The organism is Mycolicibacterium austroafricanum, assembly GCF_902705885.1.
In the GTDB taxonomy this organism is placed as follows: Bacteria; Actinomycetota; Actinomycetes; order Mycobacteriales; family Mycobacteriaceae; genus Mycobacterium; species Mycobacterium vanbaalenii_A.
Map to the genome: position 1 here is coordinate 1 of NZ_CACSIP010000076.1, position 57,671 is coordinate 57,671.

General features: G+C 65.9%; 47 protein-coding genes and 1 pseudogene (1 of these 48 running past the window's edge). 35 read left to right on the top strand and 13 right to left on the bottom strand.

Annotated elements, in window-relative coordinates; all coding sequences use genetic code 11:
- Nucleotides 1-139 precede the first annotated feature (139 nt).
- Complete coding sequence (stpK7, locus tag BEMPMBAN_RS31735; RefSeq protein ID WP_159235443.1) at nt 140-1,900, top strand: serine/threonine protein kinase StpK7; 1,761 nt, start codon at nt 140-142, stop codon at nt 1,898-1,900.
- A gap of 108 nt (nt 1,901-2,008) precedes the next feature.
- Nucleotides 2,009-2,248 (top strand): DUF6480 family protein, encoded by a 240-nt coding sequence (locus tag BEMPMBAN_RS31740; protein WP_159235444.1) that lies wholly within the window; start codon nt 2,009-2,011, stop codon nt 2,246-2,248.
- Here BEMPMBAN_RS31740 and BEMPMBAN_RS31745 read toward each other — a convergent pair.
- Complete coding sequence (locus tag BEMPMBAN_RS31745; protein ID WP_159235445.1) at nt 2,245-4,434, bottom strand: MMPL family transporter; 2,190 nt, start codon at nt 4,432-4,434, stop codon at nt 2,245-2,247. The genes BEMPMBAN_RS31740 and BEMPMBAN_RS31745 overlap by 4 nt on opposite strands.
- 192 nt (nt 4,435-4,626) lie before the next feature.
- On the opposite strand from BEMPMBAN_RS31745, the gene BEMPMBAN_RS31750 reads away from it, so the two are divergent.
- From BEMPMBAN_RS31750 to BEMPMBAN_RS31760, 3 genes are all read left to right on the top strand, one after another.
- Nucleotides 4,627-5,901: a cytochrome P450 gene (locus tag BEMPMBAN_RS31750; RefSeq protein WP_234897822.1), complete on the top strand. Its 1,275-nt coding sequence runs from the start codon at nt 4,627-4,629 to the stop codon at nt 5,899-5,901.
- A 335-nt stretch (nt 5,902-6,236) separates the two neighbouring features.
- Nucleotides 6,237-6,674: a DUF5994 family protein gene (locus BEMPMBAN_RS31755; RefSeq protein WP_425295028.1), complete on the top strand. Its 438-nt coding sequence runs from the start codon at nt 6,237-6,239 to the stop codon at nt 6,672-6,674.
- Between the two features lie 140 nt (nt 6,675-6,814).
- Nucleotides 6,815-7,018 carry a cold-shock protein gene (locus tag BEMPMBAN_RS31760; RefSeq protein ID WP_159235559.1) on the top strand — a complete coding sequence of 68 codons (204 nt, stop codon included), beginning with the start codon at nt 6,815-6,817 and terminating at the stop codon, nt 7,016-7,018.
- Nucleotides 7,019-7,200: 182 nt separating this feature from the next.
- Here the strand turns inward: BEMPMBAN_RS31760 and BEMPMBAN_RS31765 are convergent, their stop codons facing one another.
- Nucleotides 7,201-7,338: a hypothetical protein gene (locus tag BEMPMBAN_RS31765; RefSeq protein WP_200846197.1), complete on the bottom strand. Its 138-nt coding sequence runs from the start codon at nt 7,336-7,338 to the stop codon at nt 7,201-7,203.
- Between the two features lie 289 nt (nt 7,339-7,627).
- On the opposite strand from BEMPMBAN_RS31765, the gene BEMPMBAN_RS31770 reads away from it, so the two are divergent.
- Genes BEMPMBAN_RS31770 through BEMPMBAN_RS31780 form a run of 3 tightly spaced genes read left to right on the top strand, consistent with a single transcriptional unit; the run spans nt 7,628 to nt 11,058 of the window.
- Complete coding sequence (locus BEMPMBAN_RS31770; RefSeq protein WP_234897811.1) at nt 7,628-8,737, top strand: glycosyltransferase; 1,110 nt, start codon at nt 7,628-7,630, stop codon at nt 8,735-8,737.
- A gap of 28 nt (nt 8,738-8,765) precedes the next feature.
- Nucleotides 8,766-10,244: a glycoside hydrolase family 130 protein gene (locus BEMPMBAN_RS31775; protein WP_159235449.1), complete on the top strand. Its 1,479-nt coding sequence runs from the start codon at nt 8,766-8,768 to the stop codon at nt 10,242-10,244.
- A 19-nt stretch (nt 10,245-10,263) separates the two neighbouring features.
- On the top strand, nt 10,264-11,058 hold the full coding sequence (locus BEMPMBAN_RS31780; RefSeq protein WP_159235560.1) for a transglutaminase-like domain-containing protein: 795 nt from the start codon (nt 10,264-10,266) through the stop codon (nt 11,056-11,058).
- Here BEMPMBAN_RS31780 and BEMPMBAN_RS31785 read toward each other — a convergent pair.
- Nucleotides 11,051-12,217 carry a N(5)-(carboxyethyl)ornithine synthase gene (locus tag BEMPMBAN_RS31785; protein ID WP_159235450.1) on the bottom strand — a complete coding sequence of 389 codons (1,167 nt, stop codon included), beginning with the start codon at nt 12,215-12,217 and terminating at the stop codon, nt 11,051-11,053. The genes BEMPMBAN_RS31780 and BEMPMBAN_RS31785 overlap by 8 nt on opposite strands.
- A 206-nt stretch (nt 12,218-12,423) precedes the next feature.
- Here BEMPMBAN_RS31785 and BEMPMBAN_RS31790 point away from each other — a divergent pair, with 206 nt between their 5' ends.
- The 4 genes from BEMPMBAN_RS31790 (at nt 12,424) to BEMPMBAN_RS31805 (ending at nt 15,432) form a co-directional block, all read left to right on the top strand.
- On the top strand, nt 12,424-13,626 hold the full coding sequence (locus BEMPMBAN_RS31790; RefSeq protein ID WP_159235451.1) for a fatty acid desaturase family protein: 1,203 nt from the start codon (nt 12,424-12,426) through the stop codon (nt 13,624-13,626).
- A gap of 86 nt (nt 13,627-13,712) precedes the next feature.
- Entirely contained in the window at nt 13,713-13,871 is a 159-nt protein-coding gene (locus tag BEMPMBAN_RS31795) for a DUF6307 family protein (protein WP_200846198.1), read from the top strand.
- Between the two features lie 57 nt (nt 13,872-13,928).
- Nucleotides 13,929-14,636, top strand: a complete 708-nt coding sequence (locus BEMPMBAN_RS31800) for a GAF and ANTAR domain-containing protein (RefSeq protein WP_159235561.1) — start codon at nt 13,929-13,931, stop codon at nt 14,634-14,636.
- 37 nt (nt 14,637-14,673) lie between these two features.
- On the top strand, nt 14,674-15,432 hold the full coding sequence (locus tag BEMPMBAN_RS31805) for a GAF and ANTAR domain-containing protein (RefSeq protein ID WP_159235452.1): 759 nt from the start codon (nt 14,674-14,676) through the stop codon (nt 15,430-15,432).
- Here BEMPMBAN_RS31805 and BEMPMBAN_RS31810 read toward each other — a convergent pair.
- The gene (locus BEMPMBAN_RS31810; protein WP_159235453.1) at nt 15,429-16,229 is read right to left on the bottom strand and encodes a GAF and ANTAR domain-containing protein; all 801 of its coding nucleotides are present in this window, start codon (nt 16,227-16,229) and stop codon (nt 15,429-15,431) included. The two genes, BEMPMBAN_RS31805 and BEMPMBAN_RS31810, sit on opposite strands and share 4 nt — an antisense overlap.
- 46 nt (nt 16,230-16,275) lie before the next feature.
- Nucleotides 16,276-17,910 (bottom strand): fatty acyl-AMP ligase, encoded by a 1,635-nt coding sequence (locus tag BEMPMBAN_RS31815; protein ID WP_159235454.1) that lies wholly within the window; start codon nt 17,908-17,910, stop codon nt 16,276-16,278.
- An 11-nt stretch (nt 17,911-17,921) separates the two neighbouring features.
- On the opposite strand from BEMPMBAN_RS31815, the gene BEMPMBAN_RS33015 reads away from it, so the two are divergent.
- Both BEMPMBAN_RS33015 and BEMPMBAN_RS31820 read left to right on the top strand, forming a co-directional pair.
- The gene (locus BEMPMBAN_RS33015) at nt 17,922-18,050 is read left to right on the top strand and encodes a hypothetical protein (protein WP_272952268.1); all 129 of its coding nucleotides are present in this window, start codon (nt 17,922-17,924) and stop codon (nt 18,048-18,050) included.
- A 513-nt stretch (nt 18,051-18,563) separates the two neighbouring features.
- Complete coding sequence (locus BEMPMBAN_RS31820) at nt 18,564-20,987, top strand: S15 peptidase family protein (protein WP_159235455.1); 2,424 nt, start codon at nt 18,564-18,566, stop codon at nt 20,985-20,987.
- Nucleotides 20,988-21,079: 92 nt separating this feature from the next.
- Here BEMPMBAN_RS31820 and BEMPMBAN_RS31825 read toward each other — a convergent pair whose 3' ends face one another.
- Entirely contained in the window at nt 21,080-22,102 is a 1,023-nt protein-coding gene (locus tag BEMPMBAN_RS31825) for a DUF2293 domain-containing protein (protein WP_159235456.1), read from the bottom strand.
- 378 nt (nt 22,103-22,480) lie between these two features.
- On the opposite strand from BEMPMBAN_RS31825, the gene BEMPMBAN_RS31830 reads away from it, so the two are divergent.
- The 4 genes from BEMPMBAN_RS31830 to BEMPMBAN_RS31845 all read left to right on the top strand — a co-directional run bounded on the left by BEMPMBAN_RS31830 (nt 22,481) and on the right by BEMPMBAN_RS31845 (nt 26,345).
- Entirely contained in the window at nt 22,481-23,614 is a 1,134-nt protein-coding gene (locus tag BEMPMBAN_RS31830; protein ID WP_159235562.1) for a glycosyltransferase, read from the top strand.
- Nucleotides 23,611-24,633: an AGE family epimerase/isomerase gene (locus tag BEMPMBAN_RS31835; RefSeq protein WP_159235457.1), complete on the top strand. Its 1,023-nt coding sequence runs from the start codon at nt 23,611-23,613 to the stop codon at nt 24,631-24,633. The genes BEMPMBAN_RS31830 and BEMPMBAN_RS31835 overlap by 4 nt, the downstream gene beginning before the upstream one ends.
- Before the next feature lie 19 nt (nt 24,634-24,652).
- Nucleotides 24,653-25,045, top strand: coding sequence for a hypothetical protein (locus tag BEMPMBAN_RS31840; protein WP_234897813.1), 393 nt, complete (start codon nt 24,653-24,655; stop codon nt 25,043-25,045).
- A gap of 151 nt (nt 25,046-25,196) precedes the next feature.
- A complete protein-coding gene (locus BEMPMBAN_RS31845) occupies nt 25,197-26,345 on the top strand; it encodes a fatty acid desaturase family protein (protein WP_159235564.1) in 1,149 nt (382 codons plus the stop codon).
- Between the two features lie 86 nt (nt 26,346-26,431).
- On the opposite strand, the gene BEMPMBAN_RS31850 is transcribed toward BEMPMBAN_RS31845, so the two are convergent.
- Nucleotides 26,432-28,651: a 6-phosphofructokinase gene (locus BEMPMBAN_RS31850; protein WP_159235458.1), complete on the bottom strand. Its 2,220-nt coding sequence runs from the start codon at nt 28,649-28,651 to the stop codon at nt 26,432-26,434.
- Nucleotides 28,652-28,788: 137 nt separating this feature from the next.
- Entirely contained in the window at nt 28,789-29,400 is a 612-nt protein-coding gene (locus BEMPMBAN_RS31855; protein ID WP_159235459.1) for a TetR/AcrR family transcriptional regulator, read from the bottom strand.
- Nucleotides 29,401-29,545: 145 nt separating this feature from the next.
- On the opposite strand from BEMPMBAN_RS31855, the gene BEMPMBAN_RS31860 reads away from it, so the two are divergent.
- Together BEMPMBAN_RS31860 and BEMPMBAN_RS31865 are read left to right on the top strand one after the other, a co-directional pair.
- Entirely contained in the window at nt 29,546-30,649 is a 1,104-nt protein-coding gene (locus BEMPMBAN_RS31860) for a DmpA family aminopeptidase (RefSeq protein ID WP_159235460.1), read from the top strand.
- The gene (locus BEMPMBAN_RS31865; protein ID WP_159235461.1) at nt 30,646-32,061 is read left to right on the top strand and encodes an APC family permease; all 1,416 of its coding nucleotides are present in this window, start codon (nt 30,646-30,648) and stop codon (nt 32,059-32,061) included. Before BEMPMBAN_RS31860 ends, BEMPMBAN_RS31865 begins: the two co-directional genes overlap by 4 nt.
- A 41-nt stretch (nt 32,062-32,102) precedes the next feature.
- Here BEMPMBAN_RS31865 and BEMPMBAN_RS31870 read toward each other — a convergent pair whose 3' ends face one another.
- Both BEMPMBAN_RS31870 and BEMPMBAN_RS31875 read right to left on the bottom strand, forming a co-directional pair.
- Nucleotides 32,103-34,973 (bottom strand): MMPL/RND family transporter, encoded by a 2,871-nt coding sequence (locus tag BEMPMBAN_RS31870; protein WP_159235462.1) that lies wholly within the window; start codon nt 34,971-34,973, stop codon nt 32,103-32,105.
- Nucleotides 34,970-35,395 carry an MmpS family transport accessory protein gene (locus tag BEMPMBAN_RS31875; protein WP_159235463.1) on the bottom strand — a complete coding sequence of 142 codons (426 nt, stop codon included), beginning with the start codon at nt 35,393-35,395 and terminating at the stop codon, nt 34,970-34,972. The genes BEMPMBAN_RS31870 and BEMPMBAN_RS31875 overlap by 4 nt, the downstream gene beginning before the upstream one ends.
- A gap of 90 nt (nt 35,396-35,485) precedes the next feature.
- Between BEMPMBAN_RS31875 and BEMPMBAN_RS31880 the strand changes: the two genes are divergently transcribed.
- The 6 genes from BEMPMBAN_RS31880 to BEMPMBAN_RS31905 all read left to right on the top strand — a co-directional run bounded on the left by BEMPMBAN_RS31880 (nt 35,486) and on the right by BEMPMBAN_RS31905 (nt 40,367).
- A complete protein-coding gene (locus tag BEMPMBAN_RS31880; RefSeq protein WP_159235464.1) occupies nt 35,486-36,151 on the top strand; it encodes a TetR/AcrR family transcriptional regulator in 666 nt (221 codons plus the stop codon).
- A gap of 121 nt (nt 36,152-36,272) precedes the next feature.
- The gene (locus BEMPMBAN_RS31885; protein ID WP_159235465.1) at nt 36,273-37,115 is read left to right on the top strand and encodes a type IV toxin-antitoxin system AbiEi family antitoxin; all 843 of its coding nucleotides are present in this window, start codon (nt 36,273-36,275) and stop codon (nt 37,113-37,115) included.
- A 142-nt stretch (nt 37,116-37,257) separates the two neighbouring features.
- A complete protein-coding gene (locus BEMPMBAN_RS31890; protein WP_159235466.1) occupies nt 37,258-38,109 on the top strand; it encodes an EspA/EspE family type VII secretion system effector in 852 nt (283 codons plus the stop codon).
- Between the two features lie 31 nt (nt 38,110-38,140).
- On the top strand, nt 38,141-38,461 hold the full coding sequence (locus BEMPMBAN_RS31895; protein WP_159235467.1) for an ESX-1 secretion-associated protein: 321 nt from the start codon (nt 38,141-38,143) through the stop codon (nt 38,459-38,461).
- 12 nt (nt 38,462-38,473) lie between these two features.
- Nucleotides 38,474-38,974, top strand: a complete 501-nt coding sequence (locus BEMPMBAN_RS31900) for a hypothetical protein (protein ID WP_159235468.1) — start codon at nt 38,474-38,476, stop codon at nt 38,972-38,974.
- Between the two features lie 67 nt (nt 38,975-39,041).
- A complete protein-coding gene (locus BEMPMBAN_RS31905; protein WP_159235469.1) occupies nt 39,042-40,367 on the top strand; it encodes a 9-bladed beta-propeller domain-containing protein in 1,326 nt (441 codons plus the stop codon).
- A 50-nt stretch (nt 40,368-40,417) separates the two neighbouring features.
- Here the strand turns inward: BEMPMBAN_RS31905 and BEMPMBAN_RS31910 are convergent.
- Nucleotides 40,418-40,660: pseudogene (locus tag BEMPMBAN_RS31910) on the bottom strand (helix-turn-helix domain-containing protein); the annotation flags it as partial.
- 158 nt (nt 40,661-40,818) lie between these two features.
- Between BEMPMBAN_RS31910 and BEMPMBAN_RS31915 the strand changes: the two are divergent.
- From BEMPMBAN_RS31915 to BEMPMBAN_RS31925, 3 genes are all read left to right on the top strand, one after another.
- The gene (locus tag BEMPMBAN_RS31915) at nt 40,819-42,204 is read left to right on the top strand and encodes a WS/DGAT/MGAT family O-acyltransferase (RefSeq protein WP_159235470.1); all 1,386 of its coding nucleotides are present in this window, start codon (nt 40,819-40,821) and stop codon (nt 42,202-42,204) included.
- Between the two features lie 154 nt (nt 42,205-42,358).
- Complete coding sequence (locus tag BEMPMBAN_RS31920; RefSeq protein ID WP_159235471.1) at nt 42,359-43,168, top strand: DUF1206 domain-containing protein; 810 nt, start codon at nt 42,359-42,361, stop codon at nt 43,166-43,168.
- Nucleotides 43,169-43,263: 95 nt separating this feature from the next.
- Nucleotides 43,264-44,406 (top strand): serine hydrolase domain-containing protein, encoded by a 1,143-nt coding sequence (locus BEMPMBAN_RS31925; protein WP_159235472.1) that lies wholly within the window; start codon nt 43,264-43,266, stop codon nt 44,404-44,406.
- A gap of 250 nt (nt 44,407-44,656) precedes the next feature.
- On the opposite strand, the gene BEMPMBAN_RS31930 is transcribed toward BEMPMBAN_RS31925, so the two are convergent.
- Nucleotides 44,657-44,968 (bottom strand): DUF732 domain-containing protein, encoded by a 312-nt coding sequence (locus BEMPMBAN_RS31930; RefSeq protein ID WP_159235473.1) that lies wholly within the window; start codon nt 44,966-44,968, stop codon nt 44,657-44,659.
- Nucleotides 44,969-45,353: 385 nt separating this feature from the next.
- On the opposite strand from BEMPMBAN_RS31930, the gene BEMPMBAN_RS31935 reads away from it, so the two are divergent.
- The 6 genes from BEMPMBAN_RS31935 (at nt 45,354) to BEMPMBAN_RS31960 (ending at nt 57,348) form a co-directional block, all read left to right on the top strand.
- Entirely contained in the window at nt 45,354-46,460 is a 1,107-nt protein-coding gene (locus tag BEMPMBAN_RS31935; RefSeq protein WP_159235474.1) for a hypothetical protein, read from the top strand.
- 7 nt (nt 46,461-46,467) lie between these two features.
- A complete protein-coding gene (locus BEMPMBAN_RS31940) occupies nt 46,468-47,409 on the top strand; it encodes a DUF732 domain-containing protein (protein WP_159235475.1) in 942 nt (313 codons plus the stop codon).
- Nucleotides 47,410-47,411: 2 nt separating this feature from the next.
- Entirely contained in the window at nt 47,412-47,786 is a 375-nt protein-coding gene (locus tag BEMPMBAN_RS31945; RefSeq protein WP_159235476.1) for a hypothetical protein, read from the top strand.
- A gap of 283 nt (nt 47,787-48,069) precedes the next feature.
- Nucleotides 48,070-51,423, top strand: coding sequence for a hypothetical protein (locus BEMPMBAN_RS31950; RefSeq protein ID WP_234897814.1), 3,354 nt, complete (start codon nt 48,070-48,072; stop codon nt 51,421-51,423).
- On the top strand, nt 51,420-56,054 hold the full coding sequence (locus tag BEMPMBAN_RS31955; RefSeq protein WP_159235478.1) for a DEAD/DEAH box helicase family protein: 4,635 nt from the start codon (nt 51,420-51,422) through the stop codon (nt 56,052-56,054). The genes BEMPMBAN_RS31950 and BEMPMBAN_RS31955 overlap by 4 nt, the downstream gene beginning before the upstream one ends.
- A 67-nt stretch (nt 56,055-56,121) precedes the next feature.
- A complete protein-coding gene (locus tag BEMPMBAN_RS31960) occupies nt 56,122-57,348 on the top strand; it encodes a hypothetical protein (RefSeq protein WP_234897815.1) in 1,227 nt (408 codons plus the stop codon).
- Between the two features lie 23 nt (nt 57,349-57,371).
- Here the strand turns inward: BEMPMBAN_RS31960 and BEMPMBAN_RS31965 are convergent, their stop codons facing one another.
- Nucleotides 57,372-57,671: the 3' portion of an 8-oxoguanine DNA glycosylase OGG fold protein gene (locus BEMPMBAN_RS31965; protein WP_159235479.1), read on the bottom strand. Its footprint extends 411 nt past the window's final position; only the last 300 of its 711 coding nucleotides appear in the window; the start codon falls outside the window, past its right edge; it ends in the stop codon at nt 57,372-57,374.

Here is a 57,671-nt window from a genome sequence, read left to right on the forward strand (position 1 = left end):
ACCCCCGCCCGCAACGCAGCGCATCGGAATCCAACGCCCGGCGAGCAGTGGTCAGCGATTTGCCGTGCACCCGGGCAGTCTCGGCAAACATGGGGTAGCTTTTAGCGACTACCGATTGGCCGCAGCCGAGGAGAAACCGGTGAATGCGACACCATTCGGGCACTATCGGCTCCAGAAGCTGATCGGCCAGGGCGGGATGGGCGAGGTCTACCGGGCCTACGACACCAAGACCGATCGTGTCGTCGCGCTGAAGGTCCTCCCGCACCACATGGCCGTCGACGAGACGTTTCAGGCGCGGTTCCGCCGCGAGTCGCAGGCCGCCGCGGGCATCAACGATCCGCACGTGGTGCCCATCCACGGCTTCGGCGAGATCGATGGCCGGCTCTATCTGGACATGCGACTCATCGAGGGCAGCAACCTTGGCACCATGCTGTCGGAGTCCGAGAAACCGCTCGGTGCGGCGTTCGCCGTCACGATCGTCGAGCAGGTGGCCCACGCGCTGGACGCCGCGCACCGGGGCGGTCTGATCCACCGCGACATCAAGCCGTCCAACATCCTGATCACCGGGCGCGACTTCGTATACCTCATCGACTTCGGGCTGGTCCGCACCGCCGGTGAGAAGGGTCTGACGACCGCGGGCAGCACGCTCGGCACCCTGGCCTACATGGCCCCGGAACGGTTCGAGGGTGGCGAGGTCGATGCGCGATCCGACATCTATGCGCTGACCTGCGTGCTCTACGAATGCCTCACCGGCTCAAGGCCTTACCCGGCCGACAGCCTCGAGCAGCAGATCGCCGGGCACATGGTCTCCCCGCTGCCGCGTCCCTCCGCCACCGATCCGCGACTGGCCGCGTTCGACGAGGTGATCGCCAAAGGTATGGCCAAGAAGCCGGCACAGCGATACCAGAGCGCCGGTGAGCTCGCCCAAGCCGCGCGCCGTGCCCTCGACGCGCCGGTGCGCAAACGGGGTAGCAGTTCTCGGCATGCCGCCCGGACCGAGCGCAAACCGCCCCGGAAGGCGGGTGCGGTTGCCGGCGCCGCGGTGCTGGTGCTCGCGGCGGCCGCGATCGGACTGTGGCAGTGGGCCCCCTGGAACAACGGCAGTGACCTGCCTCCGCTGCCGGACGGCGCGATCGAGTCGATCGCGGCGACGGTGCCCGCCGAGGTCCGGGAGGCGGGCCGGCTGGTGATCGGGGTGAACGTGCCGTACGCCCCGATGGAGTTCAAGAACGCCGATGGTCAACTCGTGGGTTTCGACGTGGAACTGATGGATGCGGTGACCGAGGTGCTGGGCCTGGTGCCCGACTACCGCGACACCCCGTTCGACAAGATCCTGCCGTCGGTGCAGGACGGGTCCCTGGACGTCGGCGCATCCTCGGTCACCGACACCCGGGAGCGCGAGGCGTCGGTCGACTTCGTCACCTACTTTCAGGCCGGCACCCAATGGGCGAAGCGATCCGGTACCAATCCGAACCCGCGGTCGCCCTGCGGCGTCAGAGTCGCTGTGGCACAAGGGACTCTGCAGGAGACCCAGGAACTTCCGCGCAAGAGCGACGAGTGTCTGGCCGCCGGTCAACCGCCCGTGGACATCGTGGTGTCGTTCAGCCAGGACCAGGTGACCGAGGCGCTGCTGCGCGGCGAGGTCGACGCGATGTCGGCGGACTCGCCGGTCACGGGCTTTGCGATCAAGCTCAGTCGTGGCGATCTCGTGCCTGCCGGTGACGTGTTCGACTCCGCGCCCTACGGCTGGCCCGTGGCCAAGGGGTCGGGGCTGGCGGAGTCACTGCGGCTGGCGCTGGAACACCTGATGCAGACCAGTGAGTACCGGACCATCGCCACGATGTGGGGCGTGGAGCGCGGGATGATCGACAAACCGGTGATCAACGGCTCCTCCAGGTAGCGGCTCGGCTGCGCCTCAACGGCCGGTGTAAACGTCCGCGTGCGGGGTACGCCTGCAAACCAGGCCCTCTCGGGGCGTGCCGGAACGACAGCGACAGGTGATCGACTCATGACAGCTCTGCCCCCGGATCCCGATCCCGTGAACGTCCCCGGTCAGGAGCCCGCCGGCGGCGTGCCCCCGGGTGAGACGCCTCCGGACTCAGCCCAGACCTCGGCGACGTCCAACGCGGACCCGACCGCCGGACGCAACCTGACACCGAGGGCGATCGCCGCGTTCATCGCGATCGGACTGTTCGCAGCGCTGTTCGCCGTCACCGCGGTGGTTCTGGTGCTGCAACTGCTGGACTAAGAAGTCCCCACCGGGCTGGGGTGCTTGGACTCCAGCGCGGTGCCCTCGATGTCGAGGTCCGGGACGTAGCGACCGAACCACTTGGAGTGCACCCACATCCGGCTGCCCAGCATGCTCATCACCGCGGGGATCAGCGTGAGGCGCACCACGAACGCATCCAGGAAGACTCCCACCGCCAGCGTCAGCCCGACCGACTTGATGATCGGATCGCTGCCCGCGAGGAAGGCGATGAAGACACCGAACATGATCAGCGCCGCGGCCGTCACCACGCGCATCGACAGGCCGACACCGTTACGGACGGCGGCCAACGCGTCGTCGGTCCTGCTGAGCTCCTCCTTGATCCGGGAGACCACAAACACCTCGTAGTCGCTGGACAGCCCGAAGATGATGGCCAGCACGATGATCGGCAGAAAGCTGATCGTCTCTCCGGGTGTGATGCCGAGAAGGCTGGCACCCCAGCCCCACTGGAAGACAGCCACCTGCACCCCGAGCGCGGCGAACACCGAGAGCAGAAAGCCGATGATCGAGGTGATCGGCACCAGCGCGGCGCGAAAGGCCAGCGTGAGCAACACGAATGCCAGCCCGACCACCACGATCACGAACACCGGCAGCGCGGCCGCGAGCTTGTCCGAGGTGTCGATGTTGGACGCAGTGGTGCCGCCGACCAGGATCGTCGCGCCGGTGTCGGCCTCGATCGTGTCGCGGTCGGCCCGGATGCGCTGGACCAGGTCGGCGGTCGCGGTGTCGTTGGGCCCGGTTGCCGGAATGACCTGGATGACCGCGGTGCTTTCGTCGCCGCCTGCGGGTGCGGCCGCGACGACGCCCGGTTCGCGGCCGACGTTGGCGGCGATGGTGGACGCGGCCCGCGGGTCGGCCCCGGCCAGGTCGGCGACGACGAGCAGCGGGCCGTTGAAGCCGGGTCCGAGGTGTTCTGCGGTCAGGTCGTAGGCCTGCCGGGCGGTGTTGGACTCCGGTTGTGATGACCCGCTCGGCAACCCGAGGTGCATGCCGAAGGTCGGCAGGCCGATCAGGATCAGCGCGGCGGACCCGCCTAGCAGCAGTGGCTTGCGGAACCGCACGACGAATCGTGCCCACGCCGCGCCGAACGTGCGCTGCGGCGTGTACGCGGCGACCTGGGCGACCTCTTTGGCCCGGCCGGGCTGCAGCGGTGTCCGGATGAACTTGGAGACCTTGGTGCCCGCGAAACCGAACAGCGCGGGCAGCAGGGTCAGCGCGATCAGCATCGCGATCAGGACCGCCGCGGCGGCGGCCAGGCCCATGTAGGTGAGGAACGGGATGCCCACCACCGCAAGGCCGCACAACGCGATGATCACGGTCAGCGCCGCGAACACCACGGCGCCCCCTGCGGTGCCCACGGCCAGCCCGGCGGCCTCCTCGCCCGGCATCAGTAGCAGCCGGTTGTTGCGGTACCGGTTGAGGATGAACAGCGCATAGTCGATGCCGCAGGCAAGACCCAGCATCAGCGCCAGCGACAACGAGGCGGTGGGCATGTTCACGAACGCCGCCACGACGAAGATCCCGAGTGCGCCGATGCCGACGCCGATGCTGGCCGTCAGGATCGGCAGTCCCGCGGCGACGACGGCGCCGAAGGTGATCAGCAGGATCAGGAACGCGACGCCGACCCCGATGATCTCGGGGAGGTGCGGGACGCTGACCTTGTAGCCGGGGTACACGCTGCCTGCGTATTCGACGCGCGCACCGGCGTCCTGCGCCGGCTCCATCGCGGACTCCAGCGAGGCCAGCGAGGCATCGGTGACCTCGCCGAGGGGAGCTTCCCACTGCACGGTGCCCAGCCCGACCTTGCCGTCGGGGGCGATCTGCCCGGTCTGCGTGGGTCCGGCGGCCGCTGCGACCCCGGGGATGGCGTTGACGGTCGCGACGGCCTCACCGATTCCCGCCGCGAGCGCCGGATCGGTGATCGCGCGCCCCTCGGGCGCGGCGAAGGTGAGCTGGGTCTGCGCACCGCCGAACACCGGCAACTCCTGGCGCAGTTGTTCGACGGCCCGCTGCGATTCGGTGCCGGGGATGGTGAAGTTGTCGCTGGGCTCACCGCGGAACCCGACGAACGCGACCGCCACGGCGGCGAGGGCGGCCAGCCAGGCAATCAGTACCAGCCAGCGGCGGCGATAGCTGAACTCACCGATTGCGAACAGGTAGCGCGACATCGTGTGGGTGTCTTCTTTCGGTCGTGACCACAGGGACTTGGCCCAGCAATGCCCGCTGCGGCGGTGGATTACGCACGCCCAGGCCCGCCGATATGTGTGACCCGAGTCACCGTCGGCTCCTATCCTGAAGCGGTGACGTCGACGTCCCTGCCTCCCGGTCCGCGGCTGCCCAGGGCGGTCCAGGCGGCGCTGATGCTGCGGTTCGGGCCCCGATTCGTCGCTTGGTGCCGACGGCGTTTCGGCTCAGCGTTCACACTGCGGGTCGCGTCGATGGGCACGCTCGTCTACCTCACCGACCCCGCGGACATCAAGACCGTGTTCGCCGGCGACCCGCGGATATACCATGCGGGAGAAGCTAATTCGATGCTCAAGGGCTTGCTCGGCGAGACCTCGGTGTTGGTGGTCGACGAGGATCTGCACCGGGACCGCAGGCGGTTGATGCTCGCGCCGTTCGCGCGGGACGCGGTCGCGAAGCAGGCATCGGTGATCGCCGAGATCGCCGCGGACAACATCGCGGACTGGCCCGTCGGCACGGCGTTTCCCGCCGCACCGCGGATGTCGCAGATCACCCTGGAGGTGATCCTGCGGACGGTCATCGGCGCGACGGATCCGGCACGGTTGGCAGCGCTGCGCGCGGTGATGCCCGAATTGCTGCGGGTCGGGCCGTGGCAGACGCTGGCGCTGCTCGATCCCGGGCTGATGCGTCGGCGACCGTGGCGCACGCTGCGCGAGGCCATCGCCGAGGCCGACCGGCTGCTCTACGCCGAGATCGCCGACCGCCGCGCCGACCCGGACCTCGCGCAGCGCACCGATGCGCTGGCGATGCTGGTGGCGGCCGCGGACGACGACGGCCGCGAGATGACCGATCTGGAGCTGCGCGATCAGTTGATGACGCTGTTGCTCGCCGGCCACGACACCACGGCGACCGGGCTGTCGTGGGCACTGGAACGGTTGACCAGGCATCCGGCGATCCTGTCCCGGGCGGTGCGCGCTGCACACGACGGCGATGACGACTATCTGGACGCGGTGGCCAAGGAGACGCTGCGGATCCGCCCGGTGGTGTTCGATGTCGGCCGGATCCTCACCGAGCCTGTCGAGCTGGCCGGACATCGGCTGCCTGCCGGGGTGATGGTGGTGCCCGGCATGGTGGTGGTGCACTCCAGCGACGCGGTGTATCCGGACGCAGACCGGTTCGACCCCGAACGCATGCTCGCCGCGACCCCCAGCCCGTCGACATATCTACCGTTCGGTGGAGGCAATCGGCGATGTCTGGGCGCGACGTTCGCGACGGTGGAATTCCGTGTTGTGCTGCGAGAGATCCTGCGCCGCGTCGAGCTTGAGCCCACCACCGCGGCGGGGGAGCGCCAACGCCTCAAGCACGTGATCTTCGTGCCGCACCGGGGCGCCCGTATCCGCGTCCGTTCGATCGTCTCACCGGCCGCAGCGACGTTTCCCGCTGCCGAATGAGCAGGTGGGTGTAGTCTCAGGGGTAGGCCGAGTTCGCGCCGATAGTCCGATGCGACAAATTCCGGCGTGACAATACTCAGCCCGCGACGCGATTCTCTTCGCTCGGACACAGTGCGGGGTATGCCCCCGTACCACTCAAGGACGTTGCTCATGGATTCGTCTGATCTGTTCTCACACCGTCAGGCGCCGCATGTCTCCAACACCGGCCCGAAGTCCCAAGAGCCGGTGCAGGCGCCAGTCTTCTCTGATCAACCGAAGAAGAACAGCTCTGCTGATTCGCCATCCCAGTGAACGGGTTGGCGCGGTCCCGCCGCGCTTCCCGTCCGATCAGGGTGATGCTCGCCGGCCAGCTCGGTGGCGAGATCGACGGTGCCTGGTGGCCGCACACGGCCTCGGTGGCCACCGAACTCCCTGAGTTGGTCGGTGCTCTGCATCGAGCGCTCGGTGAGATCGTGGACATCCGCATCAATTGGTCGGTCACCGAAGGTCAGCTCGACCTGGAGACGATCGCCACCGGCGCGCGGCTGATGCGTGCCGGCGAACACTACCGACGCCCCCGCCTGATGGTGGTGGTCGGTCGCACGGCGAGCGCGAAACTCCTTGTCGTACCGAGCATGACATCGCAGGCGCTCGGGCTGATGGTGCTTCGCACCGCCGCAGGCCTGCCCACCTCGGGTGGCACCGGGGATTCCCGGCTCTTCGAGACGGCCCGCGTGGTGATGCAGCTCGCCGAGGCCGAGAGCGCGAAGTGGTGCAATCCCATCAGTTCCTGAGGGGCGGCCCGCCGGTCGGCGATGAAACGCACTGCGTCAGTGGCGCATTCGGAGCGTTTCAGGTTGAGGGGCCAATCGTGCTAGCCTTGTCTGGGATGTCTGTCTGACATCCTTTCAGAATGACGGAAGTTGAAAATAGTATGGCACAGGGAACTGTGAAGTGGTTCAACGGCGATAAAGGCTTCGGTTTCATCGCCCCCGATGGCGGCGCAGAAGATGTGTTCGTTCACTACTCGGAAATCGGTGGGAGCGGATACCGCTCGCTCGAGGAAAACCAGCGTGTCCAGTTCGAGGTCGAACAGGGCGCCAAGGGTCCTCAGGCGGTCGGCGTGACTGTCGTCTAGTAGGCGGCTCAAACCCGTAGATGTGGGCTGGTGGGATTTTCCCGCCNGCCCACATCTCGTTTCGGTCGACTCCGAGCGTAGGCTGATGGAGATGGTCTACGAATCCCCGGAGTTCAAGTCGTTCAACGACTTCGGGAGCCGGCACCGCGGAGCAGTGAGCCGACGTCTGGATCAGTTGTGCGTCAGCGCTTCTTGTTGTGCACCGCGGTCTCGACGATCGACGACTTGTCGGCGGACTTGGCGTGCTTGGCCGCGCGTTTCTCCTTGAGAGACTTTCCGGACTTCTTCGACATGCCCTGCCGAGGAGACTTGTCAGACATCACTGGCCCCTGAATCGTTGTGGGGGCCTGGACGGTCCCTATGGGTCGACCATACCCCCTGATCCGGCCGTTTTGGGGGGCGTCGCGACAACAGGGTGCAGGGTGTAACGTGGAATAGGTTGGGAACCCAGCCAGTCCGGGATGCGTCAGCTGTGCTCCGCTGATCTCGCCGAGCAACCGCTCACGCCGGATACGCCGGTAGCAACCGTCCGTCGGGATTGCCTTGAACGTTGTGCCCACCTTCCAATCAATTCTTGCTCCCGCTGCGCGGCAACCACTTTCCAAGACTGTGCGCTTCGGTGTGCTGAGCACCTTCCCGCCCACGCCATGCGGAGTGGCGAGGTTCGGCGCCGGGCTGTCCAGTGCGTTGGGCGCGCACGGTTCAGCGGTCGGCGTCGTGCGGGTGGCCGACGATTCGCCGCCTTCCGGCGGCCAGGTGGTCGCGGAACTGGTCAACGGATCCGCGCGGTCGGTGGCTGCCTGCGCGGACACGCTCAATCTCCATGATGTCGCCGTCATCCAACACGAGTTCGGTATCTACGGCGGCGCCGACGGCGTCGAAGTGCTCGACATCCTCGAGGCGCTGCGCGTCCCGTCGATCGTCGTCGCCCACACCGTTCTCGAAAACCCCACGCCGCATCAGCGCCACGTGTTCGAGACGGTCACCGCCAAGGCCGATCGTGTGGTGGTGATGTCCGACGTCGCACGCAAGCGGTTGTCCGCGACCTACGCCGTGGATCGAAACAAGGTGGCCACGATCCCGCACGGAGCCACCCTCCCCACGGCCCCGCGTGTCAAGCGCGCCAGCCGCCCCACGATCTTGACCTGGGGGCTGCTGGGCCCGGGGAAGGGCATCGAGCGGGTCATCGACGCGATGGCCTCGTTGCAGGACGTCCCCGGCCGGCCGCGCTACGTGGTGGCGGGCCGGACGCACCCCAAGGTGCTCGCCGCGGAAGGGGAGGCCTACCGCGAATCCCTCGTCGAACGGGCGCGCCTGGCCGGGGTCGCGGACTCGGTGACGTTCGACGCCCAGTACTACGGCGGTGCCATGCTGGCCGCGCTGATCCAATCCTCGTCGGTCATCGTGGTGCCCTACGACTCCACTGAGCAGGCCACCTCCGGTGTGCTCGTCGACGCCATCGCCAGTGGCAGACCGGTCGTGGCCACGGCCTTCCCGCACGCGATCGAACTGCTCTGCGGGGGAGCGGGTCTGGTCGTCAGCCACGATGACCCGGACGCGATGCGCACTGCGCTGCGCCAGGTGCTCACCCAGCCGCGGCTGGCCGGCTCGATGGCTGCCGAAGCCCGGCAGCTGGCACCGGAGATGGAGTGGTCGGTGGTGGCCGACGCCTACGTCCAGCTGGCCCAGCGGGTCCTCGCCGAGCGCAGAACGCAGTGACGCAGACACCGATATCGTCTGTGCTCCAATGACTTCGCCGCTGGCTGGGCTCGTCACCCGTAGCCCGCAGCGGCTGCCTGCCGACCCGTCGAGGGTCATCGCGCAACTCTTCGTCCCCGGCCATCAAGAGTACGAACTCGCCGACTCCCGCGCCGGGGCCGTACTCGGACGCATCCTCGCGTTGACCGAGGAGGACGTGCGGGCGTCGCTGGATGACGTCGTCCTGCGTTTCGACAAGCGCCACCGTGACCTCGCAGGCACCTTCCGGCGGCACGCCCGGGAACTCGCCGACCGCCTGGACACCGCTGCTCACTTGTCCGAGGAGCGAATGCTGCTGCTGGGGGCGACGTTCACCAGCGAGTACGCCATCGAAGGTGCGGCGCTGTGCAACCCGAGCATGGTCGCTCACCCGGATCAGTCGGGACTCGTGGCGGGCAGCCTGCGCTTCGTGATGAGCGTACGGGGGATCGGCGAGGGGCACCGGTCGTCCATCGAGTTCCGTACCGGGGTCGTCGACGCGTCGGGCGTGGTGACGATCGACGCGCCGGTGCCGTATGCCACCGTCGGCACGGTGGTGCCGACGCTGCTCGACGCGGCGGTGTTCCGCAGCGAGCTGGCGCGGCTGCGGGTCGGCGGCGAGGCTGCCGACTACGTGCTCGACGCGCTCGGCGACCGGTTCACCAGGGCCGACCTCGACGAGCAGATCGACAAGCTGCAGGGCCACCTGAAGACGCGGGGCCACGCGTTGCGGACGATCTCGCAGATCCAGGCGATCGCCGAGCGGACCTACGCCGTCGAGTTCCCTGCCGGGATCCCGCTGTCCGAGCGGGTGCTGTCGCCGGCGATGGCCGCCGAGGCGGCCGGCATGGAGGATGCCCGTTTTGTGCGTTTCACCCGCGACGACGGATCGGTCACGTTCTACGCCACCTACACCGCCTACAGCGGTTCGGAGATCTCGCAGCAGCTGCTGGAGACCGAGGATTTCCAGTGCTTCACCTCGACTCCTCTTGTCGGACGTGCCGCAGCCAACAAGGGTCTGGCGCTGTTTCCACGGCTGATCGGCGGACGCTTCGCTGCAATGTCCAGAAGCGACCGCGAGTCGAATTCGATTGCCTTCACCGACAACCCGTTCCAGTGGACCGATTCGGTTCCCTGCCAGCGGCCGACCGAGTCCTGGGAGGCGCTGCAGCTCGGCAACTGCGGACCGCCCATCGAGACCGAGTCCGGCTGGCTGGTGCTCACCCACGGTGTCGGCCCGATGCGGACATACCGCATCGGGGCCATCCTGCTCGACCTGGAGGACCCCACCCGCATCCTCGGCCGGCTCCGGGAACCGCTGCTCAGCCCGTTGGCCGACGAGCAGGACGGCTACGTGCCCAACGTCGTCTACTCGTGTGGGGCGCTCGTGCACGCCGAAACCCTGGCGCTGCCGTACGGTGTCGATGACGCGGCCATCGGGGTCGCGACGGTGCCGCTGCCCGAATTGCTGGCCGCGCTGAGCGAATGAGGTGAACGTGAAGCGACGGGTGGGTGCAGAGCTCGAGGTCGGCATCACCGCGGAGACGACGCTGGAGTTCCAGATCGCCGTCGCACCGCACCCCAATACCGAGGTGTGGGAGTCGTTGTCGTTCGTTCTCGACGGCACACCGCTGCAGGCCAGGGAGATCAGCGGCACCCACGGAAACCGGATCCACAAACTCAGCAACGTGCCGCCGGGCAGGCTGGCGGTCGACTACTCGGCGACCGTCATCGGTCACACCGACCCGGCCCCGGTCACCGAATACGACCTGTCGATGTACCTTCGCCCCAGTCGCTATGCCGAAGCCGACAAGTTCTACGGTTTCGCCGCAACCGAATTCGGCAGCTACACCGATTCGGCGAACCTGCTGGCGAACGTGTCGTCGTGGGTCGGCGACCGGCTGAACTACGTCCCGGGCTCCAGCGACCCCATCGACGGGGCGGTGGACACGCTGCTCGCCGGCGCCGGGGTGTGCCGGGACTTCGTCCATCTCGTGGTGGCGCTGCTCCGGGCGGTCAACGTCCCTGCCCGCGCCGTCTCGGTGTATGCGCCGGGGCTGTACCCGATGGACTTCCACGCGGTCGCCGAGGCGTTCGTCGACGGGCAGTGGCGGGTGGTCGACGGGACCCTGCTGGCGCCCCGGCAGTCCGTGGTGCGCATCGCCACGGGACGCGACGCCGCCGACATCGCCTTCCTGGACAACCACGACGGGGCGATCACGCTGGACAGGCTCGTGGTCAGCGCCGTCGTCGACGGGGACCTTCCCAGGGATTCGATGGATCAGCTGGTGTCGATCACCTGAGCCGGACCGGATGGGGGTAGTCCCCAGCGCGGTGCTGGAACGACAGGATGGCGGGGTTGAGCACCTTGCCGTCGCGGATCTCGATGGCCCGGGCGAGTGTCGGGGTCTGCTCCCAGGCTGCGGGCCCGGCCAGCAGCGTTTCCAGGTGCGGCAACAGCGCCTCGCTGATCTCCCACGTCGCCGAGTTCCACAGGTACGACGGGCTGTGGTCGACGGCGTAGTACTGCACGCCGTTGGCCATCTCGATGACAGGATCGGTGAACGACGTCGGGCGGGCCCAGTCGAACCCCATGCCGACGTCGCAGGAGACGTCGATGATCAGGCTGCCGGAGGTGAAGGCGGCCAGGTCCGCCTCGGTGACGAAGACCAGCGGGGATTCGGGATCCTGGAGCACACAATTGACGACGACGTCGAACTCGGCCAGGAAGTCCGCGACCGGCATCCGACCATCCGGAGTGTCCGCCCAGATCCGGTCGGGGTTGTCTGGGTCGCGCCCCATCTGGACCATCTGGGTGGAATGGATCGGTGAGGCGACGGCGGCGACGTCCCGGTTGGTCAGCACGTGCACCTCGTCGACGCCATGGGCGTTGAGCGCGGTGACCGCACCGCGGGCCGTCGCCCCGAAGCCGATCACGGCAGCACGCAGTCGACGGCCGTAGCTGCCGGTGACTCCGGCCAGCGCCATGGCGTGCAGCACCGAGCAGTAGCCGGCGAGCTCGTTGTTCTTGTGGAAGACATGCAGGCCGAACCCGCCGTCGGACTGCCAGTGGTTCATCGCCTCGAAAGCGATCAGCGTCAACCGACGGTCAATGGCGACCTGGGTCAGTTCGGGATCCTGCACGCAGTGCGGCCAACCCCAGATGGTCTGCCCCACCTGCATTTCCGCGAGGTCGGCCGCCTGGATCTTGGGCAGCAGGATGACGTCGCAGTCGGCGATGAGCTGCTCGCGGGTGCGGATGCCACCGACCATGCCGGTCAGGGCGTCGTCGGTGGCGCCGAAGTGCGCGCCGTAGCCGTGTTCGAGGAAGATCTGCTGCCCGATCCCGCGGTCGATCTTGCCGAAGTGCGCCGGATGGATAGCCAGTCTACGTTCATTGGGTTTGCGCGAGTGCGCCAGCACGCCCAGTGAAAGCCGTTGTGGTTCAGCGTTTCGTGTCATGACGCTGCCCCCTCCGACGGTGGGCCCCGGTTGGTCCCGACCTCCTGACCCTACAGGTCGCGTTGACGCATGCAGTCGGCCTCATTAACCTGGAAGCAACGCCGACGAGCTGCCGTCTTCAACCGATATGGCTGGTGGTCCGCACACCCTGGGTTCCCGCCACGAGCCCGCACCTTACCGCCCGGACGGACCGACAGGACATTGCATTGGCCATCGCCGACATCGCCGCCTACTCGCATCTCACCGAGGTGGAGATCGAAGCCCTCGCGAACGATCTGGACGCCATCCGCAGTGAGGTCGAAGAGTCTCGCGGAGCCAAGGACGCGGCCTACATCCGGCGCACCATCAAGTTCCAGCGCATCCTCGACGTCGCAGCGCGCCTGCTGATCGGCTGCACCCGGTCCCGTACCGGTTGGGCCGTGGGAACCGCGGCGCTGGCTTACGCCAAGTCCGTCGAGAACATGGAGATCGGCCACAACGTCGGCCACGGTCAATGGGACTGGATGAACGACCCCGAGATCCACTCGACCACCTGGGAGTGGGACATGGTCGGGGTGTCGTCGCAGTGGCGGTACTCGCACAACTATCGCCACCACGTGTTCAGCAACGTCGTCGGCGTGGACGACGACCTGGGTTTCGGTGTCATCAGGATGACCCGCGACGAGGCGTGGAAACCGGAACACCTGTTTCAACCGCTGCGTAACCTGTTGTTGGCCAGCATCTTCGAGTGGGGGATCGGCCTGCACGGCATCCACTCCGAGCGTGACCGACTGGTGCCGGACCACGACAAGGTGGTCCAGGCCCGGAAAGCGTTCGCCACCAAGATCGCCCGGCAATCGGTCAAGGACTACGTGTTGTTCCCGGCGCTGAGTCGGTCGCGCTGGCGTCGCACCCTGGCTGCAAATGCGGCCGCGAACCTGTTGCGCAATTTCTGGGCGTACGCGGTGATCTTCTGCGGGCACTTCCCCGACGGCGCCGAGAAGTTCAGTGCCGATGTGCTCGAGAACGAGACCAAGGGCGAGTGGTATCTGCGCCAGATGCTCGGTGCCGCCAACTTCGACGCCGGCCCGGTGATGGCCTTCTCGAGCGGCAACCTGTGCTACCAGATCGAACACCACCTTTTCCCCGACCTGCCGAGCAACCGACTGGCCCAGATCGCGGTGCGGGTCCGCGAGGTGTGTGACAAGTACGATCTGCCCTACACCAGCAGTTCGTTTGTGCGGCAATATCTTCTGGTGCTGCGCACGATCCACAAGCTGGCGCTTCCGGACCGGTTCCTGGTGGCGACAAGTGACGACGCGCCGGAAACCGCTTCCGAACGCAAGTTTCTCGACAGTGCCACCGGCGGCGAATCGGCGGGGGGCCTTCGAACGGCGCTGCGTGAGCGGGCACGCAAACGCCGGTGCTGACCCGGATCGGCGCACGGGGGCGTACCGTTGGGGTATCGGGCAGCTCGGCTCCGAGCGAAGATGCCCGACTAAGAAGGAATTTCATCATGGCGACGCCTACCCAGATCCGATCTCCCTACGACCGACGGGTCGAGCTCGTCAAGGACACCATCAAGGATCACTCCAAGCTCGGCGACAAGGCCGCGGGCGATCTCGCCGTGCATGTGCTGCACGTACTGAACACGATTCCCGAGAAGGTGCGCTGAGCCGGCCGTGACGCTTCCCGGCGGCCGCACCGACGGCAGGAACCGGATCGGTTGAAAGTGGCGATCCGTGAACAACTCCTGGCTGCGGTCGACGGCCGGCGAGGGATGGATGCCGCCGACCGGCTCTGTGAGGCGTGTGTGTTGCTCCTCGACATCGACGCGGCGGCGATCTCACTGGTGTTCGACGGCGCCAACACCGGAACACTGGGCTCCAGTAGCCCGAACGCCCGGGAGTACGACGAGCTGCAGTTCACCCTCGGCGAGGGGCCGTGCCTGGAGTCGATCACCCGGCGAGCCCCGGTCCTGGTCACCGATCTCGCCGACCCGCACGACAAGCGCTGGCCGATCTACGGTCCCGCCATGCTCGAGTTGAAGATCCGTGGCGTGTACGCGATGCCGGTGGTGGTCGCCGGGGAGTATGTCGGTGCTCTCGACTTCTTCCGGGTGTTGCCGGGGAGGCTGGCCGGCGGCGAGCTCGCCGGTGCGATCGTCGCCGCGGAGCTCGCCGGTATCCCGCTTCTCGACCTGTTGGACTCCGACATGAAGGCCGCTGCCAGCGACCCGGGCAGTAGCGCCTGGACGGAGCTCAACGCGCTGTCGCGCGCGGAGGTCAGCCAGGCCACCGGCGTGCTGGTCGCTCAGCTGCAGATCGAACCCGCCGAGGCGCTGCTGCGGCTGCGGGCCCACGCTTATGCGACCGGCCGCGCGGCCACCGAGGTGGCCCGCGACATCCTTGCGCGCCGAATCAGGCTGGAAGCCGACTGATGGGTGGCGTGCCGAATCCTCAGGATGGAGGGGCGATATGACCGAGACTCCGCGTGAAACCCAGGTGCTGGACGCGGTGGTCACCCTCGTCGACAGCCTGCTCGTGGACTTCGACGTGATGGACCTGCTGACCGAACTCACCGAACGCTGTGCGCAGTTGCTCGATGTGGCTGCTGCCGGATTCCTGCTCGCCGACCCGTTCGACCAACTTCATCTGCTGGCCGCGACCACCGAGCAGGCCCGCGATCTGGAACTGTTCCAGCTGCAGACCGATGAGGGTCCGTGCGTGGATTGTTACGCGACGGGACAACCGGTCTCGGTGGCCGACCTGGAGGCCGAGGAGCAGCGCTGGCCCCGGTTCGTGCCGGCTGCCAGGGAAGCGGGGTTCACTTCGGTGCACGCCGTCCCGATGCGGGCGGCCGGGCTGGTGCTGGGTGCGCTCGGCCTGTTCGGCACCGAGGCCGGTGAACTCAACGATGCCGACGTCTTGGTCGCTCAGACCCTCGCGCACATCGCGTGTGTGGCGGTCTTGCAGGGGCAGGCACCGACACCGACAACGGTGCTACCGCAGCTGCGTTCGGCGCTGGCCGGCCAGGTGGTGGTGGAGCAGGCGAAAGGCTATCTGCGAGAGGTCCTCGACCTGCCGGTGGAGGAGGCTTTCACGGTGCTGCGCGGCTACTCGCGGGCCCACGGCGAACACCTGACCGAGGTCGCTCGACGGCTGATGACCGATCGGCACTCCCGCCCGGCACTGATCGACGCGATCACCGAATTCGCCTCGCCGACAACACGTTAGGGGCGGTGTCGGGCTCGCGCACGGCGCACCGCCTCGTCCACCAGCCGTTCAGCGACGACAACGAGTTTGACGTTCTCCGCCTGGCTCATCCGCTTGAGCCGGTCGACGGCATCTTCGGACCCGGCGCCGGTGCGGCTGCGGATGATGCCGATCGCCTGATCGATCACCGCGCGGTTGACCAGGGCGCGCTGCAGATGCTCGGTTCGCTCCCGCGTGCTGGCCAGCAATTGCGCGTTGTACACAGAGACCGCGGCCGTCCCGGCGAACTGGGATCCCAGCAGGACGGCGTGCTCACCGAACGCGTCGCGGGTCCGGGCGTAGGTGTTGATCGCGCCGATCACCTCCTCGCCGACGACCAGGGGCAGGCTCAGGGCCGAGTGGACGCCCATCCGGGCCACCCTGCCGCCGAAATGGGGCCATCGGTCGTCGCTGCCGAGTGAGCCGCTGACGACCGCACGCCCGGTCTGCATGCAGGTGATGCACGGACCTTCGCGGAGTTCCGAGTACTGTGCGTCGTCGATTTCTTCGACGAACTCCGCGGTGGCCGCGCACGTCTGCAGGCGGGGCACGACATGTTGGGGCTGCAGCAGCGTGACGCTGGCCCCGTCGACATTCGGGATGGCGCGCGCGGCGAATTCCGCCACGTCGGCGAGCAGTTCGGTCACGCCGCGGGCGTCGGCGACCAAGCCGGCGACGCCTCGCATCCCAGCATTAAGGTCGATCTCGTCGGCTTCGCGTTGCGCGGACGACGGATCGTCGTGGGGAACGCGCCCGGGCTGCGCGTCGTAGTCAGGCATGTGCCCTGAAGGTACCCGCCCAGGTCTACGTCGAAAAGCGCTCCGGTCAGTTCACCAGTGCGAGCGCGTGCGCTCGGCGCAGCTTGCCCGACGGGGTCTTGGGGATGGTGCCGGGCGCGAGCACCACGACGTTGCGGGGCCGCACGTCGACCTCGGCGAACACCTCGTGGGCGACCTGCCGCTCCACCCGGCGCACTTCGGCCTCGTCGGCGTAGTCCTTGCACTCCACCGCCACCGCGAACGTCTCCCGGGACCGGCCCGCGTCCAGCCGGACCGCGACCGCACACCCCGGTCGCACCCCGGTGACCCGGCCGGCGGCGCGTTCGATGTCGGTCGGGTAGATGTTGCGGCCCGCCATGATGATCACGTCCTTGAGGCGGCCGCAGACCACCACGTCGCCGGTTTCGGTGAGGTAGCCCAGGTCGCCGGTGTCATACCAGCCTCGCTCGTTCTGGGCCGCGATGAACCCACCGACAGTGGTGTATCCCCTGGTGACCGGCTCGCCGCGGACCTCGATGACGCCGACGCCGCGGGCGTCGAGTTCGCCGCCGTCTTCGTCGACGACCCGCAGCTCCAGGCCGTGCAACGGCTGGCCCAGCACGACGAGACGCCGGGTGTGTCCCTTGGTCGCCGGTACCGCCCGGTGCAGGACGGCGAGCAGGTCGGCGTCCACCTCGTCGACGACCATGCCGCCGCCGCACTCGGAGAACGAGACCGCCACTGTCGTTTCCGCCATCCCGTAGGCCGGGATGATCGCCTCGGGCTTCAGGCCGAACGGGGCGCCGGCCTCGCAGAGGTCCTCGACGTCGAGCGGATCGACCTGCTCGGCGCCCGAGAGCGCCCACCGCAGCGACGACAGATCGAACTCGCCGACGGTTGCCTGCCGTCGTAGGCGCTTGGCAAGGAGGTTGTAGGCGAAGTTCGGCGCGGCCGTCATGGTGCCCTTGTATTTGCTGATCAGCTTGGGCCACAACAAGATATCGCCGAGGAAGTCCATCGGCGTGACCTTGACCAGCTCGGCGCCGTAGTACATCGGCACCGTCAGATAGCCGGTCATGCCCATGTCGTGGAAGCACGGCAGCCAGGAGACGATCACGTCGGAGTTGATGTCGAAGTCGCAACCGACGGTCATCGCTTCGGCGTTGGCGACGATGTTGGCGTGGGAGATCTGCACGGCTTTGGGTGATCCGGTGGACCCGGAGGTCAACTGCATCAGCGCGATCGCGTCGTCGTCGGTGTCGACCGGCGCGATCGGGTCGCTGGCCAACAGGTCCGCGATGGTCAGCACCGTCATCCCCATGCCGGCCAGCACCGGTGCGGCGGCCATGAACGGGTCGGAGACGACGACCGCTCTGGCCGCGATCATGTTGATGACCGCGGTGGTCTCTTCGGCCCAGCGGACCAGGTCGGTGCGCGGTGTGGGCTGGTGCACCATGGTCGCGCTGGCGCCGCGCATCCAGATGCCCTGGGCTGTCGGCGCGATCTCGACCGGTGCTCCGGCCAGCACGGCGACCGCGTCGCCGGGTCCGATACCCGCGGCGGCCAGGCCGCCGGCCACCTGGCGGGCACGCTGATGCACCTCAGCCCAGGATTGGCGGACGGGCACGTGCGGCTCACCGGTGATCAGGCCCTTGGTGCTGCGCTGCGCGTTGGCGTACATGGTCTCGGTAAAACGGCTCATGGAAGCCCCTAATGCATTGGCGTGGAGACGCCGGTGATCTGTGCCTTCGGCCCGCGAAAAAGTTGCTGGTGCGTCAGGTGGTGCGCGAGCCGCTGGAGTTCGACCTTCGCCGCCCGGTGCCGGGCCGCGGTATTGCGTGACCTCCTCGGTTCCCCAGACGGTCCCCGATCCGGCCGGATCGGGGGTCGCGACGTGTCAGACGCGCTGACTGTACCGGGTGAACCGCCGAAGACCAGCCAAGCGTGTCCGATGTACCACCGATCGTTACGACCTCGGAAACGTCGTGACACCAAACCCCCAGTGGCGTGCACACACCGTGAATGGTCGGCTGACGTCGAAATATCGGCGGGGACAAGCCGTCGCCACCGTGACGTTTCCGTGGGGCTGAGAGCCAACCCTGCTAAACCATACCGTGGCGGTCCAGAGGCGGTCCCGATCGGCGGACCACGTTGCCGAATCGCGACGTCGGCGCGGTCCCGGGGGCATGGCATCTTCGCTGGATCCGGTTCGCAGCCTGCTTCCGCGGCATGGATTCGTCGACGAAGGGGCATGTCGGCGCGGATTCCGCAGCGCAGGTGCCCGGGAACTGACTCATCGGTAAGAAATCGGCAAAGCCGCCCGGGAGGCCGGTTAGACACGGTAAGCAGTTGGCCATGGGTCCGGGGTCATGTGTGGGTCGAGTGGGCGGTCTGGCGGTTGCACTGGGAATCGGTGCCGCAATCGTCGCGGGGGCGGGTTTGGCGGCGGCCGACGACGGCGCAGGCTCCTCGTCAGCGACAACGTCGTCGTCGGGCACCTCGCAGTCGTCGGGCACGTCCTCGAGTGACAAATCGTCGACGCGGTCGAAGTCCCGCGACACCAGGGACTCCGGCTCAGACGACTCAGCCGATGCCGCCGATGCTGATGCCGACGACCAGGACGCACCCGAGCCGGAGCGCGACGCTTCTGACATCGATACCGCCGACGACGATGCTGAAGACGCCGACGCCGACGACCACGCTGAAGACGCCGACGTCGAGGACGCCAAGGACAGGGACGACGAGTCGACTGCCGAGGAAATCGAGGAGCCGGCCGAGGTCACGCCGCCGGTAGTCGACGAAGAGCCGGCCGGCGTCACGCCGCCGGTAGTCGACGAAGAGCCGCTCGTTGCCGACACCGCAGACGTCGACGAGCAGGCACCAGCCGTCACCGAAACCGCACCGGTCGAGCCGGTCGAGGTGGTAACGGCCGAGCTGTCCGCCGTCATCCCCGAGCAAGTCGCGGACGATACCGAGTCCCCTGTCGTCCCGGCGGTGACGTCGCTGGTGATGTCGCTCGTCGCCGCCGGTCGGGAACTGACCGCCGAGTCCGAGGCGCAGCAGGTGGGCGCCAGCCTGGTGGTGGCCGCCGCCGAGCAGTACCCGATCCCGACCGACGTCGAGATCGTCGAATGGACACCGCCGCTGCAGTGGCTGCAGCGGATCCCGGTGCTGGGGCCCCTGGTGGTGACGCCCCTCGTCGGCCTCGCACACGTGATCCCGTTCCTTGGGGACGTCCTCCATCCGGTGATCGGCTTCCCGATCGACCACCGGGCACCGGCGGGCACTCCTGCGCCACGCAGCTTCCTGGTGAGGTCGTTCGACGGGGCCAAGATCTTCGTGAACTTCATGCCGGCCAAAGGCTTGGCCGCCGGAGAGCAGGCGCCGACGGTGTTGTCGGGCCCGGGTCTGGGGCTGCCCGGTTCGACCACGCTGGAACTGGAGGTCGACAGCTTCCTGCCCAACGACGTGATCGGCATCGGCGCACTGCGTCAGGCGGGCTACAACGTCGTCACCTGGGATCCGCGCGGCGAGTGGCGGTCCGACGGCCGGATGCAGTTGCAGTCACCGGATTTCGAGGGCCGCGACGTGTCGCACATCATCAGCTACCTGGCGACACTGCCCGAGGTCGAGCTCGACGGGGTGAACGATCCGAAGTTAGGCATGGTGGGCGCTTCCTACGGCGGTGGCATCCAATTGGCCACGGCGGCAATCGATCACCGGATCGACGCAATCGTGCCGACGATCGCCTGGAACAGCCTGACCAAGGTGCTGTTCCCCGACGAGTCGGTGCGCAGCGGGTGGGGGACGCTGCTGAGCGCGGTGCTGGCGGTCACGCTGTCGCGGCCGAACGAGCGGATCCTGCCCGCGGCGATCGTGGGCATCCTGACCGGGCAGGTGTCGCAATCGGACCTAGACCTGCTCAACGACCGGGGCTACGACGATCAGATCGGTGACATCACCGCGCCGACGCTGCTGATCCAGGGCACCGTGGACACGCTGTTCACGCTGGGGCAGGCCGATGCCAACGCGCTGGCGCTGATCGAGGCGGGCACCACCACCAAGGTGCTGTGGTACTGCGGCGGCCACGGCACCTGCCTCAGCGATTTCAACGACGGAGAGTTCGTGATCGGCCGGACGCTGGATTGGCTGAACCGGCACGTCAGAGGCCAGAATGTGGACACTGGCGCGCAGTTCGAGTGGGTCGACCAGAACGGCGACTGGTTCTCCTCGGATACTTATCCCGCGCCGGAGTCGATGACGTCGGTGACGGCGGTTCGGACCGACCGCAGGACCATCGCCTACATCCCGTTCCTCGGCGGTTCGGGTCCCAACCCGTTGGTCATCACCAGGGGGCTGGTCCCGGCGCTACTCGGGGTGCCGTCGGCGACATGGGCTTTCAACGCAGTCAACCTGCGGGTTCCCGACGCCACGGAGACAACGCACATCGTCGGGGCGCCGGAGCTGACGCTGACCTACTCGGGCAACGGCAACGCCGAGCATGTGTATGCCCAGATCGTTGATGACAGAACAGGTTTGGTGCTGGGCAACCACATCACCCCGATTCCCGTCGAGCTGGACGGGGAAACGCGCACGGTCACCATCCCGATGGAGCAGATCGCGCACACGCTGCAGCCGGGACAGTCGGTGACGGTGCAGGTGGTGACCTCGGCGTTCAACTTCCTGAACTTCTACTCCTGGGGCGCGATCAGCGTCGAAGAGATGTCGGTGCGGTTGCCGACGCTGGCGGCTGTGGAGTCGGTGGCGTCGGCGGCGTGAGCCGGGCTCGCGGCGGCCCGTTGAGACTGCGCTGAGGGCGGGGTGCACTCGCACTTCTTCGACGTGGACGCAGTGTCAACGGGGTGGCGGGGTCAGTCGAGCTGGATCACGCCGTCGCACCAGGTGCTGAGGATCTCGTCGACGCGGCCACGCACCCGGTGCCGGGCGTCGTCGCGGTCGAGGCCGGACATCAGCAGGTCGTCGTAGTCGGTGTCGACGTGCCGTACCGAGGCGGCAACGGCGAGGCGGATGGCATCGGGGTCCAGCGCCCGCCCGGCGGCACTGCGTCCCACGCGGCCGCTCCCGCGCAGCGCGGCGTGGTAGGCGATGGCCTCGGCGCGGGCGGGCGGACAGCCGGGGAACTGGTCGCGGATCGCGGCGGCGAACTCGTCGCGGAACTTCTCGTCGATGGCGGCCCGGCGCTGCTGGTCACGGGAGCGGCGTAGGGCGCGGGCGTCGGCGTCCTCGGCGCACTGCTGGGCGGCCAGCTCGATGGCATCGTTCTCAGCCAGGATTCCTTGGCGCTCATAGCGTTTCCGTCGCGTGCTCCAGCGGATGACCACGGCCGAGAGCCGGCTGGCCTTCTTGGCGCGTCGCGTCAGGGCGGCGTCACCGGAGGGCAGGAAGACCAGGTGGCCGAGGTCGGCGCAATCGAGGCAGAGCGGGCCGGCCTTCGACTGGAGGAGTAGATCGCCGTCCTCATCGCAGGAGGAACAGGTCCACGAGCTGAGAGCCGCGATCACAGCCAGCTCGCGAGAGCGCTTCTTCGGCGCCTCGGGAGCGGGGGCCTCCGCGGCGGCCCAGCGGGTGCGGAACGTGCGTTCGGCCTCGTGATCGCCACCGTCGGTGAACTGGAGGTCGCCGTAGTCGGTGTCCCATGGTTGCAGGCCATGGTCCCGGGCCCAGGATTGCAGTACGGCCAGCGCGGCGGCGGTCTTGTCGCGATCGACCTGGACGCACCGGTCGAGTGAGCTGACGCGACCCTGTTGCCAACGCTCGACGTTCGGCTGCGCCAGCCAGCCGAGGCCGATCAGGACGTCGAGGGGCGTGACGAATTGCTGCTCGGCCAGCGCCGATTCTGCGATGCGTGCAACGCGCGTCTGCATACCTGCCATGACACGTCTGAGGATAGTTCGGCGGTACGACGGGCGGGAGCGGACGTTGCGGACCGCGCTGCCGGGACGCCACACCGGTCTGCCCACGGCGAGCGAGAAACTCGGCGCAAAGGAAGGTCGGCGAATTGCACACCGAATTATTCGCTCGCCGTGGGCAGTTAATCGACCGTCGCCGCTACGCAACCCGCCTCGAAGCAGCTCCGGAGTGTAGACTGGAGAGAGCTGGTACTCCCAGCAGTCCGGTTTAGGTCAGTTTCTGCGCTGTCGCGCTGATCTTCCCGAGTCTTCACACACGCCGGTCACGCCGGTGGCAACAGCCCAGTCGGGATAATCTTGAATGCTCCATCGTTAGTCAACCATCTGGCCGCTCCCTTTGGGATGCAGGGCTTTTCCTACCTGCCGAGCTTCGGCGTCTTGAGTACCTACGCGCCGACCGCCTGCGGGCTGGCGACCTTCAGCGCAGCCCTGGCCGACGGCCTGTCGGCGAAGGGCGTCGACGTCAACGTGGTGCGCATCTCCGACGGAACCCCCTCTGAGAGCCCCAAGGTGATCGGTGAGCTCACCAACGGCTCCGCGCCGTCCGTCGCCGCCGCGTCACAGCTGCTCAATCGGAGCGACGTCGCCGTCATCCAGCACGAATACGGCATCTACGGCGGCCCCGACGGTGACGAAGTCGTCCAGATCATGAAGGGCCTCGACGTCCCGGCGATCGTGATCGCCCATACGGTACTCAAAGATCCTACGCCGCACCAACGTTCGGTTCTCGAAGAGGTCCTGGCGCTCGCGGACCACGTGGTGGTGATGTCGGAGTCGGCCCAGGAGCGCTTGTATGCCGGCTTCGCCGTCGATCGCCGCAAGGTGACGATCATCCCGCACGGTGCGGCACTCCCGACGGCCACCGCGCTGAAGCGTTCCGGCCAGCCGACCATCCTGACCTGGGGCCTTCTGGGCCCGGGCAAGGGTGTGGAGCGGGTCATCGACGCGATGGTGTCGCTGAAGAACCTTCCCCACCGGCCCCGGTACCTGATCGCCGGCCGCACCCACCCGAAGGTGCTCGCCGCCGAGGGGGAGGCGTATCGCGAGGCGCTCACCGCGCAGGCCCAGCGTCTCGGGGTGGCCGACGCGGTGTCCTTCGACGCCCGGTACCGCACACCCGCACAGCTGACCGCCCTGATGCAGGCCGCATCCGTCGTGGTGCTGCCCTACGACTCGAAGGACCAGGTCACCTCGGGTGTGCTGGTCGACTCCATCGCCAGCGGGCGGCCGATCGTCGCCACCGCCTTCCCGCACGCCATCGAACTGCTCGGCAGCGGCGCGGGCACCGTGGTCGGACACGACGACCCCGACGCACTGGTCGAGGCGCTGCGCCGGCTGCTGAACGATCCGCGCGTCGCGGGCACCATGGCCTCGCAGGCGCGCAACCTGGCTCCGGCGATGGCGTGGCCCGTCGTCTCTGACAGTTACCTGACGGTGGCGCAACGACTCGTCGCGATTCGGTTGGCGGCAGCATGACCGACATGGCGCCACCTCCGGTTTTCACCCACCTGCTCGCGATGACCGATCACCGCGCCACCTTCGAGCACGCCTGCCTGACCGACCGCCGCCGGGAGCACGGTTACTGCACCGACGACATGGCCAGGGTCCTCGTCGTCGCCACCCGCGAGCCTGATACACCGGGGGTGCTCAACGGCCTCGCCGGCAAGGCGTTGACCTTCCTGAACGAGGCGCAGTCCTTCGACGGCGCCTGCCGCAACCGGATGACCTGCGGGGGGCACTGGACCGATCAACCGTCCACCGATGACCACTGGGGACGCACGGTTTGGGGACTCGGCACCGCCGCGGCCCAGAGCGACGTCAGCATGGTGCGCCGGCTGGCCGTGATCCAGTTCGACCGGGCCGCCGAGGCCCGCTCGCCGCACCCGCGGGCAATGGCGTTCGCTGCGATCGGCGCCGCCGAACTGCTGACCTTCGACCCCGGTCACCCCACGGCGCTCAAACTTCTCACCGACTACGTCGCCGCGCTCCCCGAGCCGACGGACGACGCCGAATGGCCTTGGCCGGAGCCACGACTCACGTATGCCAACGCGGTGCTCGCCGAGGCGATGATCGCCGCGGGAGTCGCGCTGGACGACGAGGCGCTGCGCCGGCGCGGCCTGAATCTGCTGGAATGGCTGCTGAACTACGAAACCGCAGACGGGCACCTCTCGCCCACCCCCGCCGGCGGCAGGGGACCGGGCGACACCCGGCCGGGTTTCGACCAGCAGCCGATCGAGGTGGCCAGCCTGGCCGACGCGTGTGCCCGCGCCGCGACGGTCGACCCGCGACCGCTGTGGCCCGAGGGGATCCGGTCGGCCGCGGCCTGGTTCCAGGGCGACAACGACCTCGGACTGGCGATGTGGGATCCGGAGACCGGCGGAGGGTTCGACGGGTTGCACGCCGACGGGGTGAACCTGAACCAAGGTGCCGAATCGACCCTCGCCGTGATCGCGACGTTGCAGCAGGCGCGCCGTTTTTCGCCTGTCTCCCAGTGATTTTCGAACCGAGGTAACGATGAGCACCAAGCGCCGCAACGGCCTCACCGAGCTCGTCGTGCACATCGGCGCGGGGTTCGTCGCGAAGGAGCGCCCCCACGTGCGGGAGGCCTTGGCGTCGCTGCGGCCGCATCTGGGCAGGTCGGCCAACGACGTCAGCGTTGAGGTGTCGCTGCAGGACCGCGGCCGCAGGGAGCAGCGTGTGACGTTGCGCACCACGCTGCCCGGCCGGCCGCCGGTGGTGGCGGTGGCTGCGCACGCTGACCTCAGCCGCGCCTTGCAGGAGGCCAAGACGGAGCTGATCCGGCAGCTGGAGCACCTGAGACCGGTGCGCCCACCGATGCGCAGCCGGCGGCTCACCGGCAGGACGATCCGCCATCCGTTGACCGCGCCACCGGAACCCGGGGCCTAGTCTCCGGGCGTTTGCCGGTCGGTGTGGCGGGTACTCTAGGAACTACCCGCCGACTCGACTTCTTCTGGTTCCGACGTCGACCGGTCTGCAAACACTTCGGTTCAGGGTTGAGATCTACGCCCCTTGCGCTGGATCTACCTAGGACTTTGACATCGCCATCACCGATATCGCCAGATACACCCATCTCAGCACCACCGACATCGAATGCCTCGGACGTGAACTCGACACGATCCGCAGCGACATCGAGGACTCTCGCGGGGCCGCGGACGCGACCTACATCCGGCGCACCATCCTGTTCCAGCGGACGCTCGACGTGGCCGCGCGGCTGCTGATCGCCGGCACCCGGTCGAAGGCCGGCTGGGTGTTGGGAACCGCCGCTCTGGGCTTCGCGAAGAGCGTGGAGAACATGGAGATCGGCCACAACGTGTCCCACGGCCAATGGGACTGGATGAACGACCCGGAGATCCACTCGAGCACGTGGGAGTGGGACATGGTCGCCGTGTCGTCGCAGTGGAAGTCGTCGCACAACTACCGCCACCACGTGTTCAGCAACGTGCTGGGCGAGGACGACGACCTCGGTTTCGGCGTGATGCGGGTGACGACGGATCAGCCGTGGAGCCGCCGGCACCTGCTGCAACCGCTGCAGAACCTGTTCCTGGCATTGACGTTCGAATGGGGTATCGCGCTGCACGGCATCGACCTGGGGCGGACTCGCGCCGAGAAGATCACGCAGACAAAGGCGTTGGCGGGCAAGATCACCCGCCAGGGATTCAAGGACTACGCCCTGTGGCCGGCGCTGAGCCTGAAGCGGTGGCGCCGAACGTTGGGCGCGAACGCGGTCGCCAACCTGGCGCGCAACCTGTGGGCGTACGTGGTGATCTTCTGCGGGCACTTCCCCGACGGCACCCAGAAGTTCACGCCGGATGTGTTGCAGAACGAGACCAGGGCGGAGTGGTATCTGCGACAGATGCTGGGAGCTGCCAATTTCAAGGCCGGCCGTTTCCTGGGGTTCGCCAGTGGCAATCTGTGCTACCAGATCGAGCACCACCTGTTTCCCGATCTGCCAAGCAACCGGCTGGCCGAGATCGCCGAGCGGGTCCGGCCGCTGTGCGACAGGTACGGTCTGCCGTATCTCACCGGATCGCTGGCGCACCAGTACGGTTCGACGCTCGGCATCATCCACCGGTTGGCATTCCCAGACAGGTTCTTCGGCCGGGATGCCGACGTCGCAGCGATCCGGCCGCGCAAACGCCGCCAGCAGCGGGTGGAGCGTCGCCGCTCGGCGGTGCGCGCCGCCTGACCCGTGCGTTGACACTGCGTTGACGGCAGGCGCCACTCGCACTTCTCCGCCCTGACCGCAGTGTCGACGGGGTAAGAGCTGGCGCTCTACCGCCGCATGATCTCCGCGAGGCCCCGGCGGTCCATCCAGCGTTGCTCCAGAGGGCGCTGAGCGTGCGGGTCGATGAGCGTCGGATAGGAGGTCAGGTCGGTGAATTGCAGTCGCCCGGATTGGAATCCGAGCATGGCGCTGGCGCGACCGCCCGATTCGAGTTGCTCAGCGAGGAACTCGATGCAGCGGGCGGTCAGGCTCGTCGCGTGGATCCGGTCGAACGGCGACGGGTCACCACCTTCCTGGATGTGACCGAGGATCGCCTGGCGGGCGTCGAACAGGTCGCCGCCCTCCTTCTCGAACAGCGAGGTGAGGAACCCTGTCGTGTAGACGGCATCGGCGTGTTCGCTGCGGATGATCAGTCCGAGTCGCTTTCCGGTGCGGAATCCCTCTGCGAGGGTGTGGATGTCGGCGGTCAGAGAGTCCAGCGTGATGCCCTCCTCGGGCAGATAGATCCGCTCGGCCCCAGATGACAACCCACTGAGCAACGCCAGGTATCCGCAGTCGCGACCCATCACCTCGACCACGAAGACCCGGCGGGTGGCCACCGCGGACTGTCGGATCTTGTCGACGTCGGCCACGATGCTGTTGAGCGCGGTGTCGCTGCCGATGCTCAGCTCGGTACCGGGGACGTCGTTGTTGATCGTCATCGGCATGCAGACGATCGGGATGTCGAGGGAGCGGTACTGCCCCCGGTGCCGGTGCAGCTCGTGTGCGGCCTGATAGCCAGCCCAGCCGCCTGCCATCACCAGACCGTCGATCCGATGTGCGGCAATCTGTTCGGCGGTCTGTGCGATCGCCTCGCCGCTGGGCACAAACCGGTTGGTGCCGATTTCCGCGCCGCCGTCTGACACCCAGCCGCTGACATCCATCCAGCCCATCTCCTGGATGTCGCCGTCGCGAAGCCCACGAAATCCGTTCTGCACCGCCAGCACCGTGTAGCCGCGGTCCAGTCCGAGTCGGACGAACGCGCGCACCGCGTTGTTCATCCCCGGCGAGGGCCCACCGCCGTGCACGATCGCCAGCCGGAAACGGTGCCGTCCCGCCGGTGTCGGCCGCGCCGCGGCCTGTTGGATGGTTTGCAAGATCTTGTAGGACTGGCGGAAGCTGCCGCCGCGCAACAACATTGCGCCGTCGTAGTCTTTCGCCTTGATGCGCTCGGCAACAGCCTGGGTTTGCGCGACGCAGTCCATCAGCGGTGTGGTGACCACCCGGTTTCCGCGCAGCCCGATCAGCTGCGGAGTGGTGTCCACGCCATCGGTGAGCAGGCGCTCGACGGCGGCGTGGCCGAGAAGGGTGGCCAGGTAGCGGTCGAACGCACTCGGTGCGCCCCCGCGCTGCACGTGGCCGAGGATGGTGATCCTGGTGTCCTCGCCGAGTTCCTGCTCCAGCATGGTCTTGATGTGGTCGGCGGTGATCGGATTGCCGTGGGTGTCGTGGGCGCCCTCGGCGACGAGCACCACGCTCTGCCTTCGGCCGATGTCGCGGCCCGCCTTGATGTCCCTGCACATCTGCATCGCCCAGTCCTCGGCGGGCGGTTGCTCGGGGATCAGTAGCCAGTTGGCGGCGGTGGCCAGCGACGCCATCAGGGCCAGGTAGCCGCACTGCCGTCCCATTACCTCGACGACGAATGTCCGCTGATGGCTGGACGCAGTGCTGCGCAGTGCGTCCATCGCCTCGACGATCCGGTGCAGCGCGGTGTCGGCGCCGATCGTCATGTCGGTGCCCGACATGTCGTTGTCGATGGAGCCGACCAGTCCGACGAGGCGCAGAACGGGGTGGGCACCGGCGGCATCGGCTGAGATGTCGCCGGAGTCGACGAGTTCGGCGAGCAGGTCCGGCCATTCCTGGCGGAAGATGTCGGCACCGGTCAGACTGCCGTCTCCGCCGATGACCACCAGAGCATCGATGCCGCGGTCGACCATGTTGCGGGCGGCGCTGCGGCGCCCGTCACGGGTGCGGAATTCCTGCGATCGGGCCGTACCCAACGTGGTACCGCCGCGATGCAGGATGGTGTCGGTGTCCTCGGGTTCCATCCGCTGGATCAGCGGGCCACCGGTGAGCAGTCCGCGGTATCCCTCGTGGATCGCGTAGACGTCGATGCCGTGGTGCACGGCGGTGCAGATGACCGCGCGTACCGCCGCGTTCATCCCCGGGGCATCGCCTCCGCTGGTCAACACTCCGATACTGGCCGGCCGACGGTGGACCTCAGACATGGTGTTGCCCCCAACGCGTTCGGGATCCAGTAAGGCGTGGGATCAACCTATCTGTTTTGGTCGATTCCTGACGTTCAGACTGCGCTGACGGCGGGCTCCACTCGCACTTCTCTGCCCTGACCGCAGTCTCAACGGGGTCAGGGAGTGCTGGGCAGCTGCGTCCCCGTCGCCAACTCGGCGTACTGACGCATCAGCCGCAGTGCGGTGCGCCGATTCATCGCGGGGTCGCGCGCGACAATGCGATAGCCGAGGTAGTCCTCCATCGACATCAACGTCATCGCGATGTCGCGGGGCGGGGAGCCGAGCACAAACGCCTTCGTCTTGCGTCCGGTGGTCAGGATCTGGGTGTAGAGGTCCACCTGGCGGTGATAGATGCCCTGCACGTCGCGGCGCTGGTCGAGTTCGAACCCGGCGGCCAGCACGGCGCGCCAGATCGCGCGCCACTCGGCGTCCTCGGGTCCGGAGGGCAGTCCCGCGGCGATCGTCAGCGCCAGTTGGGTGGCCGCGTCGTCGGTCTCCTTCAGCGCCGCGAGCCGGTCGTCATAGAACCGGACATCGGAGCGCAACGCCAGCTCGGACAGCAGCTGGGTCATGTCCTTGAAGTAGTAGCGCACCGCATTGGTGGTCAGCCCGAGCTTCTCGGCCACGTCGGCCAACCGCAGCGTCGCCAGGTCGTGGCGCTCGATCAAAGCGATTGTGGCATCGAGGATCTCAGCACGCCGCTCAATTTGTCGGTTTGGCCGTCCCACGCGGTGACTACTCCGTTTCCGTCGGCTGGATCCGGTCCGAGGTTACTCGCTGATGAACCAATTCCGTCGTTGGGGTTGCGCGCGCCGCAGCCGAGGCGCATTATTTTCCAACTAGGAAAATAACTATGTGACCTGGAGGCCCCCAGTGCGGGCGAGAGATCTCGGCATCGTCATCGGCGAACACCCGCCGGGGCCGGACAATGCCATCACCGATGTGACAGGGGTAAGCGTCGGGCACGTCACCCTGCACGACGACGGCCCACCCGCCGTCCACACCGGCGTCACCGTCGTCGTCCCGCATCAGGACATCTGGACCGAACCAGTGTTCGCGGGCTGCCACCGACTCAACGGCAGCGGCGAGATGACCGGGCTCGAGTGGGTCCGGGAGTCGGGCGAACTCACCTCGGCCATCGGCATCACCAACACCCACAGCGTCGGGGTCGTGCGTGATGCGCTGGTCGCCGCGCAGGTGGCCGCCCGCGGCGACGGGATCTACTGGTCGCTGCCGGTGGTCGGGGAGACCTACGACGGGCTGCTCAACGACATCAACGGCCACCATGTGCGGGCCGAACACGTCGACGCCGCACTGGCCGGCGCGCGCGGCGGACCGGTCGCCGAGGGCACCGTCGGCGGCGGCACCGGGATGATCTGCCACGGCTTCAAGGGAGGTATCGGGACTTCGTCCCGGGTCACCGAGACCGCCGCCGGGGCCTACACCGTCGGAGTGCTGGTGCAGGCCAATCACGGCCGCCGCGAGCGTCTTCGGATCAACGGCGTGCCGGTGGGAGAGTTGATCGGTGCCGACGTCGTCCCACTGCCCGACACCCCACGGCAGTACGAGCCCGGTTCGGGGTCGATCATCGTGATCGTCGCGACCGACGCTCCGCTGCTGCCGCACCAGTGCACCCGGCTGGCCCAACGGGCGTCGTTGGCGGTCAGCCGCATCGGAGGCAGCGGTGAGCAATACAGCGGCGACCTGATGCTCGCCTTCGCCACCGGAAACCATGGCATCCCGCCGTATTCCTGGGACGAGGACGCCGGCACGGCGCGACCCGAGATAGCGCTGCGGATGGTCGCGCCGCAACTGATGACCCGGCTGTTCGATCTGACGATCGAGGCCACTGAAGAGGCGATCGTCAACGCCCTGGTCGCCGCCACCACCGTCACCGGCCGCCACGGCCTGACCGCGCACGCCATTGACCACAACCTGCTCCAGCACGCCCTCACCCCCACCCAGGAGTCCCGATGAGCGAACAGACAATCACCGCCCAGCAGGGTCGCCTGCACGGCCGCCTCGGTGTCGTCAGCATCGTGTTCATGGTGGTGGCCGCGGCCGCCCCGCTGACCGTGATCGGCGGCAACATGCCGCTGGCCATGGGGCTGGGCCCGGGGGCCGGGGCGCCGGTGGGCTTCGTGATCGCGGCGCTGGTGCTGCTGGTGTTCTCGGTGGGTTTTGTCACGATGACCCCGCATGTGCCCGAGGCCGGGGCGTTCTTCTCCTACGTCACCGTCGGTCTGGGCCAGCGGATGGGCAAGGGGATCGCGGTGGTCGCACTGATCGCCTACACCGCGATCCAGGTGGGGATCTACGGCTACATCGGCTGGGCGATCAGTGACACCGTGAAGTTCTACCAAGGCCCGGAAATCCCCTGGCCTGTCTATTCGTTCGCCGTGATGGCCATCGTCGCACTGCTGGGCTACCGGCACATCGACCTGTCGGCCAAGGTGCTCGGGGTGGCACTCGCGCTGGAGATCGGCATCGTGGTGGTGCTGGACCTGGTGATCGTCACCGACCCGGGCCCGGCAGGGCTGACGCTGACGTCGTTCACACCGGAGGTGTTCGCACAGCCCGCGCTGGGCATCGCTGTGCTGTTCGCGCTGACCGGCTTCATCGGGTTCGAGGCCACCGCGGTGTTCCGCGACGAAGCCCGGGACCCGGAGCGCACCATCCCGCGCGCGACCTACGCCGCGGTGCTCATCATCGGCGCGTTCTACGCGGTGACGGCGTGGGCGTTCGTGGTGGCGATCGGGCCCGACCAGGTGGCGACGGTCGCTCAGCAGACCCTCGACGGTGAGGGAAACATGCTGCTGGACACCACAAATGACGCGTTGGGCCGGATCGGCCGCGACGTCGTCAACGTGCTGCTGCTGACCAGTTTGTTCGCCTGCGTGCTGTCGTTCCACAACGTGATCGCGCGCTATCAGTTCGTGCTGGCCGGCAAGGGCCTGCTGCCGCAGCGGTTGGCCCGGGTGCACGACAACCACCAGTCGCCGGCGTTCTCCTCACTGGTGCAGACCGCGACCGCCGTGGTGATCGTCGGAATCTTCGCGATGCTCGGAATCGACCCACTGGTCGGGGTTTTCGGGTCGATGGCCGGGGTGGCGACCGTCGGCATGGTGTTGCTGCTGCTGACCACGTCGGTGGCCGCGCTGGTGTACTTCCTGCGCCATCCCGACGCCGCCGGCGGGCGGGTGTGGCAGACGCGCATCGCGCCGGCGTTGGCGATCCTCGGGCTGCTGGGAAGCCTGTGGCTGGTGCTGTCGAAGTTCACGTTGGTGACCGGCGGCAGCGTCGGTCTGAGCGCGGTGCTGGCGGCGATCCCGTTCGTCGGCCTGGCGGTCGGCGCGCTGGCGTGGCGGCCGTCGCAAACCCTGCGTTGACACTGCGCTCCCCTGCGTTGAGGCTGCGCTGACGGCGGGGCTTACTCGAACTTTCCCGCGGGGAGTGCAGTCTCAATGCGAGGGGACGTGGGCCACGGCTGCGGGCGAGGGCGCAGCCGCACCTGCTGTGGCCACCAGAACCACCGGCCGAGCAGCGCGGCGATCGACGGTGTCATGAAGGACCGCACCACAAAGGTGTCGAACAGCAGGCCCAGACCGATGGTGGTGCCGACCTGGCCGATGACGATCATGTCGCTGACCGTCATCGAGATCATCGTGAATGCGAACACCATGCCCGCGGCGGTGACCACCGAACCGGTGCCGGCCATGGAGCGGATGATGCCGGTGTGCAGACCGGCGTGCAGTTCCTCCTTCATCCGCGAGACCAGAAGCAGGTTGTAGTCGGCGCCGACGGCCAGCAGCACGATCACCGACATCGGCAACACCATCCAGTGCAGCGGGATCCCGATCAGGTGCTGCCACAACAGCACTGACAACCCGAAGGAGGTGCCTAGGCTGAGCACCACGGTCCCTACGATCACCGCCGACGCCACGATGGCCCGGGTCAACAGCACCATGATCAGGAAGATCAGGATGAGCGCGGCGGTTGCGACGATGAGCAGGTCATAGTCGGCGCCGTGCTGCATGTCCTTGTACAGCGCGGCACTGCCGCCGAGGTAGATCGTCGAGCCTGCCAGCGGGGTGCCCTTGACGGCGTCTTCGGCCGCGACCTTCAGCGCGTCGATGCGCGCGGTGCCGGCCTCGGTCAGTGGGTCGCCCTGGTGGATGATGGTGAACCGCACCGCATGCCCGTCCGGTGACAGGAACAGCTTGATTCCTCGCTGGAACTCTGCGGTCTCGAACGCTTCCGGCGGCAGGTAGAACGAGTCGTCGTTCTGGGCGGCGTCGAACGCCTCGCCCATCGCGGTGGCGTTGTCCTGCATCGCCATCGTCTGATCCTGCTGCGCCTTCTGGATCTGGTACTGCGTAAGCATGATCTCCTTCTGGTTCTTCATGGTCTCGATCATCGGGTCCATGAGGGTGACCATCTGCGGCATCAACGCAGCCATCTGCTCGAAATCGGGCACCATCGCCGCGAAGTCGTCCGACATCGAGCCGATCCCGTCGAGGCTTTCGAAGATCGACCGCATCGCCCAACACACCGGGATGTCGAAACAGTGCGGCTCCCAGTAGAAGTAGTTGCGGATCGGCCGGAAGAAGTCATCGAAGTTGGCCAGATCGTCGCGCACGTCGGCGATGGTGGAGCTGGTGTTCTTCATCGACTCGACCATCCGGTTGGTGATGGCCGACATCTCCTGGGTCAACGATTTCATCTTGGTCATCGAGTCGATGGTGACCTGCATGTCGTCGGCCTGCTTCAGGGTGTTGTCCAGCATCTTCTGGATGTAGTCGTTGTTCATGATCTGGCCGGTGCTGTTGGCGCTCAACGTGTACGGGATAGTCGAGTGCTCGATGGGTTTGCCCTCCGGGCGGGTTATGGTCTGCACCTCGGCGATGCCGCGGACGTCCACCAGAGCCTTGGCGATCTTGTCGATCACCAGGAAGTCCGCCGGGTTGCGCAGGTCGTGGTCGCTTTGCACCATCAGCAGATCGGGGTTCATCGTCGCCGACGAGAAGTGCCGGTCGGCGGCGGCGTAGCCGACGTTGGCGGGGACGTCGTCGGGCAGATAGAGACGGTCGTCGTAGATGGTGTGGTAGCCGGGCAACGCGAGCAGACCGACCAGGCAGGCGACCACCGACGCGACCAGGATAGCGCCGGGCCAGCGCACGGTGGCCGCGCCGACGCGTCGCCAACCCCGCGAGCGGGTCATCCGCTTGGGTTCGAGGATCCGGCCGAACCGGGTGACGACGGAGATGACGGCCGGTCCCAGCGTCACGGCCGCGGCGACGACGAACGTCATACCCACGGCCAGCGGGATGCCCATGGTCTGGAAGTAGGGCAGCCGGGTGAAGTGCAGGCAGAAGGTGGCCCCGGCGATGGTCATGCCCGACGCCAGGATGACGTGCGCGGTGCCGTGAAACATGGTGTAGTACGCCGATTCCCGGTCTTGTCCGTTGCGGCGAGCCTCCTGGTAACGGCCCACCAGGAAGATGCCGTAGTCGGTGGCCGCGGCGATCGCCAGCGTCACGACCATGTTGGTGGCGAACGTGGTGAGCCCGAAGACCTCGTGGAAGCCGAGGAAGGACACGATGCCGCGCGCACCCATGAGCGAGAGGAGCATCATCCCGGTGACCACCAGCGTGGTGACCACGGACCGGTAGACGATCAGCAGCATCACGATGATGACTCCGAACGTGACCATCTCGATGGTGCGCATGCTGGCGTCGCCGACGGCGTTCTGGTCGGTGGTGGTGGCCGCCGGACCGGCGACGTAGGCCTGTACGCCGTCGGGCGCCGGGGTGTCGGCGATGAGCGTGCGCACGGCGTCCACCGACTCGTTGGCCAGCGTCTCGCCCTGGTCGCCGGCGATGTAGACCTGGACGTAGGCGGCTTTGTTGTCGTTGCTCTGGGCGCCCGCCGCGGTCAGCGAGTCGCTCCAGAAGTCCTGGACGTGCTGGATGTGGAGGGTGTCGGCGCGCAGATCGGCGACGATCCGGTCGTAGTACTGGTGCGCGTCGGCGCCGAGATCGTCCTGGCCCTCGATCACGATCATCACCGAGCTGCTGGTGTCGAACTCCTCGAACACCGCGCCGACTTCCTTGGTCGCGATCATCGCCGGTGCGCTGTTGGGGCTCATCGACACCGCGCGCTCTTTGCCGACGACTTCGAGTTGCGGCACAACGACATTGAGGGTGACGATCAGCGCGACCCAGGCCAGGATGATCGGCACTGCCAGCGTCCGCAGGGTTCGCGGCAACCAGGGGCGTCGTGTCACTGTATGGGCGCTCATGCCGACTTGACCACGCAGAAGGTCTGGGCGTTGACGCCGGTGGCGGTGTGTTCTTCCTTGACCTCGCCGTCGACGAGGATCCGGCAGGTGACGGAGCCGCCGTCGCTCTGGGCGAGGATGTTCGCGCTGACCGCCGGCACCGTGGTGCTCAACGTCAGCGACCACGGCAACGCCACGTCCTCGACGCGTTGCGGAATTCCGTCGAGGTCGACGTAGTTGATCAATCCGGTGGTGCCGGAGCCGAACACCTCGTAGGTCACCACCTTGGGGTTGAAGGACTCGGCCTTGTCGGATCCGGTGGGGGTCACCAGCACCGGGTCGGCGCCGAAGACCGTGCGCAACTGGCTGACGGTGGCGATGCCGACGGCGACGGCGGCGATGACGAGCACGGGCAGCCACAGGCGTTTGACGAGCGTGGTCACCTAGGCAACCTAACGAACGAAGTGGATAGAATCAATCCAAGTGGACTAAATCAATCTACTTCTACTGTGACGGTCCGTACACTCGGCGGCATGAGTGCTCCCGAGTCGCAGGCGCCGGGTCTGCGAAAGGATGCCGAGCGCAACCGGCGCCGGATCATCGAGGCGGCGCGCGAGCTCTGTGCCACCCGGGGCCTGGACGCCACGCTGAACGAGGTGGCGCACCACGGGGGGCTGGGCGTCGGCACGGTGTATCGGCGGTTCCCGACCAAGGAGGCGCTGTTCGAGGCGATCTTCCAGGATGGCCTCGACCAGCTCGTCGCACTCGCCGAGGCCGCGCTGGAAGTCGAGGACTCCTGGGAGGGGTTCGCGTGGTTCGTCATGCAGATGACCGAGATGACGGCGACCGATCGCGGGCTGCGCGAGATCGTCTTCAGCAAGACTTACTGCGGGGGAAGCGTGGACGCCGCCCGTAGCCGACTCGACCCGGTGGTGTCGAAACTCGTGGAGCGCGCCAAGCGCGACGGGTATCTGCGCCCCGAGGTGTCGGCGACCGACATGCCGTTGTGTGGCCTGATGGCGGGTGCGGTGAGCGAATACTCCGGCGAGGTGTGCGTCGACCTGTGGCGGCGATACGTCGCGATCCTGTTGCAGGGCATGCGCTGTCAGCGTGGGCAGGAACGATTGCCTGTGGCCGCGTTGAGTCAGGACCAACTTCAGACGGCGATGTACACGTGGCCGGCCGCGGTCACTCCATAACTTGGCGTTGAGACTGCGCTGACGGCGGGGCTTACTCGCAGTTTGTCTACGTGGGTGCAGTGTCAACGCGGCCTGTGGATGGATTCAGCGGCGCGTCGGCCTGAAATGGCACGCTTCCGGCATGGAGGGGGTGTTCCGGGGCAGCGAGGCGGTGGCGCTCGGGGCGCTGTCGCGCCATGAGCTGCGGATGAACTACTGCCGGTTGCTGCCCGACGTCTACGCGCCGAAACGGGCGGAGCTGACGCTGCGGCAGCGGGCGGAAGTGGCGTGGCTGTGGTCGGGGCGCAGAGCGGTCATCTCGGGCGTGACGGCGTCGGCACTGCTGGGCGCGAAGTGGGTCGACGGCGATGTGGTGGAGCTGAACTGGCCCAATCACCGAGCGCCGGTCGGGGTGCGCACCCGCAACGACACCGTGCTGGACGACGAGATCATCTGCGTGGCCGGGCTTCCGGTGACGACGGCCGAGCGGACGGCGTTCGACCTTGCGCGGCGCGGTGCGGAGGGGATCGCGGTGGCCCGCCTGGACGCGTTGGCGAGGGCCACGCACTTCAAGGCCGATGACCTCCTCGACCTGGCGCAACGACACCCGCATGTGAAGGGCCTGCGGCGCGTGCAGCGAATGCTCGAGCTCGTGGATGCGGGCGCGGAATCGCCCAAGGAGTCGTGGCTGCGAATGCTGCTGATCAGCGCGGCCTATCCGCGGCCGGCCACCCAGATCCCGGTGCTGGGTGTGGATGGCTATCCGCGGTACTACCTGGACATGGGGTGGGAGTGGATCAAGGTCGCGGTGGAGTACGACGGTGAGCACCACCGTGAGGACCAGGCGGCCTATCGCAAGGACATCATCCGGATGGAATACCTCGCGGGCCTCGACTGGATCGTGGTGCGGGTGGTCAAAGGGCAGAACAGGCATCAGATCCTGGCGCGGGTGGAGCGTGCGGTGCGGTCGCGCGGTGGCTTCTGACGCGCGTTGACACTGCACCCACGGCGGGGTTTTCGCGCACTTCGCTGCCGTGAGCTCAGTCTCAACGACGGCGCGGGAGGCAAATTGGTGCGCTGACGGGTCCTGACGCTGTTTTATTCTGGGCGCTGAGGGGGTGTCCTGCGTGAGTGTGCTCGGTGAAGCGCTCGACTTGCTGCGCCGATACGGCGACGTGGTCGGGATCAACTGGGACAAAGGGCCCAGCATCCTGGACCGGGCGGTCAATTCGGGTGTCGCCAATCTGGCTGCCTCGCCGATCCTTGCTGCCGCGCAGCTCACCATTCAGGGGATGAAGGCGACGACCGGTTCGGGCGAACCGCAGGACGGGGAAGCGTTCGAGAAATCCGCGGATCTGTACGAGGAGGCGGGGAATCTCCTGATCGACGCGGCTCCGGTCGAGGACCGGTGGAATGGAACCGCGGCTGATACCTACCGCGAGAAGAATAATGATCACCGCCACCTCACCCTGGAGGTCGCGGAAGCTGACAAGGAGATGCGCCAAGCGCTAAGCCGGTTGGCGGCGGAGGTCAGATCAACTCGGACGGACCTGCAGGAAGCGATCGACTTCCTCTCCGACTACGACACTTCGACGGCGTGGATGAACTTCGTACCCGGCGGCGCTGCCGTCAAAGCCGCTTCCGACACAGCAGTCGCGTCGACGCAGCTTGCTGTGGCGCAGACATCCATCGCGAAGCTGGTGGCCGAGTCGGCACTGGTCGCGCACAGCATGCGCAAGCCTTTGAGCAGGTACACCAATGCGGCGGCGCTCAAGATGCTCGACCCCGAACCCGGCCCCGGCTCCGACTCGGAAGAGGTCAAGAGATTCCCATGCGGCGAGCCCTTCGGTGACGAGCGAACGGCTGGGCGACTGCCGGATCGTGCCGAGAATGACCAGTCGTTCACGCCGCCTGAACCCTTGGGCCTGCCGGTGGCCTATCCACCCGCGACGCCATATGGCTCACCGGCGCCCCGGTGAGGTCGAGCTTTGAACACAAGGAGTGCGCTTCATGTCCTACTTGGCGCAGAACCTACGGGTCCTGACCGAACACATCGACGAACTCGCAGCGAAGCAGACCTCAGCTGCCGGAAATCTGAAGATCGCGGGCGAGACGGTTAACGACCTGACATCGAGTGTGTGGGCCACCCACGGAGTGATCTGCGCCGCCAGCAATATGGCTGTCGGTGCCATCGAGGCCGCAAGGGACTCCGCCGATGCTGTGCTCTGGCGGATGTCGCACGATCTCTCCGTACGACTTCGGATGGCATCAGCGAACTACAACAACGCTGACTGGCGGGCGAGGAAGGACATCGATTCGTGCGAACTATGAGCAGAGTCGCCGATGAACCCTGAGGGCCTATGGAATGACGACGATGATGCGGAATCGCTCCCGACGTCCGACTGTCTGGACGAATTGCTTGGCCATGTGCCCACAGGAGACGACAGCGGCGACGACACCGGCTGGGGCACCCGTGTTTACGGCTCGGTTGCCGGTCAGGATGAGGTACCCCCTGACGCGTCGTTCACCGTGTCGAATCCGTCGGGGACTCTTTCGGCCACCGTCTGCCTCGGCGGACGACTGCGGCGAATCGACGTGACCGACGTGTCCCGGCTCGACGAAGTTCAGCTGAGTGAGGAGATCGTCGAAATGGCGGCACTCGCGAGCGAGAAAGCTCGCGCCGCCCAGCATGAGGTGACCGTTGAAATCATGCGCCGCTTGGGGCAGGACCGCGCGGGTGTGAGCGCGTTCCTCGTGCACTCGATCGGGCTACCGAACCACGAGCTCGCCACTGCCCATATGGCAGAGGCATTTTCTGCTCGCTATTGGCCGCATGACGGCTGACGGTCGAAACCGCGAGCGCTCTCGTCGGCGTCCCTGGGTTGCTGTCGGCGCCACAATCGTGTTGGTCGTGGCGATTACAGCGACGCTGGCCTTCACTTGGTGGCTTCCGGACTACCGCGTGAGCTCCACACGCGCATCCTGGCAGCCGCCACCGGAGGCGATGTTTGCCTCGTCGATGCACGAGCAGCCGGTCCCCGGTTGGCGGATCAATGTGGCCGACCTGGGCTTGCCCCGCACCGTCGACAGCGGGCTCGCGGTCAGTAACGATGAACGCCGTCTCCGGCCGCTCATCGGTAACGTCGGTACCAATGCCTATTTTCTCGCACGCAGTGGTGCAACAGAGAATTCGCAATGGTGGCTCGCCGGGTTGGACGTCCGTGATGGCAGAGCGCTCTTCGCCGCGGTGCCGTTGGGTGTCTTATCATCCGCACCCGAGTGCTTCCTGAACGGACCGAACGAAATCCTGTGTGTCACCCGTTTCTCGCCTTCAGCATCAGCGTGGGTGATCGACGCACGCTCGGGGACGGTCAAGTTCAGCGGTCCCACAGATCTGGGAGCGTTGGTGATCGAGCAGCTAGGGATGTACGCCGTGGCCAGAAAACAGAATGAGGGTGTGTACGGCATTGGCCCCCAGGCCGAGACAACGTGGTTCGTTCCGGGTGACGGATTGGTCAGCAAGGTGGACTCATCGCGGCCGGCGGCGTCGGCACAGACTCTCACTGCGCAGCTCGAGGCGAACCCGAGGACCTACATATTTACGGTGTTCTCGGTCACGGACGGTGAGGTGATCGAACCCGAGATCGAGGAGGGTTACACACTCGGCAAACCAGCCTTCTACACCGGTGGGTTCGCCGCTGAGGTGAACGACCCTGACGGGATACCCTCCGAGATCGCCTTCTTCGATGAGACAGGAAAGCGCCTCGGCGAATACGACGGTCCTGGCAATCCCGGAAACAGTCCGGCCGATCTTCCGGTTGTTGGACCGAATTCGGATGACCGGAATACGGTGTTCACGATTCAAGGGCAACCGCTGATCGAGGTCCCAGGCGGGACTTTGTATCTCGTGGGAACCACACTGATGGTTGACGGCGGCAACAGTCTGGCCTTCCCGGAGTTGCAGCTGTACAACATGCGCGACGGTACCGCCGCAGGGCCCATTTGCGACTACCCGATGCACAACTACCTCGGCACCGACGGATCCACGTTGGTGTTCGAGGTTACCAACCGGAACGCCGAATTGCTCGCGAAAGCCCACGACCTCCACTCCTGCGAGCGACTCTGGACGCTTCCCAAGGAACCCGATTCCCTCGACCGCATCTGGAACATCGACGGCACACTCGTCCAATTAGCCAATGAGGGAACGGAACTCAGGTCGCTGGTAGCGCCGAACTGATACCCGTCAGCGTTGCGCGTACTGCAACCCGACGAGCTGCTCGGACACGCTCGCGTTCGTCGAGCGACTCGCAACGCCCGCGCCAGCGAGGCGAGCACCTCCATCGACGGCTGCGGGCCGCGCTGCTGTTCCATCCGGCAGTAGTAGTCCGTCGAGATCATCGCCAGCGCGGCGACCTCCTCGCGGCGCAGTCCGGCGGTGCGGCGGCGTTGGCCGGCGGGCAGCCCGACGTCGTGCGGGGTCAGCGCTTCGCGGCGGGTGCGCAGAAAGTCCGCCAACTGTCCCTGGTCCATCAGCCCAGCGTCCTCGGCCCCACCGCTGGCGGTGTCGCGCACGCCGTTGAGACTGCGCCCACGGCGGCTGCTACTCGCACTTTTCCGACATGAGCGCAGCCTCAACGGTCAGGAAAGCCACAGTTTGACCGAACTGTGAGGTGGGGTACAGGGCAGGGATGGATCGGCTCAGTGGCCTCGACGCGGGCATGTTGTACAGCGAATCCGCCACGGTGCCGTTGCACGTCTGCTCGGTCGTCGAGCTGGACACGTCGACGGTTCCAGGTGGCTACAGCTTCGAGCGCTTCCGCGATGAGCTGGCGAAACGGATCCCGGCGTTGCCGGAGTTCCGGTCCAAACTGTCCGACAGCGACTTCAATCTCGACCATCCCGTGTGGGTGGAAGACAACGACTTCGACCTGGCCCGGCACCTGCACCGAGTCGGTCTTCCCGCCCCCGCCGGACGCAAAGAGATGGCCGAGGTGTGCGGGCACATCGCGTCGATCCCGCTGGACCGCAGCAAGCCGCTGTGGGAGATGTGGGTGATCGACGGGGTCGGCGGCAGCGCAGCGGACGACGCTGATGCGCGCGGGTTGATGATCAAGGTGCACCATGCGGCGGTGGACGGGGTGTCAGCGGCCCACCTGCTCAGCCAGCTGTGCGATGTGGAGGCCGACGCCCTCCCGCCCGCCCCGGTCGACGGTCCCGGCCAGGTGAATCCGCTGGCGATCGCCGCGGACGGCCTGTGGCGGTTCGTGACGCTGCCCTGGCAGCTGACCCGGACGATCCCGGTCACGGCGTCGACGATCGCCAAGACGATCGGCCGGGCGCTGGCCGGCGAGGCGATGGCGGCACCGTTCACTGCGCCGACCACCCGCTTCAACGGCGAGTTGACCGGCGCGCGCACCGTCGCCGTCGTGCAATTGGACCTTGACGACCTCAAGACGGCGAAGAACCGGTGTGGCGCCAAGGTCAACGACGTGGTCATGACGCTGTGCGGAGGCGCGCTGCGCAGCTTCCTCGCTGAGCGCGGCGAACTGCCCGACAAGCCGCTGATCGCGGTGGTGCCGTCATCGGTGAACGACCTGTCCGACCGCCCCGGCCGCAACCAGCTCTCGGGAATGTTCTGCAACCTGCAGACCCATATCGCCGATCCGCTGGAGCGGCTGCGCGTGATCGCCCAGTCGAACAAGCGGGCCAAGGACCACAGCGCGGCGCTGGGGCCGACGCTGCTGGTGGACCTGGCGCAGAGCATCTCCCGCGGTGCGTTCGGCGCGATGCTGGGGCTGCTGTCGCGCACGCCGCTGACCGACAGCACGATCCACAACGTCATCATCTCCAACGTGGCCGGCCCGACGACGACGCTCTATAGTTGCGGCGCCGAGGTGAAAGGGCTCTATCCACTGGGCCCGATCTTCCCCGGCTCGGGGTTGAACATCACGGTGATGTCGTTGGAGGACAAGCTCAACGTCGGCATCATCTCGTGTCCGCAGCTCGTCGACGACCTGTGGGACCTGGCCGACCGGTTCAAGATCGAGCTGAGTGAACTGCTGAGCCGCTGCTGATCCTCAGCCGCCGCGGCATCGCGAAACCTGAGCCCTCGGCCGTCAGCGACGGAAGGAGCGGTGCGATGACGTCCGAGCCGTTGACAATGCAGCCACGGCGGCGCCCACTCGCAGTTTCCCGCCCTGGGTGCAGTGTCGATGCGGCGGCGGGCGCATGAGTTTCAAGGGTGCGGTGAACCGGGCCACCGGCAGCCGCACCGTGGAGTCCATCGCGCGTGCCGGCTACCCGGTCAACGGGGTGCTGCATCTGCTGATCGCGTACATCATCGTGCGGGTCGCGTTCGGGTTCGCGGGCGACGCCGACCAGACGGGTGCGTTGGCGACGCTGGCCGACCAACGGGGCGGGGAGACGTCGTTGTGGGTGGTGGCTCTGGGGCTGGTCGCGTTGGCGATGTGGCGGTTGGCCGAAACCGTCCTGGGACTGCACCCCGGCGAACACACCCACGCACATCTGCGGGAGTCGCCGCTTGTCAACCGGCTCAAGGCGTTTGGCCTGGCAGTGCTCTACCTGGCGCTGGCCTTCACCGCGGCACAGTTCGCGCTGGGGGTGGGTCGGCAGGGAAGTGACCGGGCTGTGGGTCTGAGTGCGCGGCTGATGCAGTCCGACGGCGGCAATCTCCTCCTGGTGGTCGTGGGCGTGGTGGTGGCGGCGATCGGTGGCTACCTCGTCTACAAGGGGGTGTCGCGGAAGTTCCTCGGCGATCTCACGGTGCCGGGCGGGACGCTGATCACGGTGCTGGGGGTGTGCGGGCACGTCGGCGAGGGCGTGGTGCTGTTCGCCGCCGGGGCGTCCGTCAGCGGCGCGCCATTCCTGCGCGACCCGACCAGGGCGGCAGGGCTGGATGCCGCCGTCGAGACCTTCGGCCAGGCCCGGTTCGGGCAGACGATCCTCGTCGTCGCCGCGGCGGGGTTCGCTGCCTACGGCCTGTACAGCTTTGCGTTGACGCGGTACTCGCGGATGTGACGGGTGCATGGGAAATGGCCGCGCCTTTTCCGTCGGAAGACCTCGTGGCTTATGCGAGGATGGCTCGCATATCGCCGAAAGCAGAGGAGCTTGAGATGGCGTTCGAGCGAATCGACGACCTTCTGAACGGCGTGACCGCCGACGGGTCGCTGCATGGCGTCGCCGCGACGGTGGTCGGCCGCGACGGCGTCCTCTACGAGGGGGCAGCCGGAGAGGCGAAGCCGGACACGATGTTTCGCAACGCCTCGATGACCAAGGCCGTCGCGACCACCGCGGCGCTACAGCTCGTCGAGCAGGGACGCATCGATCTGGACGCGACCGCCGCGTCGATCGTGCCCGAGTTCGGCGAACTCCAAGTGCTCGACCACTTCGACGGCCGCGAGCCGGTGCTGCGGGCGCCCAAGACGCAGGCGACGGTCCGGCATCTGATGAACCACACGGCCGGCTGTGGCTACCACTTCATGAACGAGAAGCTGTTCGCGTACTGCGCCGAACAGAACTTTCCGAACCCGCTCGAAGGCATCAAGAAGAGCCTCAGCGCGCCGCTGGTCCACGATCCCGGCACGGTCTGGGAGTACGGCGTCAGCACCGACTGGCTCGGGATGGTCGTCGAGGCCGTCAGCGGCCAGACGCTGGCCGACTACCTCGCCGAGCATGTCTACGGCCCGCTCGACATGACGGACTCGACGTTCGACCCGACCGACGCGCAGCGCGCGCGGTTGCTGCCGATCCGCTTCCGGGCGCCGGACGGCAGCCTGATGGCGACCGACCTCGACCTGCCGGCGCAGCCCGAGTGGGACGCCGCCGGCCACGGGTCCTACGGAACCATCGCCGACTACGGGCGATTCGTGCGCGCCTGGCTCAGCGGCGGCGAGCTCGACGGCACGCGCATCCTCAGAGAGGAAACCGTCGAGCTCGCGTTGCGGGACCACCTCGACGGGGCACCGCTGCCCAAGCAGATGGAGCCGACCATCCCCGAGCTGGCCAAGCCGGTCCAGTTGCTCGACGTGCCCCAGGGGTGGGGGCTGGGTTTCCACCTGTACCTGGTCGACCTGCCCGGCATGCGCAGCGCCGGCTCGGCCGACTGGTCGGGGCTGTTCAACAGCTTCTTCTGGATCGACCGCAAGGCGGGGATCGGCGCAGTGATCGCGACGCAGCTACTGCCGTTCTTCGACGACAAGATGGTCGAGACGATCCTCGGCTTCGAGGCCGCGGTCTACGCGGAGCTCGGCGCCTGACGTTGAGGCTGCGCCGACGGCGCACCCCGACGGCGTTGGAGCCGGGACAACGGTAAAAACGTTGTTTCACAACAGAGTTCGCTCCTCCTACTCGATGAACATCGCCAAGATCGGGGTGGTGCTTCTCAACGCCGAACGCGACGCCCAACGTGCGGGACGAGCCAGTACAGGGCCCGGGTGGCGGTGGCGACGCGTTAGATGACTCGGGTGACAACGCCGGTGTGAAAGACGCCCTTGGCGGTGGTCTCGTTCAGGCCGGCGGACAGTAGGTCATGTAGGCCAGCACGACGTAGTCGGCGGCGCCTTTGCGGTCGAACGATGGGTTGTCGCTGAGGACGAAGTCGACGATCTGGGCGGTCGGTACACCGAGGTCGAGCTGCCGGCAGACGCCGTGCGCGTACATGACAGTCGCATATGGATTCGACGTGGTGATGCCAACGCTTTGAAGCCTATTGAGGAAGGCGGCGTCCTGAGGTTGCGCGCCCGCAGCGGGAGCCAGGCACAGCGCAGAAGTCACTGCGAGGCCTGCAGTGATTCCGCGTTTGGCTTTGAGATGAGTCATGAGGTTCCCAACTGTGGAGCAAACGCGAGTCTTCGATCTAGTTGTAGCAGCGCTTGTGGGTTTCGGCTGAGGGATGCCGAAGATCGGGTTCGTCGCGTCCCGGGTGCGACCGGCCAGCGCACTCCGGCGTTAGAGGGCCTTGCGTTAGGTATCCCCAGGGGGTGGAATCGCGGAAACCCCTGGCCGTACGCGAGAGCTCGACTGGGTTGCGCGCAAACGATGCAGCTGTGACAGATGATGCTGATCTGGCAGGTGATGCTATGTGCGTTGATATTCAAGGGTTCATCCCGATTCGTTCTGTCGGCGCTTTGCGGCATCATTCATTAAGTCAGGACGGTTTCGGCATCGCTCGAGGGCAAACATCACAGCGGAGCTTGGGGGAGCGGTGGACAGCGAGTTCGACGGGGCAGGGCCGATGGTGGTCTGTCCGCACGGGCACGCCAACGCCTGGAACTACAAGTTCTGCGGCCAATGCGGGTTGCCCATCGGCGCTGTGGCCTTTCCTGACGATGAGTCCGAGGGCAACGAGGTCGCCGGAACCGGTCGGCCGAAGCGGCGGGGTCTACTGATCGGAAGTGCGATCGCTACGGTCGTGATCGTGGTGGCCGTTGCGGCAACGGCCGTCGTGCTGTTGACTCGGCCATCGCCTGACGACTCGGCGACAGCGACTTCGTCGGGATTCGGCACCGGCGGCGTCGACCCTGCCAGCATGATCCCGCAGTGCACGGCGGCTCCGGCGGTGCAGGCGGAGTCGGTCGACATGACACCGGACGGGTTGGTGGTCGGTGCCGCGTTTCTGTCGCAGTGCGGAGGCGGCAGCACCGAAGTCGGAGCATCCGTGCGGATCACTGTCGCCGACGGGAATCGGGACATCGCCGCTGGTATGTTCGATTTCTCAGCCGCGCCGTTGACGATGAAGCCGGGTGAGACCGCTCGTCGCACGCTGGTGTTCCCGGCCGGGATGTACTGGCGCACGCCTGCCATGTTCTCCGGCGCACCGCAGCTCGTACTTCACCCGGAGGAGCAGTCGACATCGACAACCGTCGTTGCGGGTCCGGACAGGATGGTGGCGCAGGCGGTCGCTGAACCCGAGTACGGCAGCATCGACGGGGTAGCCGACGCGGTGCTCGGCGAGCTACGGGATGCCGACTACGAGTTTGTGTCCGGCTCGATTGCGAATCGTTGGGTGCCGCAGATCAGTTCGAAGAAGGCCGGCTTGACTGTCGACGGCAGGACGTTGACCAGTGCTGATGTCCTGCGCGACCACCTGGAGTTGCGCGCCAAGTACCTCGGTGTGCGACTGGTGTCGTCGGGGCAATGGACGACGTTCAACTCGCCGGACTGGTGGGTGACAGTCATAGGTGTGCCGGGCCTGCATCCAGCCGCGGCGAACGGATGGTGCGACTCTCAAGACCTGGGAGTGGACGACTGCTTCGCCAAGTTCGTCAGTTCCCTCTTCGGTGTCGAAGGCACCACCGTGTACAGGAAGTGAGTGGACGATGAGCTTCTGTGTGTTCTGCGGGGGTCGCCTGGCCGACACGATGCGGTGTCACTCCTGTGGTGCGGTCAACGTCGGCGGCACCTGGCACGAGTCGGCATACACACATACGGACGCCCCGAGTTCCTCGTCGGGAGCGGGGTGGCTGCCTGACCCTACGGGCCGGCATGAGGGCCGGTATTTCGTGGGTGGGCAGCCCACGGACCTGATTCGCGACGGTGGAGTGGAGGCACTCGACCCGCTCGGCAAGCAGCAGCTGGAAACATCTGGCGAAGAGAGTGTTTCGGTGACGACTCCGGCAGCCAAGAGCCGTCGCATCTGGATTTCCGCGGCAGCAGCAATGACGATCTTGGTGCTGGTGGGAGCGGCTGTTGGTGCACTCTTGTACGTCAACCGCGACCAGACGACTGTCGACGACCGGTACCTCACTGCGCTGCGGCAGGGCGGGTTCTCCGGCGCATACAACTCCGATGCCAACGCTGTGGCTCACGGCAAGAGCGTGTGTCGGCAGATGGAGGAAGGCGGCCCGCAACAGGGAATGCCGGCCGATGAAGTCGCGGTGCAGTACTTCTGTTCACAGTTCGTCGAGGGATTTCACGTGCTGGAGACAGCGACCATCACGGGTAGCTTCACGCTCAACGACGAGGACGCGAATGCCTATTCGTCGGCCATCGAGGTCGACGGTTCGTCGTGCAGAGGAGCCGGCGGGTATTCCGACGTCGATTCGGGAACGCCGGTGACGGTCAAGAACGGTAAGGGAGAGATCCTGACCACCACCTACCTCGAGGAGGGCAAGGGCGGCCGGTACATGTGCACCTTCGGCTTCACATTCGATGTCACAGAGGGCCAGGACCGCTACGTCGTCTCGGTGGGTCGGCGGGGAGAGCTCAGCTATTCCTTCGAAGAGCTGCGCGCCGGCGGCGTGGCGTTGTCGTTGGGTTGAAGATGGGGAACTCGCAACGGCGCGAATTGGATGACAGCCTGCTCGACCGGATACGTGCCGTCGTGGTTCCAGGCGACGAGATCTACACGTTGACGTCGAAACGGCCGAACCGGATCGTCTCGATCGAACGAGTGGGGATCGAGGTCGAGACCATCCGGTCGGAGGATCGCGGCACAGGTCCTCAGCTCGTGCCCGCGTGGATGATCGACACCGCGTGGGCTCATCTCCGCCGCCACGGCCGGCTGACGCAGGATGAGCTCCTCAGTTCGCTCAACGTGAAGAGGTCGGCGTTTGTCTGTGCGCTACTAGCTCAGTTCAATGACGTCTCCGTCATATCCTCTCGGCCGACAGTTCTGGAGCTCGTGCGTGAGGAATAACTGAGCGACGCGGCACAGTGTCGTCGAAGAGATGTGCGCCGGCTTGTCGGCGTCGCCCTCGAACTCTTAGGGATGTTCCCCATTCCCTGCGACCGCACATTTGGCGCATCATCTGGGGATGGATTCTTGCGATCGACACGAGCGCGCGCACGAAGGTGCAGTTCACAGGCTGGTTGACCATGAGCGTCACCGCGGCCCAGTTCTTGTCAGGCACTTGCCTTAGGTTGCGTCAATATTTGCAGGGTTCGCTAGCGGGAATGGATTGATGTCGCTTTCAGCGTGGATGAGCGATCACGAGCACGAGTGGCGGGAACGTTTGAAGCCGGTGCGGCTCGTCGTCGAGTCGGACTTCACTGCCGACGAGGTGCGTGCCGCTCACAAGCGGTACGGCGCCGCCGCCCGCCAGCTCTTTCTTCGTGGCTGGACCTACGAACAGTTCATCAAGCGATTCCCGGCGCTGACTGTGTTCGTCCTGGTCGGTCATGCTGCCCTTGAGTACGACCAAGGTCGATACTGGGACAGCTTCTGGGACGAGCTCGGAATGGGGCGTGACGCTGATTTCGAGAACGAGCTCCGCGCCAAATTGTTCGGCCTTCTCGACAAGTTCTCGCTTGCGCGCTCGCCACGCATCGAGCGTGAGCGCGCGTTCCGATACGTCATGACGCTGACGATGCATGCGGGCATTCCGGCCCATTGTCTCGCTGATTTGTTGCTAGTGATCAACACGCACATCAGCCAGGGACGGCCTGCGACCGGGGCAGCCGTTGTCGAGTGGCTGGAAGAGCCCGGAAAAGAACACCGCCTGGACACCCTCGATGTGCCGGTTCGGAACTTCCTGCTGAACGGCGCAGAGTTTGCGATTGACATCCTCGATCGCATCATCGAGTTCGTGGAGGCCGCAGCAGCCGACCCCACCTTGCTCGACCGCTACCTGGACTCATCAACGACCGGCCTCCCCGACGTTCTGCTCCACGAGCTCATCAAGCAACTCCGTGAGGAGCCGCTGGACTTCGAACCCAAGCGACTGACTTCGCGAGGTTCTCGACAGCCGGCGATCACCTACGACGTCGACGACGACGAGATCGTTCTCGAATTGCCGGCTCCCGGTGCCGACCCGGACCTGCCATGGCGGGTTTCGTTCGACGGCGACGTCCGCCACGTCCGGCCTACCCGCAAGTGGGGCGGCGACGCGCAGTCGGCAAAGACTGCTGTACCTGGACCGGTGCGCGAGATCGTCATGGCCCACCCGAGTGTGCCGAGCATGTCTCTTCCTCTTGTGGTGAAATCCGATCCGCTCCTCGTCTTCGAGAAATCCGGACGATGGGTCCCGCGCCGAGACGGGTTGAAGGACTGCGCCTGGGCCATTTTCCCGGAGGCCTACGCCCTGGTCGACAGCTACACCAAAGAAGCTGTTGAAGCATCCGATATGGGATCGCCAGCTGGATGGCGGGGCTGGCGCAGCGTCTTCGTTGAACTCGACGACATCGCCGGCCTGCAGCTGCTCGCAGCGGATGGGACCGAGATCGGTTCACCGCGGACCGTCCGCAAAGATGCGCGCCCGTCTTTCCGGCTAGGAGAAGCCATTCCGGGTGTCTACTCGGCCGACGGTCGGACGGTGTACGGCAGCCGGCCATGGGTGATGCTTCCGCCATCACACTCGGACCCCGGGCCGGAGTGGACTGTCCGCGTCCGTCGCCTGGGCGAGCCCGAATGGTTGGTCGAGGAGAAGTGGCGCGCAGAAGGTGTGGAGACGTGCGTAGACCCCCTCGACGAGGCGGAGACATCGCAGCTGGGTCTGTTTGAAATTGTTGTCACGGGACCGCTGGGTTCTGATGCCCGCTGTGTGGTGTTCATGGCGGAGGGCCTCACCGCGACCTTCGATACGTGGGTTCGCGTCCCCCAAGATGGTGGGCTGAGTCCCTGTACGGCTGATGTGTCGGCCGAGTCCTTCACGGTATTGCCGGCGCAGCCGATCGCGTTCGACTCACGTCGGTTGGATGCGCAGGCGCAACTCGAAGACAACAAGAACGCTGTTGCGCTCGTTGTCAGGCCACCTCATGTCGAAATTCGTTCGGGGGAAGTGGGATCTCCCGCTGCTTGGCGCATGACAGCAGAGGTCTGCGACCCCGAAGACTTCGCCCAAAACCGATTTGTAGCGATCCGGGCGCCCGGTATCGATTCCGTTGTTTTTGGCTATGTTTCACCGCACGGCGATCTCCTGCAGGGTGATCCGAGCCCACGCCGACGTCAGGGCGATGTTTTCGAGTGTCGAACTCAGCAGTTCGCCGACACAGTGCGCAGTCATCCGGCCGGGCGCATCGTTGCGACCCTGACAAGCAGTGACGCATCCGTCGAGGTCGCAGTACTACACGCACAGCCCAAGCGACTCGCGTCCGACGTGCGGCTTGACGAGGACAAGCTGATCTTCTCCGACATCGCCGACCTCGACGATCTTGCGGTGTATGTGTGGAGCACCACCGCACCATGGCGTCCGGCCGAAGTGTTGACAGTCGTCGACGGGACAGCTGCCCTGCCCTCTTTTCTGATCGAAGCTGGTGCGCTTCGATGTCAGCTGTTCGTCGACGACCCTTGGATGTTGATCGAGCCCCCGTCGACTCCCTCCGACTCAGCTTTCAACGTCGAGCAGTGGGGATGGCGAGAGGACGGCACACCAGCCGAGGTGAAGCTGTCGCGCTACCTGGGCTCAGAACGTTCCGCCCCGAAAGAGGTCGGTGCGATACCTGAAGTCTGGGCGGCTATGGCGCAACTGCACGCCGACAGCAGAACCGACAGGTTCGAAGGTTTGATCGAACTCCTGGAAGAAAATCCTCGAAGAGCATTGGAAAGCTTGGGAGACAGCACCATCGCCGCCGGTGACAAGATGGCCATGCTGATTCGCAGCGAATTGGTCAACCAGGACTATTCGGCAGAGGAGACACTCAACGAGTTGCACGCACATCCGTGGTTTGGATGCATGGTCGAGCTGGCTGACCTCCCGTCCCTGTTCCATCGGCGTGATGAGGTCCGCGAGGAGCGGAAACAGACTTTGGCGTACCTGCGGGACCGTGGCGGACTGCCTCTCATCGACCTGCTCCGGACCGGCATGAATTCTCACGCGGACTGGGCGTGTTTCGATGACAACGTCTACCGATGGACGAGAGTCGACGGAGCCCAGATCGAAGCGAAGTTGCAGGAAATCCAGCAGGTACCCCGCGCGCAACTTCACCCCGAGAGTCTCCGTGCTGGAGTTTACGAGGCGTTCTGCCGACGTCGTGAATGGGTGTCGACAGGGTGGTCGACGAACTATGCGCAGCAGCTGTCGTTCGTGGTGAATCCGATCAAGAAAGTTTCGCGGCCCTCCTATGAAGCAGTGGCCGCTCGGTGCGAACGAGTGCGCCGAATCGACCACACCGAGAATCCCTGGATTCTGATGTCGGTCGAATCGCTGACCTTGGCTTTGCTCGCGAGACTCGAAGCGCACGGTCGTATCGGGGGCCAGTACCTCAACCGGGGGCTGCTCGTCGATTGGGCGCGGCTGGCGCAACTGTGCCCGGTCATGGTGTCGAACGACATCCTGATCGCGGAGGCCCTGATTCTTCATGAACGGCGTGTTGATTTCGTTGGAGAGGGTGTATGAACGACCGACTCGACCCGCTTGACACCGCTCGACAGATCGAGAGCTCCTACAAGCGCTACCTCAAAACCCTTCTCGCACCGCGGGATGAGGCGCTCGCAACAGCCTTCGACGCCGAGATCGATTCCAGCACGATGCTCACCAAGGGCCCGATCCTGGAGCTGACACCTCCCTATGAAACGGGCTCGACAAGCCGCGAGTTGATCGAACAAGGTGTCCTGCATCGAGACTTCGCCCGTCTGCACAGCGACGCCTTCTCCCTCGATCAACCCCTGTATGTGCACCAGGAAACTGCGATCCGCAAGTTCGTCGCCGGTCGAAACCTCGTTGTGAGTACTGGCACGGGGTCCGGTAAGACCGAAAGCTTCCTCATCCCGATCATCAACTCGCTGCTGGCGGAATCAGCACGAGGTGCCCTCGGCCCCGGAGTCAGGGCGCTGCTGCTCTACCCGATGAACGCATTGGCGAACGACCAGCTCAAGCGCCTGCGCGCAGTACTTGCCGCCATCCCCGAGATTACGTTCGGTCGCTACACCGGCGAAACCAGCGAAGAGGAACGGAAAGCGGAGAATGAGTTTCTGCAGTTGAATCCGGGCGCGCGTCGCCTGCCCAACGAGCTACTGAGTCGCGACGAGATGCGTAGTTCACCGCCGCACCTGCTGCTGACCAACTACGCGATGCTCGAGTACCTTCTGCTGCGTCCCGCGGACATCGATCTGTTCGACGGGCCGTACGCGGGTACGTGGCGGTACATCGTCATGGATGAAGCCCATGTCTACGACGGCGCCCAGGGGACCGAGGTTGCGCTTCTCCTTCGTCGTCTGAAACAGCGCGTTGCGCCGGGTACGGATCTGCAGTGCATTGCGACTTCGGCGTCGCTGACCGGCTCGCTGCGCGGTGACCCGCGTGGCGAGGCAATGGAGTTCGCCTCCAACCTCTTCGACGCGAGCTTCGAGTACGTCGATGGCGATCCTGGTAGGCAGGATCTCGTCGAGCCGACGCGAAAGAAGCATCTCCAGACGCCGACATGGCGGCTGTCCGGCGAGCAGTTGCTTGCTCTTCGTGACCATTCGATGCGGATCGAGGATGTCGGTCCGGCGGGCATGGAGCCGGCAGAGGCTCTGCACTTCGAAGAGTCGATCATCACGCTCAAGGAATCCCTGGGCGGGGGTCCGGGTGACGTGCGTCGACTCAGAGAGCGCCTCTGGCCCGGTGACGACCTGTCAGAGGAGAAGCTCGACGCCTTGGTCGGTCTGGGCAGCCGCGTCAAGGACGAGTCCGGTCACCCGGTGCTCTCCGCTCGTTACCACTTGTTCGTGCGTGCCACCGAAGGCGCTTTCGTCAGTTTCGACGACGACGGCCCGAGAATCTTCCTCGGCCGCCACGAAGTCGACCCAGATACTGGCCGAGCAGTGTTCGAGTTCGGTACGTGCACGCGATGCGGTGCCGTGCACCTGGCCGGCGAACTCGAACGTGAAGGTCACGAGGAGTTCTTCCGACCATCGAAAAAGGCCGACGGCTCGGTAAATTGGTTGGTACTTGCCGATGTCGATCAAGACATCATGGTCGACGAGGACGAAGTCACTCTCTCCGACGAAGAGACCAAGTCCAAGACTGATCCAACGACGAGGCGACTGTGCACCGCGTGCGGGTTGCTGATCGACGCGAACGCCACCACCTGCCCTATCGCCAGTTGTGGGAGCGGCCAGCTGCTCCTGGTGCGCGAGCATCCGCGAGCCAAACGCGTGATGACGCGCTGCACCGAGTGCGGCACACAGTCCCGCCAGGGTGTTCGTCGATTGAGAACCGACGTGAATGCCGCTCCGGCGGTCGTGACGACCGCGCTCTACCAACAGCTTCCCGAAGCCGTCGACGAGGCTGCCGACAATGTCGGCGGAGGTCGCAAGCTGCTGATGTTCTCCGACTCCCGCCAAGCGGCGGCTTTCGCAGCGCCCTACCTCGACCGGACGTACGCCCGGATGCTCGAGCGCCGCTATATCACTCAGGCGCTGCAGGATCCGGCTGCGGCCGCGGGCGAACTCAGCTTGCGTGACCTCGCAATCCTCACCCGCGAGCGAGCCGCGGAAGCGGGTCACTTCGAGCAGAAGATGGGCTCGATCGAGATGGCTCAAGCAGTGAACCAGTGGGTCACTGGCGAACTGATGACTCTGGAGACACGTCAGTCACTCGAAGGACTCGGTCTCATGCGCGTTTCGCTGCGTCGAGATGCGGTGACGCAGCTGCGAGGATTCACCTCCCTGGGCCTCAGCGACGACGAAGCATGGGCGTTGACCAACGAACTGGTCAAGACGGTCCGGCTGCAGGGCGCGATGACGGTGCTGGAACGCGTCGACATCAAAGACGAGAGATTCGCGCCTCGCAACACTCGGGTCAGGATGCGGTCGACCGGATCGGACCGAGCCAAGCAGATCATCAGTTGGAATCCGAGCGGCGCTGGCACAACGAACAGCCGGATGACGTTCCTCCGCAAGGTGTTGGCCGAGCTATCCAACGAGACTTCCGCGGAGCGTGTCCTCGACGGCTGCTGGCGTCTACTCGAGTCTTCCGGATTCCTCACCGCCGAGTCGGACCGCGTACTGGGCCAGGTCTACCAGGTCGATCACACGATGTTGTCGGTAACGGACGGCGCCGCGTGCCCGTGGTACCGATGTGACACCTGCCGTCTTGTGACGGCCTTCTCGGTCCGGGACTTGTGTCCCAACAGCCGATGCACCGGGAGACTCAAACCCTATGAGATCCCGGCACCGGACTCAGACGCCAACCACTATCGCGTCGTGTATCAGACGATGAACCCCGCTCCGCTGCGAGCACACGAGCACACCGCGCAATGGGATTCGCGAACAGCGGCCAACATCCAGCGGGAGTTCATCTCCGGCAAGGTCAACGTCTTGTCGTGCTCGACCACCTTCGAGCTCGGAGTCGATGTCGGCGACCTCCAGTCTGTCGTGATGCGAAACATGCCACCGAAGACGGCCAACTATGTTCAGCGGGCGGGTCGGGCGGGCCGCCGTGCTTCCTCGGCCGCCTTGGTGGTCACCTACGCCAATAGGTCTGCCCACGACCTCGCAAAATACCAAGAGCCCAATTCCATGATCGCTGGGCAGATGCGCATCCCATGGGTGCCTGTCGACAACCCGCGGATTGCCCGTCGGCACGCCCACTCGATCGCATTGGCAGCGTACTTTCGGCACTGTTATCAAACGCGGAATGAGAAGTGGAAGAATGCCGGAGCGTTCTTCTCACGCCAAGAGGGCGAGACGGATTCCCCAGCCAGTCGCGTCAGCCATTTCTTGTCACCAGTCCCCGAGGCCGTCAGAGAAGCATTGCGAGTTGCTCTACCTCAGAGCGTTCATGCGGAGATCAGCGTGCACGACGGCAGCTGGGTCGACGAACTGGTGCAGCTGTTGGATTCCGAGGAACAGGAACTCGTCAAGGACATCACTGACCTAGAGGATCGGATCCAGGCGGCGGCCAAGGAGCGAAAGTTCAGCTTGAGCAGGCGCCTCGACGACACGTTGAATACCGTTCGCGGTCGAGAACTGTTGGGCTATCTCGCAGCACGGAACATCCTTCCCAAATACGGGTTTCCGGTCGACACTGTGGAGCTCAGCACACTGCACTCCGCAGATCCCATCGGCCGTCAGTTGGAACTGTCGCGGGACCTCAGCCTGGCTATCTACGATTACGCCCCAGGTAACCAGGTGGTGGCTGGCGGAAAGCTGTGGACGTCGACCGGACTGAAGAAGCGGCCCGATCGGGAGCTCGACCATCATGAGTTCCGGGTCTGCCCGACATGCAAGAGATTCGAGCGTGGCCGCAGCTTCGACGGTTCGGACATCTGTCCGAGTTGTGGCGACGCGTTCAAGAGCGCCGGCACGCTCGTGATTCCGGAGTTCGGTTTCATCGCCGCTGGAGAGTCTGACGAAGTGGGCAGCTCGCCACCTCAACGCCGATGGCACGGTGACAGCTATGTCGAGACCCGCGGAGAAGACGCAAGTGTGCATCAGTGGTCTGGACCCAACGGGTTGAAAGTGACCGGCCGGGCAGGGGTGCGTGCCTGGCTAGCCGTGGTGTCCGACGGAGCTGGTGACGGCTTTCAGCTTTGTCAGTGGTGTGGCTGGGCGAGTGCGAAGGAACGTGGTGTGCGGGGTCCCAAGAAGCATCAGCGGCCAGACAACAACAAAGACTGCGGAGGACGCTTCGAGGTGGTGTCCCTCGGCCACCGGTACCAGTCGGACATCGCGGAATTCACTTTCGACGGTGTCCCTTATCGCTCCGACCAAGAAGCGATCTGGCTGTCGTCGCTATACGCGATGCTGGAGGGCGCATCGTATGCTCTGGAGATCAGCCGAGACGACATTGGCGGCGCGCTGTCCTGGAATGCCGAACATCGGCGGAGCATCGTCCTGTACGACACGGTTCCCGGCGGTGCCGGGGCAGCCAAGAAGATCGCTGAGAACGTCGGCGTCGTGGTGGAGGCTGCGGTCAAGCGGGTGAGTGACTGCGATTGCGGCGAGGAGACGTCGTGTTATGGCTGCCTGCGCACGTATAGGAACGCCCGCGATCATGAAAGGCTCTCGCGGGGTGCAGCATTACGGTTGCTGAGTCTCTGATTTTCGCAGCTGAGGAAGGTTTGTGGGCGATGGTGGAAGCACATGAAAGTGATGGTGAATAGGTCAGATGAAACTCTCGTCAGTGCGTCAAATACGAGGTGCACTGCGTGAGATTCCTGGCGCACTGCGGGATGAGCCTCTGCCGGAGGGCTCGGGTGTCGGCGACAGCCCTGGTACCCAGATCTGGATATCTGCCCCTGCTGTCGAGCGCTCGATGCCCTCGATGGATGCACTATCGGAAAGCGACATCGACTCTGAGCGCGGCGTGGCCGATGAACCGGCTGTCATCTTCGAAGTACCTCCCCATGTAACTGACGACGACGTGCTGCATGCTCTCGGGGACGAACGAGTCGGAGAAATCGACAGACTGCTACAGCTGCGTGGGATCGATGCACTGGGCGCGTATCTCACGTTCCATCAGCTAGCAGGTCAGTACGGAATCTACATACCATTCGAAGGCGTGCTCCTGATGGCCGCTCGTTCGTTCTGGGCCCTCGATCTCCCGCCTCAGCGGAAGTTGGAGCTCGCGTTTCACGCGATCCTGCGTCATGAGCTGTTCCACTTTGAAGCTGATTGCATGGTCGCAAACTGGGAGATGATCACCGGTGTCGAGGTGTACTGGTCGTCACGGCGACACCGAAACGGCAATGGATACATCGAAGCAGAAGAGGCACTGGCCAATGCCTACATGCTGAGGGGTTTCAAGCATCCCACGCGTCTTCTGTCGAATGCGCCCGGTGCGTACGCTGCTCTCAAGAAATTCTGCGAGAAGAAGCAGCCCGCCGGATACAAGGACGGGCCAAAGTACGCCAAGAATCGGACAGAGTTTCTGCGGGAGTGCAGCCGCCTATCGGATATGTACCACACGACATCCTCAGCCGCGTGGCATGTTCCCTACGAGCTCGACAAGCTGATCGTCTATCCGGACCCCGTACGGATCGATTGGACTCGTGTTCCCATCATCATCGAGGACCGGTACGGCCTGTTCGCCGAGCTCGGCATCACGCCCTCGTATTTTTCGATCGTCAACGACATCGAGGAGACCGACAACTTCTTGCGCGCATTCCGGAAGCTGGACCGGAGCATCCAGAAGCGCTGGAGTGACAGCAAATCAGCCCTTTCACGGTCTACTGCCCTGAAGAGTCTTGACTTCAAGCAATGGAAGAAGGACGGCCCAGACTACTATTCGGTCCGAGTGGGCGGAAACTACCGAGTTCACCTCCGCTATGACCGCGACGACTCAAGGTGGTTCGCTGAAGCGATTGGGAACCACAAGACCATGGGCCACAAATGAATTACGAGGTGTGTGCGCGCATCTCACTGCGGCCCTGAGTATGAGCCTCTTTGTCGCCGCCGATCTCTAGCACCATTGGTCAGCGCTTGGCCGCGTTTGAAGAGCGCGTACTCAACATCTTCCGGCGTTCCATTCCAGGCCCGGTCACTCGACCATTTCTCCGCCAGCTCCAAGTAATATACGTAGTCCGCGCGCGATATGCCACCTGCGGCGAGGATCCCTGTGCCTGCATCGTGCAGTGCAAGTAGAACATTGAGGTCCAGAATCAAAGGCCGGGGACGTAAGGAGTGCTGGTAACCCGCGAAATGGAGTAGCTTCGTTCC

What these genes read in the sequence shown, in the direction of transcription:
- BEMPMBAN_RS31840 (WP_234897813.1), top strand. Translation starts at nt 24,653, where the DNA reads ATGAGCACCAAGCGCCGCAACGGCCTCACCGAGCTCGTCGTGCACATC.
- BEMPMBAN_RS31745 (WP_159235445.1), bottom strand. Translation starts at nt 4,434, where the DNA reads ATGTCGCGCTACCTGTTCGCAATCGGTGAGTTCAGCTATCGCCGCCGC.
- BEMPMBAN_RS31775 (WP_159235449.1), top strand. Translation starts at nt 8,766, where the DNA reads ATGACTTCGCCGCTGGCTGGGCTCGTCACCCGTAGCCCGCAGCGGCTG.
- BEMPMBAN_RS31765 (WP_200846197.1), bottom strand. Translation starts at nt 7,338, where the DNA reads ATGTCTGACAAGTCTCCTCGGCAGGGCATGTCGAAGAAGTCCGGAAAG.
- BEMPMBAN_RS31880 (WP_159235464.1), top strand. Translation starts at nt 35,486, where the DNA reads ATGAGTGCTCCCGAGTCGCAGGCGCCGGGTCTGCGAAAGGATGCCGAG.
- BEMPMBAN_RS31900 (WP_159235468.1), top strand. Translation starts at nt 38,474, where the DNA reads ATGAACCCTGAGGGCCTATGGAATGACGACGATGATGCGGAATCGCTC.
- BEMPMBAN_RS31815 (WP_159235454.1), bottom strand. Translation starts at nt 17,910, where the DNA reads ATGAGCCGTTTTACCGAGACCATGTACGCCAACGCGCAGCGCAGCACC.
- BEMPMBAN_RS33015 (WP_272952268.1), top strand. Translation starts at nt 17,922, where the DNA reads ATGCATTGGCGTGGAGACGCCGGTGATCTGTGCCTTCGGCCCGCGAAA.
- BEMPMBAN_RS31785 (WP_159235450.1), bottom strand. Translation starts at nt 12,217, where the DNA reads ATGACACGAAACGCTGAACCACAACGGCTTTCACTGGGCGTGCTGGCG.
- BEMPMBAN_RS31870 (WP_159235462.1), bottom strand. Translation starts at nt 34,973, where the DNA reads ATGAGCGCCCATACAGTGACACGACGCCCCTGGTTGCCGCGAACCCTG.
- BEMPMBAN_RS31805 (WP_159235452.1), top strand. Translation starts at nt 14,674, where the DNA reads ATGACCGAGACTCCGCGTGAAACCCAGGTGCTGGACGCGGTGGTCACC.
- BEMPMBAN_RS31940 (WP_159235475.1), top strand. Translation starts at nt 46,468, where the DNA reads ATGAGCTTCTGTGTGTTCTGCGGGGGTCGCCTGGCCGACACGATGCGG.
- BEMPMBAN_RS31740 (WP_159235444.1), top strand. Translation starts at nt 2,009, where the DNA reads ATGACAGCTCTGCCCCCGGATCCCGATCCCGTGAACGTCCCCGGTCAG.
- BEMPMBAN_RS31950 (WP_234897814.1), top strand. Translation starts at nt 48,070, where the DNA reads ATGAGCGATCACGAGCACGAGTGGCGGGAACGTTTGAAGCCGGTGCGG.
- BEMPMBAN_RS31795 (WP_200846198.1), top strand. Translation starts at nt 13,713, where the DNA reads ATGGCGACGCCTACCCAGATCCGATCTCCCTACGACCGACGGGTCGAG.
- BEMPMBAN_RS31750 (WP_234897822.1), top strand. Translation starts at nt 4,627, where the DNA reads ATGCTGCGGTTCGGGCCCCGATTCGTCGCTTGGTGCCGACGGCGTTTC.
- BEMPMBAN_RS31835 (WP_159235457.1), top strand. Translation starts at nt 23,611, where the DNA reads ATGACCGACATGGCGCCACCTCCGGTTTTCACCCACCTGCTCGCGATG.
- BEMPMBAN_RS31960 (WP_234897815.1), top strand. Translation starts at nt 56,122, where the DNA reads ATGAAACTCTCGTCAGTGCGTCAAATACGAGGTGCACTGCGTGAGATT.
- BEMPMBAN_RS31810 (WP_159235453.1), bottom strand. Translation starts at nt 16,229, where the DNA reads ATGCCTGACTACGACGCGCAGCCCGGGCGCGTTCCCCACGACGATCCG.
- BEMPMBAN_RS31885 (WP_159235465.1), top strand. Translation starts at nt 36,273, where the DNA reads ATGGAGGGGGTGTTCCGGGGCAGCGAGGCGGTGGCGCTCGGGGCGCTG.
- BEMPMBAN_RS31850 (WP_159235458.1), bottom strand. Translation starts at nt 28,651, where the DNA reads ATGTCTGAGGTCCACCGTCGGCCGGCCAGTATCGGAGTGTTGACCAGC.
- BEMPMBAN_RS31865 (WP_159235461.1), top strand. Translation starts at nt 30,646, where the DNA reads ATGAGCGAACAGACAATCACCGCCCAGCAGGGTCGCCTGCACGGCCGC.
- BEMPMBAN_RS31760 (WP_159235559.1), top strand. Translation starts at nt 6,815, where the DNA reads ATGGCACAGGGAACTGTGAAGTGGTTCAACGGCGATAAAGGCTTCGGT.
- BEMPMBAN_RS31825 (WP_159235456.1), bottom strand. Translation starts at nt 22,102, where the DNA reads ATGGCAGGTATGCAGACGCGCGTTGCACGCATCGCAGAATCGGCGCTG.
- BEMPMBAN_RS31930 (WP_159235473.1), bottom strand. Translation starts at nt 44,968, where the DNA reads ATGACTCATCTCAAAGCCAAACGCGGAATCACTGCAGGCCTCGCAGTG.
- BEMPMBAN_RS31830 (WP_159235562.1), top strand. Translation starts at nt 22,481, where the DNA reads ATGCAGGGCTTTTCCTACCTGCCGAGCTTCGGCGTCTTGAGTACCTAC.
- BEMPMBAN_RS31755 (WP_425295028.1), top strand. Translation starts at nt 6,237, where the DNA reads ATGCTCGCCGGCCAGCTCGGTGGCGAGATCGACGGTGCCTGGTGGCCG.
- BEMPMBAN_RS31895 (WP_159235467.1), top strand. Translation starts at nt 38,141, where the DNA reads ATGTCCTACTTGGCGCAGAACCTACGGGTCCTGACCGAACACATCGAC.
- BEMPMBAN_RS31920 (WP_159235471.1), top strand. Translation starts at nt 42,359, where the DNA reads ATGAGTTTCAAGGGTGCGGTGAACCGGGCCACCGGCAGCCGCACCGTG.
- BEMPMBAN_RS31955 (WP_159235478.1), top strand. Translation starts at nt 51,420, where the DNA reads ATGAACGACCGACTCGACCCGCTTGACACCGCTCGACAGATCGAGAGC.
- BEMPMBAN_RS31925 (WP_159235472.1), top strand. Translation starts at nt 43,264, where the DNA reads ATGGCGTTCGAGCGAATCGACGACCTTCTGAACGGCGTGACCGCCGAC.
- BEMPMBAN_RS31820 (WP_159235455.1), top strand. Translation starts at nt 18,564, where the DNA reads ATGGGTCCGGGGTCATGTGTGGGTCGAGTGGGCGGTCTGGCGGTTGCA.
- BEMPMBAN_RS31945 (WP_159235476.1), top strand. Translation starts at nt 47,412, where the DNA reads ATGGGGAACTCGCAACGGCGCGAATTGGATGACAGCCTGCTCGACCGG.
- BEMPMBAN_RS31915 (WP_159235470.1), top strand. Translation starts at nt 40,819, where the DNA reads ATGGATCGGCTCAGTGGCCTCGACGCGGGCATGTTGTACAGCGAATCC.